This is a genomic window from Martinezella multihospitum, assembly GCF_900094585.1.
Classification (GTDB): domain Bacteria; phylum Pseudomonadota; class Alphaproteobacteria; order Rhizobiales; family Rhizobiaceae; genus Rhizobium; species Rhizobium multihospitium.
This window is the reverse complement of record NZ_FMAG01000001.1, coordinates 56071-113741: the sequence shown is the minus strand read 5'-3', so window position 1 is coordinate 113741 and position 57671 is coordinate 56071. Positions and strand designations below refer to the sequence as shown.

At 58.2% G+C, this 57671-nt stretch carries 49 protein-coding genes and 1 riboswitch (1 of these 50 running past the window's edge); of the genes, 27 read left to right on the top strand and 22 right to left on the bottom strand.

The window, feature by feature from the left end; translation table 11 throughout:
- From GA0061103_RS00500 to oiaX, 3 genes are all read right to left on the bottom strand, one after another.
- Positions 1–764 carry the 5' portion of a phosphogluconate dehydrogenase C-terminal domain-containing protein gene (locus tag GA0061103_RS00500; protein WP_092706081.1) on the bottom strand. 64 nt of this gene lie to the left of the window's left edge, so only the first 764 of its 828 coding nucleotides appear in the window; the start codon lies at positions 762–764; its stop codon lies off the left edge, out of view.
- Positions 765–853: 89 nt separating this feature from the next.
- Positions 854–2188 (bottom strand): four-carbon acid sugar kinase family protein, encoded by a 1335-nt coding sequence (locus GA0061103_RS00495; RefSeq protein WP_092706079.1) that lies wholly within the window; start codon positions 2186–2188, stop codon positions 854–856.
- 5 nt (positions 2189–2193) lie between these two features.
- Positions 2194–3453 carry a 3-oxo-isoapionate-4-phosphate decarboxylase OiaX gene (gene oiaX / locus GA0061103_RS00490; RefSeq protein WP_092706077.1) on the bottom strand — a complete coding sequence of 420 codons (1260 nt, stop codon included), beginning with the start codon at positions 3451–3453 and terminating at the stop codon, positions 2194–2196.
- A gap of 186 nt (positions 3454–3639) precedes the next feature.
- Here oiaX and GA0061103_RS00485 point away from each other — a divergent pair, with 186 nt between their 5' ends.
- The 3 genes from GA0061103_RS00485 (at position 3640) to GA0061103_RS00475 (ending at position 5735) form a co-directional block, all read left to right on the top strand.
- Complete coding sequence (locus GA0061103_RS00485; RefSeq protein ID WP_092706075.1) at positions 3640–4344, top strand: transcriptional regulator NanR; 705 nt, start codon at positions 3640–3642, stop codon at positions 4342–4344.
- A 104-nt stretch (positions 4345–4448) separates the two neighbouring features.
- Positions 4449–4661: a hypothetical protein gene (locus GA0061103_RS00480; RefSeq protein ID WP_092706073.1), complete on the top strand. Its 213-nt coding sequence runs from the start codon at positions 4449–4451 to the stop codon at positions 4659–4661.
- A gap of 201 nt (positions 4662–4862) precedes the next feature.
- On the top strand, positions 4863–5735 hold the full coding sequence (locus GA0061103_RS00475; protein WP_092706071.1) for an undecaprenyl-diphosphate phosphatase: 873 nt from the start codon (positions 4863–4865) through the stop codon (positions 5733–5735).
- A gap of 80 nt (positions 5736–5815) precedes the next feature.
- Here GA0061103_RS00475 and GA0061103_RS00470 read toward each other — a convergent pair whose 3' ends face one another.
- Genes GA0061103_RS00470 through thiM form a run of 4 tightly spaced genes read right to left on the bottom strand, consistent with a single transcriptional unit; the run spans position 5816 to position 8830 of the window.
- The gene (locus GA0061103_RS00470) at positions 5816–6580 is read right to left on the bottom strand and encodes a 3-oxoacyl-ACP reductase (RefSeq protein ID WP_092706069.1); all 765 of its coding nucleotides are present in this window, start codon (positions 6578–6580) and stop codon (positions 5816–5818) included.
- Positions 6577–7398, bottom strand: coding sequence for a bifunctional hydroxymethylpyrimidine kinase/phosphomethylpyrimidine kinase (gene thiD / locus GA0061103_RS00465; protein WP_092706067.1), 822 nt, complete (start codon positions 7396–7398; stop codon positions 6577–6579). The genes GA0061103_RS00470 and thiD overlap by 4 nt, the downstream gene beginning before the upstream one ends.
- Positions 7395–8030, bottom strand: a complete 636-nt coding sequence (gene thiE / locus GA0061103_RS00460; RefSeq protein WP_092706065.1) for a thiamine phosphate synthase — start codon at positions 8028–8030, stop codon at positions 7395–7397. Before thiE ends, thiD begins: the two co-directional genes overlap by 4 nt.
- A complete protein-coding gene (gene thiM, locus GA0061103_RS00455; protein WP_092706063.1) occupies positions 8027–8830 on the bottom strand; it encodes a hydroxyethylthiazole kinase in 804 nt (267 codons plus the stop codon). The genes thiE and thiM overlap by 4 nt, the downstream gene beginning before the upstream one ends.
- A 51-nt stretch (positions 8831–8881) precedes the next feature.
- Positions 8882–8978: riboswitch (TPP riboswitch) on the bottom strand.
- A gap of 228 nt (positions 8979–9206) precedes the next feature.
- Between thiM and GA0061103_RS00450 the strand changes: the two genes are divergently transcribed.
- The 3 genes from GA0061103_RS00450 to GA0061103_RS00440 all read left to right on the top strand — a co-directional run bounded on the left by GA0061103_RS00450 (position 9207) and on the right by GA0061103_RS00440 (position 12624).
- Positions 9207–9353, top strand: a complete 147-nt coding sequence (locus tag GA0061103_RS00450) for a DUF1127 domain-containing protein (RefSeq protein ID WP_015342994.1) — start codon at positions 9207–9209, stop codon at positions 9351–9353.
- 573 nt (positions 9354–9926) lie between these two features.
- Positions 9927–10802 (top strand): glutathione-dependent disulfide-bond oxidoreductase, encoded by an 876-nt coding sequence (yghU, locus tag GA0061103_RS00445; protein ID WP_092706061.1) that lies wholly within the window; start codon positions 9927–9929, stop codon positions 10800–10802.
- Between the two features lie 211 nt (positions 10803–11013).
- Positions 11014–12624: a hypothetical protein gene (locus GA0061103_RS00440; RefSeq protein WP_092708444.1), complete on the top strand. Its 1611-nt coding sequence runs from the start codon at positions 11014–11016 to the stop codon at positions 12622–12624.
- Positions 12625–12677: 53 nt separating this feature from the next.
- Here GA0061103_RS00440 and GA0061103_RS00435 read toward each other — a convergent pair whose 3' ends face one another.
- Together GA0061103_RS00435 and GA0061103_RS00430 are read right to left on the bottom strand one after the other, a co-directional pair.
- A complete protein-coding gene (locus GA0061103_RS00435) occupies positions 12678–14054 on the bottom strand; it encodes a sigma-54-dependent transcriptional regulator (RefSeq protein WP_092706059.1) in 1377 nt (458 codons plus the stop codon).
- Positions 14051–15928, bottom strand: coding sequence for a sensor histidine kinase (locus tag GA0061103_RS00430; protein ID WP_092706057.1), 1878 nt, complete (start codon positions 15926–15928; stop codon positions 14051–14053). The genes GA0061103_RS00435 and GA0061103_RS00430 overlap by 4 nt, the downstream gene beginning before the upstream one ends.
- A gap of 218 nt (positions 15929–16146) precedes the next feature.
- Between GA0061103_RS00430 and GA0061103_RS00425 the strand changes: the two genes are divergently transcribed.
- The 4 genes from GA0061103_RS00425 to GA0061103_RS35275 all read left to right on the top strand — a co-directional run bounded on the left by GA0061103_RS00425 (position 16147) and on the right by GA0061103_RS35275 (position 19937).
- Positions 16147–17475 (top strand): dicarboxylate/amino acid:cation symporter, encoded by a 1329-nt coding sequence (locus GA0061103_RS00425; RefSeq protein ID WP_092706055.1) that lies wholly within the window; start codon positions 16147–16149, stop codon positions 17473–17475.
- A 298-nt stretch (positions 17476–17773) separates the two neighbouring features.
- Positions 17774–18307, top strand: a complete 534-nt coding sequence (locus GA0061103_RS00420) for an NUDIX hydrolase (protein ID WP_092706053.1) — start codon at positions 17774–17776, stop codon at positions 18305–18307.
- 306 nt (positions 18308–18613) lie between these two features.
- On the top strand, positions 18614–18859 hold the full coding sequence (locus tag GA0061103_RS00415) for a helix-turn-helix domain-containing protein (RefSeq protein ID WP_092706051.1): 246 nt from the start codon (positions 18614–18616) through the stop codon (positions 18857–18859).
- Between the two features lie 523 nt (positions 18860–19382).
- Positions 19383–19937 carry a DUF982 domain-containing protein gene (locus tag GA0061103_RS35275; protein WP_245304619.1) on the top strand — a complete coding sequence of 185 codons (555 nt, stop codon included), beginning with the start codon at positions 19383–19385 and terminating at the stop codon, positions 19935–19937.
- A 270-nt stretch (positions 19938–20207) separates the two neighbouring features.
- Here GA0061103_RS35275 and GA0061103_RS34920 read toward each other — a convergent pair whose 3' ends face one another.
- Positions 20208–20360, bottom strand: a complete 153-nt coding sequence (locus GA0061103_RS34920) for a hypothetical protein (protein WP_167376505.1) — start codon at positions 20358–20360, stop codon at positions 20208–20210.
- A gap of 516 nt (positions 20361–20876) precedes the next feature.
- Between GA0061103_RS34920 and GA0061103_RS00400 the strand changes: the two genes are divergently transcribed.
- The 6 genes from GA0061103_RS00400 (at position 20877) to GA0061103_RS00375 (ending at position 29836) form a co-directional block, all read left to right on the top strand.
- Entirely contained in the window at positions 20877–21569 is a 693-nt protein-coding gene (locus GA0061103_RS00400; protein WP_092708441.1) for an outer membrane protein, read from the top strand.
- 53 nt (positions 21570–21622) lie between these two features.
- Entirely contained in the window at positions 21623–22813 is a 1191-nt protein-coding gene (locus tag GA0061103_RS00395) for a Hint domain-containing protein (RefSeq protein ID WP_092706045.1), read from the top strand.
- A gap of 768 nt (positions 22814–23581) precedes the next feature.
- The gene (locus GA0061103_RS00390) at positions 23582–25381 is read left to right on the top strand and encodes a Hint domain-containing protein (RefSeq protein WP_092706043.1); all 1800 of its coding nucleotides are present in this window, start codon (positions 23582–23584) and stop codon (positions 25379–25381) included.
- Between the two features lie 192 nt (positions 25382–25573).
- Positions 25574–27724: a glycosyltransferase gene (locus GA0061103_RS00385; RefSeq protein ID WP_092706041.1), complete on the top strand. Its 2151-nt coding sequence runs from the start codon at positions 25574–25576 to the stop codon at positions 27722–27724.
- A gap of 94 nt (positions 27725–27818) precedes the next feature.
- Positions 27819–28781, top strand: a complete 963-nt coding sequence (locus tag GA0061103_RS00380) for an FkbM family methyltransferase (RefSeq protein WP_092706039.1) — start codon at positions 27819–27821, stop codon at positions 28779–28781.
- Between the two features lie 110 nt (positions 28782–28891).
- Positions 28892–29836, top strand: coding sequence for a class I SAM-dependent methyltransferase (locus GA0061103_RS00375; RefSeq protein WP_092706037.1), 945 nt, complete (start codon positions 28892–28894; stop codon positions 29834–29836).
- Between the two features lie 144 nt (positions 29837–29980).
- Here GA0061103_RS00375 and GA0061103_RS00370 read toward each other — a convergent pair whose 3' ends face one another.
- Positions 29981–31132, bottom strand: coding sequence for a DUF4214 domain-containing protein (locus GA0061103_RS00370; protein ID WP_092706035.1), 1152 nt, complete (start codon positions 31130–31132; stop codon positions 29981–29983).
- Positions 31133–31464: 332 nt separating this feature from the next.
- Positions 31465–32676, bottom strand: a complete 1212-nt coding sequence (locus GA0061103_RS00365; protein WP_092706033.1) for a KpsE/RkpR family capsule polysaccharide export protein — start codon at positions 32674–32676, stop codon at positions 31465–31467.
- Between the two features lie 164 nt (positions 32677–32840).
- On the opposite strand from GA0061103_RS00365, the gene GA0061103_RS00360 reads away from it, so the two are divergent.
- Positions 32841–33650 (top strand): ABC transporter permease, encoded by an 810-nt coding sequence (locus GA0061103_RS00360; protein WP_092706031.1) that lies wholly within the window; start codon positions 32841–32843, stop codon positions 33648–33650.
- Positions 33651–33786: 136 nt separating this feature from the next.
- Positions 33787–33960, top strand: a complete 174-nt coding sequence (locus GA0061103_RS34915) for a hypothetical protein (protein ID WP_162747604.1) — start codon at positions 33787–33789, stop codon at positions 33958–33960.
- 165 nt (positions 33961–34125) lie between these two features.
- Here GA0061103_RS34915 and GA0061103_RS00355 read toward each other — a convergent pair whose 3' ends face one another.
- The 3 genes from GA0061103_RS00355 to GA0061103_RS00345 form a co-directional block, all read right to left on the bottom strand.
- Positions 34126–35181 carry an FkbM family methyltransferase gene (locus GA0061103_RS00355; RefSeq protein WP_092706029.1) on the bottom strand — a complete coding sequence of 352 codons (1056 nt, stop codon included), beginning with the start codon at positions 35179–35181 and terminating at the stop codon, positions 34126–34128.
- Positions 35182–35243: 62 nt separating this feature from the next.
- On the bottom strand, positions 35244–36611 hold the full coding sequence (locus GA0061103_RS00350) for a glycosyltransferase family 4 protein (RefSeq protein WP_245304618.1): 1368 nt from the start codon (positions 36609–36611) through the stop codon (positions 35244–35246).
- On the bottom strand, positions 36608–38725 hold the full coding sequence (locus tag GA0061103_RS00345; RefSeq protein ID WP_092706027.1) for a capsular polysaccharide biosynthesis protein: 2118 nt from the start codon (positions 38723–38725) through the stop codon (positions 36608–36610). Before GA0061103_RS00345 ends, GA0061103_RS00350 begins: the two co-directional genes overlap by 4 nt.
- Positions 38726–39361: 636 nt before the next feature.
- Between GA0061103_RS00345 and GA0061103_RS00335 the strand changes: the two genes are divergently transcribed.
- From GA0061103_RS00335 to GA0061103_RS00295, 9 genes are all read left to right on the top strand, one after another.
- On the top strand, positions 39362–40567 hold the full coding sequence (locus GA0061103_RS00335) for a KpsE/RkpR family capsule polysaccharide export protein (protein WP_092706023.1): 1206 nt from the start codon (positions 39362–39364) through the stop codon (positions 40565–40567).
- A complete protein-coding gene (locus GA0061103_RS00330; protein ID WP_208603465.1) occupies positions 40564–41298 on the top strand; it encodes an ABC transporter ATP-binding protein in 735 nt (244 codons plus the stop codon). The genes GA0061103_RS00335 and GA0061103_RS00330 overlap by 4 nt, the downstream gene beginning before the upstream one ends.
- A gap of 732 nt (positions 41299–42030) precedes the next feature.
- Entirely contained in the window at positions 42031–42960 is a 930-nt protein-coding gene (locus tag GA0061103_RS00325) for a helix-turn-helix transcriptional regulator (RefSeq protein WP_245304617.1), read from the top strand.
- A gap of 171 nt (positions 42961–43131) precedes the next feature.
- Positions 43132–44190 carry a polysaccharide biosynthesis/export family protein gene (locus GA0061103_RS00320; RefSeq protein ID WP_245304616.1) on the top strand — a complete coding sequence of 353 codons (1059 nt, stop codon included), beginning with the start codon at positions 43132–43134 and terminating at the stop codon, positions 44188–44190.
- 118 nt (positions 44191–44308) lie between these two features.
- Positions 44309–45172, top strand: a complete 864-nt coding sequence (locus GA0061103_RS00315; RefSeq protein WP_092706017.1) for an FkbM family methyltransferase — start codon at positions 44309–44311, stop codon at positions 45170–45172.
- Positions 45173–45212: 40 nt separating this feature from the next.
- Positions 45213–46538, top strand: coding sequence for a glycosyltransferase family 4 protein (locus tag GA0061103_RS00310; RefSeq protein WP_245304615.1), 1326 nt, complete (start codon positions 45213–45215; stop codon positions 46536–46538).
- An 18-nt stretch (positions 46539–46556) separates the two neighbouring features.
- A complete protein-coding gene (locus tag GA0061103_RS00305; protein ID WP_092706015.1) occupies positions 46557–47612 on the top strand; it encodes a hypothetical protein in 1056 nt (351 codons plus the stop codon).
- A 239-nt stretch (positions 47613–47851) separates the two neighbouring features.
- Positions 47852–48583: a response regulator gene (locus GA0061103_RS00300; protein WP_092708429.1), complete on the top strand. Its 732-nt coding sequence runs from the start codon at positions 47852–47854 to the stop codon at positions 48581–48583.
- Positions 48580–49845: an ATP-binding protein gene (locus GA0061103_RS00295; protein WP_092706013.1), complete on the top strand. Its 1266-nt coding sequence runs from the start codon at positions 48580–48582 to the stop codon at positions 49843–49845. The genes GA0061103_RS00300 and GA0061103_RS00295 overlap by 4 nt, the downstream gene beginning before the upstream one ends.
- 397 nt (positions 49846–50242) lie before the next feature.
- Here GA0061103_RS00295 and GA0061103_RS00290 read toward each other — a convergent pair whose 3' ends face one another.
- From GA0061103_RS00290 to GA0061103_RS00265, 7 genes are all read right to left on the bottom strand, one after another.
- Complete coding sequence (locus GA0061103_RS00290) at positions 50243–52198, bottom strand: MacB family efflux pump subunit (protein ID WP_092706011.1); 1956 nt, start codon at positions 52196–52198, stop codon at positions 50243–50245.
- Positions 52199–52201: 3 nt separating this feature from the next.
- Positions 52202–53407, bottom strand: a complete 1206-nt coding sequence (locus GA0061103_RS00285; RefSeq protein WP_092706009.1) for an efflux RND transporter periplasmic adaptor subunit — start codon at positions 53405–53407, stop codon at positions 52202–52204.
- Between the two features lie 118 nt (positions 53408–53525).
- A complete protein-coding gene (locus GA0061103_RS00280) occupies positions 53526–55025 on the bottom strand; it encodes an efflux transporter outer membrane subunit (protein ID WP_092706007.1) in 1500 nt (499 codons plus the stop codon).
- Between the two features lie 245 nt (positions 55026–55270).
- The gene (locus GA0061103_RS00275) at positions 55271–55885 is read right to left on the bottom strand and encodes a hypothetical protein (RefSeq protein WP_092706005.1); all 615 of its coding nucleotides are present in this window, start codon (positions 55883–55885) and stop codon (positions 55271–55273) included.
- A gap of 265 nt (positions 55886–56150) precedes the next feature.
- Positions 56151–56312 (bottom strand): hypothetical protein, encoded by a 162-nt coding sequence (locus tag GA0061103_RS34910; RefSeq protein WP_167376504.1) that lies wholly within the window; start codon positions 56310–56312, stop codon positions 56151–56153.
- Between the two features lie 83 nt (positions 56313–56395).
- Positions 56396–57247: a helix-turn-helix transcriptional regulator gene (locus GA0061103_RS00270; protein ID WP_092706003.1), complete on the bottom strand. Its 852-nt coding sequence runs from the start codon at positions 57245–57247 to the stop codon at positions 56396–56398.
- Positions 57248–57316: 69 nt separating this feature from the next.
- Positions 57317–57544 (bottom strand): DUF1127 domain-containing protein, encoded by a 228-nt coding sequence (locus GA0061103_RS00265; RefSeq protein WP_092706001.1) that lies wholly within the window; start codon positions 57542–57544, stop codon positions 57317–57319.
- Between the last annotated feature and the right edge of the window lie 127 nt (positions 57545–57671).

Below are 57671 nucleotides of genomic sequence, written 5' to 3'. Positions count from 1 at the left end.
CGCATGAGGGCAGGGATGCCGAATTCGATCGCCTTGTTGCAGGCATCGGAGAACACGCCGTCGACTTCCTTGAAGATGACGGCGCCGAGCACGTTCATGTGGCCGAGCAGGAAGTCGCGGGCAGCTTCCGCCGGGACGCCGCGGGCAACGCATTCATCCATGGCCTGGCGCATGATGACGAGCAGTGAGGCGCAAACGGTTTCGGAAAGACCCGGCTCCAGCATCGCCATCTGCTCGACGGTGACGCGATGCGAGCGCATAACGGGCGCCCAGATGACCTTGGCGATTTCCTCGCCAAGAGCATAGGCGCTTTCCGGACCCTGCATCAGCGCGGAGACGATGTGCTGCTTGGCAAAGAGGCCGCCGAAATGGTCCTTCTTGGCCTGCATATCGGTCTCGTCGTTGAAGATCGGCGGATGGCAGGGATGGGTGACGAAATAGGTGAGGTCTTCGCGCTGAGGCAGGTGACCTGCAAAGGGAGCTGCGGCGTCGAGAGCAACGACCATCGTGCCGGGCTTCAGCTTGTCGACGACGCCGGCGGCAACCTTGCCGATCGCGGTGTCCGGCACTGCAAGGATCACGACGTCTGCGCCATCCAACGCGGCATCGACAGGGACGCAATCGATGGAAAGGTCATTCTTCAGGCGAGCCTTGCCGGCGTCGCTGACCTCGACATGGCGCACATCGAAGCGCGAGCCTTTCAGGTTCTTGGCGAGCCGATAGCCCATTTTGCCGCCGGCGCCGAAAAGAGCAATTGCAGTCATGTTAGTACCTCGTTCACTTTCAGAGTGTGGTATCGTAAGTGGTATGATGAGTCAATGAGTATGCCAACATCATGCCGAAGAATGGGCAGCTATGATCCCCTGCCGTCGCGGATCTGCGCGAAGTAATCGTCGGTGCCGACCTGCCCGCCCTTCAGCGCGATCTGCAGGCCATTGGTGGGCGCGTAGCTGCCATGGGCCGTGCAAAGCGGCGAGCCTGGCGTTTGCGGTAGTGGGAGAAGTGTCGTCAGGGCCTCGACGCGCAATTCCTTGAGCGCGTGGCTCGACGTGTCGCCGCCGGCGATGACGGCGCGACCGAGATTTTCCTGCTCGATCAACCGTCGCAGGATCGTGCCGAGGGCTTGGCCGAGACGATGCCGGGCGCCGGGAATACGGTCGATATCGCCGCCGCGGTCTGCGGAAGGGCCGAGTGCCGTATGAAGAATGACGCTACGGCCGGCCTTGAGGCTGTCGATGCCGGCATTGACAGCTTTTTCCACGGCAGGTCCGGCATTTTCGCCGACAAGCTCGAGGGGGTCGAGATCGAGGCCGTCAAAACCATCGGCTACGGCACGGCGAATTTGCCGTTCGGTGGTCGGTGATACGCTGCCGGAAACGACCGCGAGGCGATCGACCTTGCCGGGAGGAGCGAACTCCGGCTTCTCTCCGATCAGACCTTCGCTGCGCCAGGCATTGAGAAGGGCGTATTCAGCACCGGATGAGCCTGCGACGAAGGCGTTGCCCTTGCTTGCGAGACGCCATAGCTGATGTCCTGCGGCGGCCTGCGTTTCCGCACTATCGACGTCAAGCAGCAGGATACCCTCCTTGCCTCCCGTCAGCGCATCGATCCGCGCGTCGGCGTCGGCTGCCCGGATCGTGACGAGGTCCGCGAGGCTGACGGGGATGGACGTCTGCCTGTTCAGATGCGCGGCAAGATCGGCCTCATCCATCGGCGTAACCGGATGCCGGCTCATGACCGGGTGTCGGTCGATGCGGAAGACTTCGCCTTGATACGCGGCGAAGAGATGACCAAAGGCAGTGTAACGCTTGAGCTGCGGCGCCCCGACCACAACCGGCACGACGGATTGTCGAAAGAGCGCCTTGCCGATCTCGATCGCCTTGCCGATATTGCCGATCCTGGGGCTGGAATCGAAGGTCGAGCAGACCTTGTAATGGCATATCGCGGCGTCGAGACTCTTCAGCCATTCGAATGCAGATGTCAGATGCTCGTCCATCCATTGCGGTGTCTCGCTGCGGCTGGTGCCTGCAATGCCGATGGCGCGGCAATCCTTGAACCGCTCCAGCAAGGTTTCACTTGGAATGCCGAGGAAGAGAGCGGTCGGTACGCCGTTCGAGGCAAGGGCCTCCATGACGTCTGTGGAGCCGGTGAAATCATCGCCGTAGTAGCTGAGAAGAAGATTGGACATCGCTGTCAGGCGTCCTTGCCGTCACTGAATTTTGCGATCGAGGCGGCAAGCTCCGGATGGTCCTTGGCATAGTCGGCAAGCGGTATGTCCGAAACCGCCGCCTGCCAGGCCTGCTGGATCGCACGAACGCCGGCAGCGGGTCCGAAGGGGTGGCTGACGATGCCGCCGCCGCAGAGATAGAGAAGATCCGTCGTCCGGCCGGTGCGCTGGTAGGTTTCCGGCGCCTGGCCGCCCCATTGACCGGAGCCGGCAACGGGAAGCGGACAGTCGGATGGGTCAAAGAGCGGCGTGCTGATCGCCTTGAAGGACTCGACGAAGCTTTCGTCCGGCTCCCAATATTTGACCCTGATGCCATTGATCTGGAACTGGTCGACACCGAGCAGGCGCCAGAATTGCTGATAGACCCTGAAATCCATGCCGGCGCCGGGATGACGGGTCAGGATATCCCAGCCATTGCGGTGTGCATGCAGCACCAGCCCGGAGCGCTTGCGCAGGAAGCTCATGCCGCCGAAACCGATGGAGTTGATGTTGACGACGGCGCAATTGCCGCCGGCCTTCAGCACCAGATCATGGTTGCGCATCATTTCGTCGGGATCGGCATGCGAAATGCCGAAGGCATACATGACCTTCTTGCCCGTCTTCTGCTCGTGATCGAGGATCAGCGGCATGATGGCCTCGACGCGCTCTTTGAGCGGCGAATAGGCCGGGCTCATCAGCTTCTCGTCGTCCTTGATGAAATCGACGCCTGAGCCGATCAGCTCGCCGACAAGGGCGGCCGTTTCCTTCGGCCGCAAACCGAGCGCCGGCTTGACGATCGTGCCGATGATCGGACGACCGCTGACGCCGGTCAGGCGCATGCTGCCGGCAACGCCGAATTGCGGGCCTGGATGCGCGTCGCGAAAAGCCTCCGGCAGCTTCATGTCAACGATGCGGATGCCGGTCATGCCCTTGATCGAGAAGACGCCGCCGATCGCGATCGTCATGAGCGCCGAAAGATCGGTGCCGATCGCGTCCAGCGGGAAAGCGATGTCGACATCGGCGCGATGAATCGGGCCATGGCCCTCGGCCACCTCCGGCCAGGTCGGACGCTCGGCGTCGGCAAGGGGGCGGATCGCTAGGACACGCGCGGCCACACGCGCCTTGAGCTCTTCCGTCTCGCCTGGCACGGCGACGAATGTGCCGGTCGACTGATCGCTGGCGATCTTGCGAGCCATCGCCTCGATGCTGCCGGGCGTTTCAATACGGTAGGTGATGGTGATGGTCATGAGTGGATGAATGCTCCTCTCGCCGACGATTTTTCGCGTGGCGCAAACTGGTGATCTGGTATAATGAGTATTCCAACTTCTGCAACGATTTTTTTGTCCGGTTGCCGATAAGGCGACTCGTATGGGCTTCCGCCGTGGCGGCCAAAAATGCATAAGGGAGGAAAAGCTTTGGGAAAGCGGGATTCCATGAGCCAGCCAGTCGAACAAATTGTACGTCGAAAGCTATCCGATGAAGTATTCGACCGGCTGGAACGGTTGATCACGTCGGGAGAGCTCAAACCTGGCGATGAGATGCCGTCCGAGCGTGTTCTTATGGAGCGCTTCGGTGTCGGGCGTCCGGCGATCCGCGAAGCCATGCAGGCACTTGCCAACATGGGGCTGGTCAACATATCCCACGGCGAACGCGCCAAGGTGCTTCAGTTGACAGCGAAGTCGATCTTCCGGCAGGTCGACCTCACCGCAAAGATCATGTTGTCGCAGTCGTCCGACTCGCTCGAACAGCTGAAGAGCGCGCGCATCTTCTTCGAGCGCGGCATGGCGCGCGAGGCAGCCCAGCGCGCGAGCAAAAAGGATGTCGCCGATCTCTACGAGATCATCGAGCGGCAGCGCGCCTCCCTCGGACATGCGGAGGACTTCATTTCCGCCGATATGCAATTCCACACGCGCATCGCTCAGATTTCCGGCAATCCGATCTTCGGCGCTGTCAGCGAAGCGATGCTCGCATGGCTGAAAGCCTATCACACCGACATGCTGATCTGGACGGGCAAGGAAAAGTTTACGCTCGTCGAACATGAGGAAATCCTTGCGCGCCTGGCTGAAAACGATGCCGATGGCGCCGAGCAGGCAATGCTCAAGCATCTGGAAAGATCGCGCGCGCTCTATACGAAATGAACTCGTCGATGTTTGCCCTGCGAGTTTACCGCAGCCCAGCGCCTTTGTCGTAATTCCTCCCCAATCCTTATGGAATCTGTTTGCACACAAATGAGGTGTGCGTGATGATCCATTTCTTTCAGCGAAACATGGCGCTTTTCCTGGCTTCCATCATGACGGTTGTCGCCATAACCGTTTACAATCTGAGCTGCCTTCTACTCAGGCATCATCACACGATGCTGCACGATCTGCATCATGCGGCAGGCGCCTTGGTCCTGCTTGCCGGCTTCTACACCATGATCCGCTATATGCAGTCCTTGCCGGATGATGAAGGCTAGAAATACGCCAAACTCCGAAATTCGAGCCGGCAATTTCAGATAGAGTTCAGGCTCCGCGGCTATATCCTCGCCCTGTCCCGATGCAAAATCGGCGGCGCCTTCACCAGGTGTTGCCAATTTCAAATTGGGAACCAGTTTCACAGCTAGTTCGTCGCACCGCTCCGGTGCAAAGCTCCCATGAACAACTGAGGATATCAAAACGTGGCTGATGTTTGTACGCAAGGCGTGGACACGGGCTTTGTCGCCCTGGGCTATGCCAAGATCGCAATCCTGGGCGTCGTGCAGGGATTGACCGAGCTGCTGCCGGTTTCGTCCACTGCCCATATGCGCTTGGTGCCGGCCTTGCTTGGCTGGCAGGACCCTGGTTCTGCCTTCTCGGCTACGATGCAGCTTGCAGCGCTTGCCGCGATCGTCTCCTATTTCTGGAGCGATGTTCGCTACGTCACCTTCGGGTCGCTTGATGCGATCCGGCAAAGGGACTGGCGTTCGCCCGCTATACGGCTTGCGATCGCCATCGTGATTGCCACCGTACCGATCGTGATCGCCGGCCTGCTGCTGTCATCCTCCCTGAATGCCTGCGGCACCTCGTTCCGCAGCCTCTGGGTGATCGGTATCGCCTGCCTGGTCATGGGCTTGCTCTTGGCGGTCGCTGAGCTTTACAGCCGCCATCGGAAAGACATCGAGCAGATGACGCTGATCGATGCCCTGTTCGTCGGCATCACACAGGTTGGCGCGCTTGTTCCCGGCGTCTCGCGTTCGGGTTCAACGCTGACTGGCGCGCTGTTCCTTGGCCTGAAGCGCGAGGAAGCGGCGCGCTTTTCCTTTCTACTTGGCTTGCCGGCGATTGCTCTTGCCGGCTTGAAGGAGCTTTATGAGCTCCATAAGGCGCATATTCCGATGGAAGCCTGGTCGGTTCTGCTCGTTGGCCTGATCGTCGGCAGCATATCGTCGTTCATCACCATCTGGGGGCTAATGCGCTTCCTGGAGCGCTTTTCGACCTGGCCTTTCGTCATCTACCGTATCGTGCTCGGCGCCGTCATCCTCTTTGGCGTGCTGACCATGGGCTGGGCCTGAGCAAACCGACTTTTAGCGTGCTGCGAAGCTTAAAAGATGGCGCTGCTCTCCAGGGCAGCGCCTTTTTCGTTGCGGAGCTACTATCCGAAGACGAGACCGCCATCGACGATCAGGTTCTGCCCTGTAACGGCCCGTGCCCAGGGGCTTGCGAAGAAAAGAACCGCGTCGGCAGCTTCTTCCGGGGTGGTGACACGGCGCAGCGGCGTATTCGCGGCAATGATGTCGAAAACGGCTTCCGGCGTTGCGCTGCTGGCATCCGTCGTGCGCAGAAGGCCGCCGGAGACCATGTTGACGGTGATCCCCAACGGGCCTAGTTCGGCGGCAGCCGTGCGGGTCAGCGACAGCAATGCCGCCTTGGCGGCGGTATAATCATGATAGGGCACCACAGGGTTCTGGAAAAGGTTGGTGCCGATCGTCACGAGCCGTCCAAAGCCTGCCTGCGCCATCGCCGGACGCGCCGCCTGTATCAGGTTCAAGGCGCCTTGCAACGCGGTTTCCAGCTGCTTGGCCATCTCGGCCCAGCTCAAGGCATCCAGCTTCGAACGCGCGTCACCGTTGAAGCTGAAATCGGCCAGCGCGTTGTGGACGATGGTCGTCGGCGCTCCGAAATGCTCAGTCACCTCGGAGACAAGCCGCTTTGTGTCTTCGAGGTCGCGAATATCGGCTTGAAAGGCCTTCGCATGATCGCCGAGCTCTTCTGCGAGCGCCTCTGCCCTGTCGCGGCTAGCGCGATAGTTGACCGCCACTTTCGCACCCTCCCGGGCGAAGGCTGTCGCTATGGCAGCGCCGAGACCGCGTCCGGCACCCGAAACGATGACAATCTGGTCTTTGAGTAACAGGCTCATTTCTCTACTCCTCGTTTAGTCGCCCAGAGCGCATGGAAATGCTGCACTGGTCCATGGCCGCTCCCGACGGAGAGTTCACCTGCAGCAGCAACCGCGGCGGCGAGATAGGCTTTGCTGGCGGCAATGGCTTCGGCAAGCGACAGGCCCTTGGCGATCTCGGCCGCGATGGCGCTGGAGAGCGTGCAGCCCGTTCCATGCGTATTCTTGGTCGGCAGCCGCTCGGCTTCGAACCAGGTCACATGGTCGCCGCTTGCGAGCACATCCGGGCTTTCATCCCCTTCGAGATGGCCACCCTTGACGAGGACAGCCGAAGGCCCGAGCGCTGCCAGCGCAAGCGCCTGACGCGCCATGTCTTCGCGGCTTTTCGCCTCTGCGTCATGCAACAGCGCAGCCGCCTCGGGCAGATTCGGTGTAATGACGGTCGCAAGCGGCAGCAGCCGCGTGGTCAGCACGTCAACGGCATCGGCAGCCAGCAGGGTGGCGCCGCCCTTGGCGATCATGACCGGATCGAGGACGACGGGCACATCGCGATGTCGCGCCAGAATGTCTGCGACGGCATTGGCAATGGCGGCATTGGCGATCATGCCGATCTTGACGGCATCCACACGAACGTCGGCAAAGATCGCATTGATCTGATCTGCCACGAAATGTGGAGGCACAGGATGGACGCCGGAGACGCCTCGCGTGTTTTGCGCGGTCAAGGCGGTCAGCGCTGCCATTCCATAGACACCGCGGGCGGAGAAAGCCTTCAGGTCGGCCTGGATGCCAGCGCCGCCGGAGGGGTCGGAGCCAGCGATGGACAAGACGTTGCGGATCATTGGCGAGCCTCCTTGATGGCTTTCGCGATGACGGTTGTCGCGGCTTGCGGGTCCGGTTGGCCGCATATGGCCGAGACGACCGCGAGACCATCGGCTCCGGCCGAATAAACGCTTGCGGCATGCTCTGCCTTGAGGCCGCCGATCGCGACTGATGGAACCGGGCAAAGCCTGACGATGCGGGCAAGCCCGTCGAAGCCGATCGGTTGCTTGTGGTCGGGCTTGGTCGGCGTGGCAAAGACCGGGCCGATCCCGGCATAGTCGACGATGCCGGCATCTATCGAGGAGGCGAGGGCTTGCGTTTCCACGGAGAGGCCGAGGATCATGTCCGGCCCGATCATGCGGCGCGCCTCGGCAGCATTCATATCCTCCTGACCGATATGGAGGCCATCGGCGCCGATGGCGATGGCAGCCTCGACATTGTCGTTGACGATCAGCCGGACATTCGTTCCGTGCAGGATCCGCTTGAGGGTGCGGCCTGTCTCGATCATGGCGGCGGTCAGTGCATGCTTGTTGCGCAGCTGTACGATGGTTGCGCCGCCGGCAACGGCTGCGCGGGTGGTTTCAATCATACCGAGATCGGCACACAGCACGGGATCGAGGACGAGATAGAGCGAGAGATCGAAGTCCTTCATGCTGCCGATATCCTTGTGTCGCGATCCACCGCTTCCGGGGTAAGGCCGGCGAGGGCATCGAGGAAGCGCCAGGAGAAGGAGCCGGGGCCATCTGCAGTCGCCCCCGCCCGTTCGCCCGCGAGGGCGAAGACGGCAAGCGCTGCTATGGTCGCATCGAACGGAGCGTCCGGAGTTGCCGCCGCAAACGCACCGACGAGGCAGGTAAGAGAGCAGCCGAGTGCTGTTACCCGCGGCATGAGCGGCGAGCCGCCGACGATGCGCTTTGCCTTCTGTCCATCGGTCACGAAATCCGTAACGCCGGTGACAGCAACCACGCAGCCATGCTTTTCGGCCAATTGCCGGGCGGAATCTTCCGCTTGTTCGACCGCGTCTCTGCTATCGACGCCCTGGCCGCGGCTCGTGCCACCGGCAAGCGCGATGATCTCGGATGCGTTGCCGCGAATGATTGTCGGCTTCAGCTCCAGCAAGCGCGCGATGGCATCGCGACGAAACGCAGTTGCATAATGGGCGACTGGATCGAGGACCCAGGGCTTGCCCGCCTCGTTTGCCGACTGCGCGGCCTTCAGCATGCCCGCAAGCCAGCCGGACGAGAGCGTGCCGATATTGATCGTCAGCGCGCCGGAGATAGCGGCAAACTCGCCGGCTTCCTCTTCGGCATGCACCATTGCCGGCGATGCCCCGGCGGCAAGCATCACATTGGCCGCGATATTCATGGCGACGAAATTGGTGATGCATTGCACCAGCGGAGGATTGGCCCGCATGGTGTAAAGCAGATTGCCTGCAGTTGTTTGGTCTTGCATGTCGCCCCTTTCGGGCGGGCGAGACGCGTAGGGACGACGTGCTGGTGCTTTACGAGGTCCCGAGCGACTCCCTCCGCCAGCATGATCTGGTTCAGGTTCGAAGGGTGCTTCTCAGCCCGCCGGATGGCGGACGCCCCTGTCTCTCATCTCTCTTCTTTTCGCAGACAAAGGCGGCGCTGTCACCAGCAAATCATAAAAGCCATGCTGACGATTGGGGTCGCCTGCTTTTTCGGCGACCTATGCAATAAGCGCATGGGTGGGGTGATTCCTTAGCTCTGCAAAAAGCTGTGGGCTTCGACTATATATTTCTCATCGAAGCGACGGGAGCGCCAAGCACGGCCGCTCAGCTTCGAAAGCCCAAGGAAAGGGGATCATCATGAACGTAGCACGCTCTTTCAATAACTGGCGCAAGTATCGTCAGACGGTCGCCGAACTGGGCCGTATGTCCACGCGCGAACTGCATGATCTGGGTATCGATCGCGGCGAAATCCGCAATGTTGCCCGCGCAGCGATCGCTCGCTAACGGCCGCACCGGCTCCTTATAAAGCTGCATTATGCCAGCGCCTGTTCCCCCGAGCAGGCGCTTTTGCTTTATAGGCGTTGTCGTTCATTATTGCCGCGCCTGCTGAAGATTGCGTCAATTTAGCTCTCTGCTTTTCGCATGACGCATAACTGCCTTGCAAAGAAATGCCTATGAACTGAGCAAAAGACTGGTATCTTCCTGCTCATCGAAGCGATGCATCTCCTCCCGCATCCCTTCGTTTGGCAGACGTCCTTATCCTCCTCCCAGGGACGGCTGCAGGAACAGCGGAATTCCTCCTCCCATCCGCTGTTCGGTTCTTGTAAAAAGCCTGCCGCACCTCCTCCCGCGGCAGGCTTTTTCGTTTCATCAAACCTTCAAGCGATTGCGAATGGCCTGGATCGGTGTAGCGACCGTAGTCCAGCGTAAGCTTGCACGCGTGCAAAACGGCGCCGGCGCATTAAAGAGTGCGCAATCTCCTCTCGCAAAAATGAACTGCGGCCACTATGTGCGACCTATGTAGCGCGCTACATCGAAGATTGCCCCCAACTTGATTCCCGAAAAAGGAGGATGCCCATGACCGGTTCTGCCGAATACACGCCGCCGAAAATCTGGACCTGGAACAAGGCCAATGGCGGTCAGTTCGCCAATATCAACCGTCCGATTGCCGGGCCGACCCACGACAAGGAATTGCCCGTCGGCCGCCATCCCCTCCAGCTCTATTCGCTTGGAACGCCGAATGGCGTGAAGGTTACGATCATGCTCGAAGAGCTGCTGGCGCTTGGCCACAGCGGCGCGGAATATGACGCCTGGCTGATCAAGATCGGCGAGGGCGATCAGTTCGGCAGCGGTTTCGTCGACGTCAATCCGAATTCGAAGATCCCGGCTTTGCTCGACCGCAGCGGCCCGAAGCCGGTTCGCGTTTTCGAATCGGCCTCGATTTTGATGTATCTCGCCGAAAAGTTCGGCGCCTTCCTGCCGACCGAGCAGCCGGCTCGTGCCGAATGCATCTCCTGGCTGTTCTGGCAGATGGGCAGCGCGCCCTATCTCGGCGGCGGTTTCGGTCATTTCTACGCCTATGCGCCGACGAAGATCGAATATGCGATCGACCGTTTTGCCATGGAGGTGAAGCGTCAGCTCGATGTTCTCGACCGCCGTTTGGCTGAAAGCGAATATATCGCCGGCAGCGACTACACGATCGCTGATATCGCCATCTGGCCGTGGTATGGCGGTTTGGCCAAGGGCTGGCAGTATGGTGCGGCCGAGTTCTTGCAGGTGCAGGATTACAAGAACGTTCAGCGCTGGGCCGAGCAGGTCTATTCGCGTCCTGCCGTCAAGCGCGGGCGCATGGTCAACCGCATGTCGGGCGATCCATCCGAGCAGCTGCGTGAGCGCCACGATGCCAGCGACTTCGAGACGAAGACGCAGGATAAGCTGGAAGCCGCCGGCTGATCCGACATTCCTTTTTGCAGAAATGAGCTCGCGGCCCCTCGGCTCGCGAGCTTTTTATTGTGTTTGCCACCGGGCGTTGCCGGTCTCGGCAAGTCAGCCTCGCTCCACCTTGCAAAGCGTAATGTTCGGCTGCCGAGGGTCCCCGCTCGGCATAGAACGCGGCGCGATCCTGCGAAGCGTCTCGACTTTGGCGAAAGAGGAATGCTTCTCCATGCAGCAAATTGCTGACGACCGTACCCTGGATGAAAACGTGAGCGCGGGTGCGTCGTCGCAGCAGCGAGGCGAGGCGAGGGATGCGCTCCTGAAACACCTGGTGTCGGGCGGCGATGAACGGCTGGATTGCGATCCGGTCAGCGGGCTCAACATGTATGGCTATGGCCCCGCGCCCCGGCCCGAAGATCTCGCTTTCGGCTCGTCAACGGCATCCACCATCTCCGCCGCCGCTTTTGCCGCGGTCGAATCCTATTACGCGGATCTGATGAGGGCGATGGAAGCAGGCTCGGCTATGGCTGTCTACGATCGCGAGATCGGGTGCGTGCGTGATGATCTGCTGCGCTTGCTTGGCCTGAGTCAATCGTCGCAGCCGCGGATCGATGCGATCCTGGCCACATCAGGCACGGACATCCATCTGTTTTCGGCCGCGCTGTTGGCGGGCGAGGATGAACGCGTGCTGATGACCATCACACTGATGGGGAACGAGACGGGCAGCGGCGTCATGACGGCGTCGTCGGGGCGGCATTTTATGAGCCGCGTCAGCAGCGAGCGAACCGTCGTCAAGGGTGAGGAATTGCGGGCGGGCGACGCTACGCGCAACGCCACCATTGCTGTGCGCAACAAGGATGGCTCCCTTCGCACCGACAGCGAGGTGGAAGAGGAGCTGCGCGGCCTCATCGAGCTTGCGCGCGCAGCCGGCCTCAGATGCCTGCTCGTGGTAACGGATGTCTCGAAGACCAGCCTGCTGGCGCCGAGCCTTGAGACCGTTCTGGGTCTGAAGGAGCGCTTCGGTACGGTGCTGGATATCATGATCGATGCCTGCCAGTTTCGCCTGTCGGCGGCAACGATCCGCGCCTATCTCGCGCATGGTTTCATGGTCGCGCTCACGGGTTCGAAATTCCTTGCCGGGCCGATTTTCAGCGGTGCGCTTCTGTGCCCGCCGCAAATGTCGGAACGCTTCAAGTCGCGTATGCTGCCCGCCGCTCTGGCGGATTACTGCGGGAAGGCGGAGTGGCCCGAAGGTTGGGCTGCTCGCGACCTTTTGCCGGAGCGTGCCAATCTCGGCCTGCTGCTGCGCTGGAAAGCCGCGCTGTTCGAGCTCGAACGCCTCGTCGGCATAGCTGAAGATCGTGTGATCGCGGTCTTGTCCACTTTTGCCGAGGCAGTCTCTGATCGTCTTGCGAACGATCCGGCTTTTGAGCCTTTGCAGAGCCGGCCATTGGACAGGCGTGAGCTGTGGGGCGCATCATCGGCTCTTCGCTGGGATGAGATTCCCTCCATCTTTTCGTTCTACCTGCGCAATTGCACGGATGGCGCGATGCTGACGGCGACCGAAATGGCTACCGTTTACAAGGATTTGGCTGTCGAGGGGAATGGAGTTGCGTCGGTGCGTCTCGGGCAGCCCGTTCGCTGCGCCGATTTTGGCGATGTACCGGCAAGTGCCCTTAGAATTTGCTTGAGCGTGCCGCTGGTCGTGGCTGCTTCCAAGAGCGATGAAGCGCTTGCCGCGGTGATCGCGCAAGCGATGCTGGTTCTGGATCGCACCGCCGAGGCCGCGGCCCGACTAAGCGACGGTTCCAATACCAAGGAGATGCGCCGCAGCGCCTGAGATGCGTCGCGCAAACCCGCTTCAGCTGGCATGCTCCGCTTATCGGTAGCGGATCATGAACCTCGGCGCTCGTCCCCGTCAAAGCCAGCGAAATCGCCTCTGACGATGCCGTGCCGCTGGAGCTTGTCATAGAAGGTCTTCCTGGGAATGCCGAGCGCTTCGATGGTACGGCGCACGTCGCCATTGTTCTGCGACAGGGTTTCGCGGATGAGTTCGGCTTCGTAACGCTCTACTCGAACCGGCAGCGGCAAGCCTTCGTCGGCCGTCGGCGCTTCGTCGGATTTTGCCGTTGTTGCCGATTCGAGACCGAGAACGAAACGCTCTGCAAAATGCGAGAGTTCGCGAACGTTGCCCGGCCAATCGTGCTGCTGCAGATGGCGGCGCACCGTTGTGGATATGGCTGGCACCTCGCGCTTGAAGCGGTCGGCGGCGCGATCGGCGAAATGGCCGAAGAGCAGGGGGATGTCATCGCGCCGCTCACGCAATGGCGGAATGGAAAGTGTGACGACGTTGAGGCGATAATAGAGATCCTCGCGAAAATCGCCGCGTTGGCGGGGGTCGGCGAGGTCGACCTTCGCGGCTGCGACGACACGAAGATCGACGGGGCGGACTTCATTGGTGCCGAGCGGCGTCACCTCGCGCATCTCAAGCACGCGCAGCATCTGCACCTGGATCGCCGGCGGCATGCTTTCGATCTCGTCGAGAAACAGGGTGCCGGAGCTTGAATGCTCGATGCGCCCAACACGCTTCTTCTGCGCGCCGGTAAAAGCGCCCGGCTCATGGCCGAAAAGCTCGCTTTCGATCACGGTTTCCGGCAGAGCGCCGCAGTTCAGCGCGACGAAATTACCCTTCGCGCGCCGGCTCCAGCGATGTAGCAGGCTCGCCACCACTTCCTTGCCGCTGCCGGTCTCACCCGTGACAAGCACATCGACATCCGTATCGGCGATCTGCCGCAACGTATGGCGCAGCCGCTCGATCGCAGGGGTCTGTCCAATCAGCGGCAGATCGCCCTGCGCCTGCTCTGCCGCCAGCCGCAACGCCCGATTTTCCAGGATGAGTCGTCGTTTCTCAGCCGCGCGCCGCACGCTTTGCACCAGCCGGTCCGTGGCGAAGGGCTTCGCGATGAAATCATAGGCGCCATCCTGGATCGCCTGCACCGCCATCGGAATATCGCCATGACCCGTCATGAGAATGACCGGCAGATCTGCGTCGAGCGTCTTGATGCGGGTAAAGAGCTGCTGTCCATCCATCTGCGGCATGCGGATATCGGAGACGACCACACCGGCAAAATCGGCGTTGAGAATAAGAAGCGCTTCGCTTGCGGCAGAGAAAGCGGATACGGCAAAGCCAGCCAATTCCAGCGTCTGTTTCGTTGCCCTCAACAGATCCTTGTCGTCGTCGATGAGGAAAACGGGGGAACTCTCACTCATGGTGTGGCCTTGCGCAAATGGACGGTGAAGCGTGTGCCGCTGTCGTTGCTCTCGACATCGATCCGGCCGCCATAGTCGACGACGATATCCTTTGAAATGACGAGACCAAGACCGAGGCCTTTTTCCTTGGACGTATTGAAGGGTGTAAACAGCGAGTCGAGGATCGCCGCGGGAATGCCAGGCCCGTTATCCGAAACCACGATCTCGACTTCGTCCGAAGTTTCATGCACCGACACCTCCACCTTGGGCTGATGGCGGCCTTCCAGGGCCTCCAGAGCATTCTGAAAGAGGTTGATCAGCACCTGTTCCAGCCGGATGCGTGTGCCGACAACACCGAGCCCCGTTGGCGGCAACTCGATCTTGAGCGCATCCAGGCGGCCGGCAAAGCGGCTCCTCAGCAGAACGACGGCTCCTTCGATCACGCTCCTGAGGTCGACGAGCTCCGGTGCGGTCCTTCCCTTGCGGGCGAAGGCCTTCAGTTCTTCGGTGATCGTGCCGATACGCTCCGTCAGCGCCGCGATTGCGGACAGGTTTTCCTTCACCGCCTCCGTCTGATGCCTGTCGAGAAAAACATGCGCATTCTCCGCATAGGCACGGATCGTCGCGACAGGCTGATTGATCTCATGGGCGACGCCGGCGGCGACCTGGCCGAGAATGGCAAGGCGATTGGCCTGTACGAGATCCTGCTGCACACCTTGAAGTTTGGCCTCCGTCGCACGGTGGTCGGCAATTTCCGCCTCCAGCCGGTCGCGGGCCTGGCTGAGATCCTCCGTGCGCTCAAGAACCCGGCGTTCCAGCTCCTCACGCGCGATCCTGCTGACGGCGATCTGCATGGCGGAGACATCGCGGCGACGCAGCAGGAAAGCGGCGAAGGCGAGGATCGGCAGAAGGACGGTCAAAGTAAGGAAGCGCGTCTCGCGCACGGAGGAGGCGATCGCCTGATCGGTCGGGATCAGATAGCCGAGCTGCCAGGGCGTCGATGGAACCGCGACCGTCAGCCGCAAATATTCCGCAGCGCTGCTTCCAGGCAGAATCGCACGCACGATGGTTGCATCCGGGCCGACCTTTTCGGGATGGCTGACCGGAAGGGGCGAAAGCGGTGCCGCGCCGAACTGCAGGCTTTTCCGAATGGCGTCGGCTTCCTCGCGCGCAAGGGGAGTGGTTGTCATGAAGCGCCATGAGGGCAGGCTGGTGATGAGCACGACACCGCGTTCGTCGGTCACGTAAGCAGGGCGGCCGGTCTCGTTCCAGTCGGCCTCCAGCTGATCGAACTCCATCTTCACAACGACCACACCAAGAGCGGAGCCGACATCGCCGACACGGCGGGAAATATAGAGGCCGGGACGATTGCTGACCGTGCCGAGCGCATAATGCTCGGCGGTTCCCGTTTCCATGGCTTTGCGGAAATAATCGCGGAAGGAATAGTCGTTGCCGACGAAACTCAAGGGCTCGCGCCAGTTGCTGGATGCCATGGCAACGCCGTCTTTGCCGGTGACGTAAAGGACGGATGCGCTGGTGCCGGAGACGAGACTTTCGAGCTTGCGATCCAGGGCGACGACATCGTCGATGTGCTTGTCGGCGAGCGCATCTCGCACCTGTTGATCGTCGGCCAGCAGTAGCGGCAAGGCGCGAGGACGTTCGAGAACCGCCCGCAGAAGTGCGACCTTGAGATTTGCATCCGTGTGCCCCTGTCTCTGGAGCATTTCTATTGCCGAGAGGCGGCCGAAGAAGTTCGCGCCGTAAAGGCCGGCCGCAATGACGGCCGCACTTAGAAACGCGAAAACGAACCAGACCCGGCGGGAGCGCCGACCCAGTTGCTCGGGCGTTGGAAATCGTTCGTTGGCCGGGCGCTGCAGCATTGCCGTATTGTGCATGATTTCGCGCGCACCGCAATTCGATCTGTGCGGATAGTCGCACAGATCGATAATCGTCGATCAGCGACGGAAATTAAAAGCCAACAAAAGCAATGTGTTAAAATAAAGGCACTCATCTGGCACGGTCATTGCAAAGAATGGCGGAACAGTCGGAGGCTGTTGAATTCTAGTCGTCGCCCGGAGGGCCGAGAGATCGGTTGGGCTTAACGGAGGACATCATGATTGCTCCCATCGCCGCCGCGGAAACGCGCGCCAAAGTTCCCTTCTACCGGCACCTCTACGTGCAGGTTCTGACCGCCATCGCCGCCGGCATCCTGCTTGGTCATTACTATCCGCAGCTCGGCACATCGTTGCAGCCGCTCGGCGATGCCTTCATCAAGCTGGTGCGTATGGTCATCGCGCCGGTCATCTTCCTGACGGTTGCGACCGGCATCGCCGGCATGTCGGACTTGAAGAAGTTCGGCCGCGTCGTAGGCAAGGCGTTCATCTACTTTCTGACCTTCTCAACCTTGGCGCTGATCGTCGGCCTCATCGTTGCCAACGTCGTGCAGCCGGGCGCCGGCATGCATATCAATCCGGCGACGCTGGATACCAAGGCAGTCACCAATTATGCGGCTCAGGCGCATGATGCCTCCGTCATCGGCTTCCTGATGAACATCATCCCGGATACGATCGTCGGCGCCTTCGCCAAGGGCGATATTCTCCAGGTGCTGTTCTTCTCGGTGGTCTTCGGCATAGCGCTTGGCGCTGCCGGCGAACGCGGCCGCCCAGTGACGGATTTCCTACAGGCATTGACCACGCCGATCTTCCGCATGGTTGCCCTGCTGATGAAGTTCGCTCCCATCGGTGCCTTCGGCGCCATGGCCTTCACCATCGGTAAGTATGGTATCGGCACGATCGCCAACTTGGCATTCCTGATCGGCACTTTCTACGCCACATCGCTGTTGTTCGTTCTCGTGGTGCTCGGCGCCGTCGCCCGCTATAACGGCTTCTCGATCCTGGCACTGATCCGCTACATCAAGGAAGAGCTGCTGCTGGTGCTCGGCACCTCGTCTTCGGAAGCCGCACTGCCTGGCCTGATGAACAAGATGGAACGCGCGGGCTGCAAGCGCTCCGTCGTTGGTCTCGTCATCCCGACCGGCTACTCCTTCAACCTTGACGGAACGAACATCTACATGACGCTGGCAGCACTGTTCATCGCGCAGGCTACCGATACGCCGCTTGCGCTTGGTGACCAGATCCTGCTGCTGCTGGTCGCGATGCTGAGCTCCAAGGGTGCCGCCGGCATCACCGGTGCAGGCTTCATCACGCTGGCCGCGACGCTCGCAGTCGTGCCTTCGGTGCCGATCGCCGGCATGGCGCTGATCCTGGGCATCGATCGTTTCATGTCGGAGTGCCGCGCGCTGACCAACTTTGTCGGCAATGCGGTTGCCACGGTCGTCGTCGCCCGCTGGGAAAACGAGCTCGATCAGACCAAGTTTGCCGCCGCCATGGCAGGGCAATTGAGCGAAGAAATCGAGGTGCCTGCCCTGCAGGCCGCCGAGTAAACTTCGCATCATCCTCCCAAGGATGAAACGGCCCCTTTGGGGGCCGTTTTTCGCTTCCGTGCCGTTCGATCACAGTTTCGTGTAGCGCAGACGGGCGGCTGATCCCTCCCGCATCATCAACAGCCGCCTTCATAAAACTGTCACCGCAACGGCTCACAGCATCATACTGACAGTTGTGAATTTCGACGAAACCCAGGCGGACAGGAGGGCAGCGTGTCACAGGCGATTTTTGTGAGCGCAAGCCAGCCGGTATTGAGGGGCATTTGCGTCGATCGGCCATATCGCGAGTAGCGCGTCCATGGCTTCCTCACTCTCAGCTCAGCAAAAAGCCTTGCGGCGGTCGGAGAGCTTTCTCTCCGAACTCGCCTCTCATACGGACGAGTTGCTGCACGGCCGGGTCCATGAGCAATATGCGGCCATCTGCTACAGGAAGGTGCCCGAATGCGACGATGCCGAGATGCTCGTCGTCACAAGTCGGGAAAGCGGCCGATGGGTCGTTCCCAAGGGCTGGCCGATCAAGGGCAAGAAGCCGCATGAGGTTGCCGCCATTGAAGCTTACGAAGAAGCCGGCGTGCGCGGCAAGGTGAAGAAAAAGCCTTTCGGCTATTTTACCTATCTGAAGCAGCTTGCCGACGGCAGCCGCGTTCCCTGCATTGTCGAACTGCATCTGCTGGAGGTCGACCAAACGCTCCAGGACTTTCCGGAGCGAGGCCAACGCCGCGTCGAATGGGTTTCCTTCATCGAGGCAGCCAATCGTGTGCGTGAACCGGAACTCAAGGGGCTCCTGCTTGTGGCCGAGCGGAAGGTGCGCAAGGCAAAAGGCAAGAAGTGATCTTCGTCGTTATAGGGTGGTGTTCGCAGCCGGCTGGCCGATGGCAGTCGTCACAAGACGGCGCGCGGTAGCGTTCATTCCTCTGTAACCGTGACGTGTTGTCGCTATCACAGAATATTAAATCGCGAAATTAGCCGAGAGCCAGGCGATTGGCAGCTATGCGCTTCCGTGCTTGCCCTCGCCGCATTGATGCCTATATTGACGCAGCGTTCGGCCGTGTCTGTTTAGGTCGATATGCCTCATGGCTGCAATAGCTGCCTTCACCCGGCAACGAATTGGCCGGCGGACTTTGGAAGGAGAAATTTCATGTCCATTACTCCGAATAATATCGATAGTTCAAAGGTTTCTACCGTTCCTGATGGTGAGATTGCTGCTGCTGTGCGGCAGGCGCGTGAAGCCATCGGTTATACGATTGACGACCTCTCTGAGACCTGTGGCCTCACCAGTGAGGAAATCACTGAAATCGAGGCTGGTGCCGAGGCCGATCCGGCGAAACTTCGCCGCATTGCCACCGCATTGCAGGTTCCGCCATCGACTTTCTTCATCGTCTGAACAAGCGGCGCACTTCGGTGCGCCCCTTCAATTCTGCACCAGTGGCTCGCATTTCTCATCGGCTTTCCGCGCCGATCATCGCAATCGAAAAGCGTATCATCTCGCTTTCGCAGACACATGTGTCCGTAATTGTGAGTAACGTCTTGTGGCAGGCTTGCAATGGCTTCCGGCACCGAAAGCTGCCGGGAATCGCAATTGCAGGTGGATTGGGCGATCCTTGAAGAAGTCTATGCAACTATAGATGTAGATGCGACGGCTATATCGAAGAGATGCAGCTTCGATCACAGGATCATCCGTTGGCTTTTTAAGCGAAAATTTCCATATTTATACATTGAAAATAAGCCAATATCGGCCTGGTTTTATGAGTATTTGCGCTTTCTGTTGTCGCGATACTGGTCAAATTCGTTTCAAAGTTTTAATCTAAACGGGTCAATTGCGTTTTATTAGTAGTACTTTTGTCGATACTGCATATCGCAGCTATGCAGCGGGACGGGTTTGACGGCGCTTATTGGGACAGGCTGGCATGGGGCGGAATGATAAGAGTTTTGGCACCGATCTCGATAACGGTGCGCAGCTTGTTAATTCGGTCCCTGTTGATGTTTTCACTCCTCAAACGAACGCAGATAGTCGCCTGGCGTTACCACCGGAGCCGCCGCAAGCGGGAGAGGGTGATCTAGACCCGGCGGCAGCCAAAGGGGACAAGCTCGCAGCCCTGGATAAGATTGCCCGGGATATGACCTTGCTGGCTACGCTGGTGACGAGGCGACGGCATGCAAAGTCCGAAAATGTCGCCGATCAAGATCAGACACCGCCATTTGACGCCTCGGACGAGCCTGCAGAGCTGGCATTCGCGCCGCTCGGAATTGCAGCGCAGGATGGCGACGAGGTTCAATCCATCAATTCGATCGCACAGGCCATCGAGTATCTGACGACGAAATGGCCGATACGCTACGGAGATGCGTTTGAAGCGGCGTTGCAGGCCTGCGTCGACGGCGTCAAGGGCAGGGTTTCACCTGAAGAGGTTCGCTCCGTCTTCCTGAAGGCGGCCGGCGCGGTCGGCATGCGTGTAATTCCCTGAGGCGATTAAACCTGTCGGCTTATCCGAACTTGCTGCCGCGCGAGGACGCAGGCGCCTTGGCGCACGCTGCGGGAAAGGCAACTAGACGGTGAGTTGCGCTTGTCGCAAGCGAGGAGGCCCGACCGTTACTTGAAGCAAGGCGATCGAGCCTCCCGACCATCGCAAATTGGCGGTTGCGATAGTTCCAAAGGTGTGGCTTGCCGACGCCACATCGTCCATACGGAAAGCGGCGCGGGCGGTCTGATTGCGCCTGGCGTTGGAAAGCCGATTTCACAGTAAGCCAATGCCTAATGCTGTCAGGCCGCGTGTTTCAGAATGCTCCAGCGGCAACATGATCGCCCTGCCTGTCTTCTGCGTGCTGTTGCCGAGATTGACGACACCAGGTGTATGCAGGCCGTGATCTGTCAGCCTGCTCTTCGTCATATGTTCGTTCATAGGGGGAGGGGTTTGGGCGCAGTTGGGAGGCCTGACGTTCCTTCTAGGGTCCGCCCCGTCAAGCCTCCCAGCGCAGCAGATGAATATCTGCGGTGGCGACAGAAGCTCGCAGAACGGCGTCCTGCCTGTCTATATCGAAAGCGACATATCACACCCGATTGCGTCACGAGGAAGCCGCCGCGGCTGGCGGCCTATGCGAGCGAAGCGAAATTACCGCGCCTCGTTATACATCCTGCGTCCGCGGCGGACGCAAGCCATCCATCTCATTCTAGTTGCAATGTTTCTATCGCCGCGATTCCGGAATTTTCTGGACGTCAAAAGTATAGAATCAATATGCTCTCAATACATATTGCGACAAAACTATACAAATAAAGCTTACATCTTGAAAATATTTATTAGTGACTACGTATTTACAGATATAATCGCGTCTATATTATGGCCTCAACGTGAACTTTCGCAAGTTACATGTTGAATCTCGTGAATTCCTTCGAGGAGAATTTTCGAATGCGCAAGTTTTTGGGGACTACGGTTTTCTTGTTGGCTACGGTTGCGGGAAGTACCGTCTATGCAGCAGATCTCGCGACTTCCACGCCGCCTCAAGCTCCCGTTGAGGCGGCGCCGGTATTTTCGTGGACCGGTTTCTATGTCGGTGTGAATGCCGGCGGCGGTTTCGGTGGTAACGATGATGTCGGGTTCCATTCCTTTGGAAGTTACCTTGGCAGATTTGGCAAGCTCGAAGGGTCCGGTTTCCTCGGAGGCGGCCAGATCGGCTACAACTACCAGTTCGACCCCAACTGGGTAGTCGGCCTCGAAGCGGATTTCCAGGGCGCTGACATTAGCGACTCGTTCAGAAATGGAACGGCAAGCGCGTCTTCCAAGATCGACTGGTACGGCACCGTCCGCCCCCGTATCGGTTATGCCTATGACAACACATTGTTCTACGGTACCGGCGGTCTCGCCTATGGCCACGTCAATTATAAAGGTGCACTCGGTGGCGCTAGCTTCGATGACGACAAGACCAAGGCCGGTTGGACAGTCGGCGCCGGCATCGAGCACGCCTTCACCGACCATGTGACAGCGAAACTCGAATATCAGTATGTCGATTTCGGCAGCAGCAACATGGGCGGGGATGCGCTCAACTCCAAAGCGAGCCTTGATTTCCATGCCGTTCGGGTGGGTCTGAACTATAAGTTCTGACCACAGCTTTGCCTTAAAAGACAACATGTTAATCTGTCGGAGAGGATAATAACATGGCTTTGATTGGCATCAACCTAATCAACAATGGCACTACTACGATTGATAGTAGCAATGCCGGCACTCCCTCGGATAGCATCCAACTCAACCTGGTTGCCAACGGTACGGTGATTGTTGACGGCGTTGATGTCGATATTAGCAGTATCGTCGGCATCGGTGCGGCTTCAAATACAACGATCAAAGCGGTTAGTGGTGCCAATGTGAAGATCAATGCCGGCCTCGCAAATGTCGGGGCCGCTTCGACCTATACTTATGCGATAGGCGCCAATTCGAGTATTACGGCGGATGTGGGCCTGCTTACTGCTGACCTTTTGAACGGAGCTACCGTGGATTTTGCCGGTGCAAACGGTAGTGGGCTGTTCGCCTACCATCCCGGCGGCATCTATTTGAGTCTCCCGGCCCCGCCAAACGTCGTAAACGTTCAATCGGGAGACAGGATCGAGGTAGTAGGCTCGAATGTCGTCTCTCAAGCAGGGAATACCATCACCTTCTTCGGCGGTTTGTTGAACGCGATACCGTTCGGCTCCTATACCATACCCACGGGTGTCACCTACACCTACGATGCCAACGCAGACAGCCTGACTTTTACGAGCTGCTTCCTGCGTGGCACACTCATCCGCACACCCGAGGGAGATACTCCGGTCGAGGATTTACGGGCCGGCGATCTTGTGGTCACTCACAAAGGTGTTGCGGAAATCAAATGGGTCGGACGGCGTCGGATTGATCCTAAGGCGATCGATAGGCCACGCGATACCCTTCCGGTTCGCATACAGGCGGGCGCCCTTGCGGAAAACGTCCCTTCCCGGGATCTTTATGTTTCGCCGGACCGCTGCATGTTTCTGGAGGAATCGTTGATTCCAGCAAAGTTCCTCCTCAACGGTACGACGATCACGCAGGAGACGACTTTGGTGCCGTTCGAGTATTACCATATCGAGCTCGAACAGCATTCGATTATTCTTGCCGAAGGCGCACAGACCGAGACATATCTCGCTCTCGGTGGTCGTATGTCTTTCCTTGAGCCTGGCGTACTGCGGTTTGGTTCCTTTGCAAATACAGCAACGCGCACCTGGAACGACTGGTGCTATCCGCCAGTCTATGCCGGCAGAGTGCTCCAGCAAGCCCGTATCTCTATTGAAAGGCGGGCGGTGGAAATGGGCTATCGCGTCCGCGAGGCTGAAGCATCGTGAAAGAAGAATAACGCGATAAGACGATGCCGTTTCATCCTATTTACTAGATGTGGATCGGGTCAACGGACGAGCTTCGATCGAGAGCTGGCGGTCGGCCTCGAAACACGTGGACTTTTCTCCATCCTGTGTTCCTTCCCATTTAAAGTATCTGCTGGTTGATCAGGGATACCCACTTACCTGTTGTTTTACAAAGGGTTAAGCATTGACCTGACGGTATGACGATACGCGTCGATCTTACGGCCCATAATGCGCTCACGAGGCCTTCGCTGCATAATCGAGCATTGCTGCAGAGCCTGAGTATCTCGCGCTGCGTAGCCGATTTCAATCCGAGCGAAACCGCATCCTCAAACCTCAAAGTCTTGTTGAGAAAAGCTGGCGAACGATCCATCGGCAGCCTTTAGACGACAAACGAGGTATCCAGACTCTCCATCCCCGACGAACGCCGCAACTATCTGACAGCCGCAGACTGTGGTGCGTGTGATTCCGCTTTGAAAAGTCAACTACGCTTCGGAGAAAATCAGAAAATATCTCTGTTAGACTATGATTATAGAGATTTTGTCGCGTTTTATACTGTTGTGACGGGAATGGTGTGGCAGGGGCGGAACTGCCTGGACAAAAGTGCAGATGGTCTTTGCATGCTCTGGAGTTCCTCGCGCTATGGCGTTGGGAAGGAGATGTGCGAAGGGCGAGCCGAAGCTCCATCGTCCTACGCGATGAGGGTCAGCATAGACTAGTTCTGAACTCGTTTACTTTAACGGAGCAAGAAACATGGCGGAAGGCAATTATAGTGCCACCACTGCGAGTGGCGTACAGTATAATCTGACCTACAATCCTGGCGTGCTTGGGGTAGGTGCAAATTACGACCTCACCATCACCAACCCGGACGCTACGACGACAACGGTAACCAATATAGCGCCGGGCAATGTCGCGACGCCGGTTAATGGCACCAGTTCGCTGTCTATCCTCTCGGTCCTTGGGAACACCAACTATGTGGTGGCCCCCGGCGCGACGGCAACCGTCAACATTACCGCTGCGCTTTTAGGCTCGTCCACGGTCTATGTGGGCGGCAACGCTACTATCAATTCGGGTATTAGCGCCCTGAGCAGCATGACCGTCATCGTTGACGGCGGCACCGCCACCGCTGCCGGCGGCTCGGTCCTCGGAGCGCTGAGCGGCTTGAATGTCGATCTCGAGAATGGCGGCACGTTCACCAACGGAACGGCCTTGATAAGCGCGCTGAACGGCACGACCATCAACTTCGGAGCCGGTGGGGGCACCTTCGTCGCGAACGCCGGTGGGGCGGTTCTCGATCTTTCGTCGACGACTATCAATGGCTTCGATGCCGCAACGGACAAGATCGAGTTTCAAGGGCTGGCCGGATCGATCGATCACTACACCATCACTTCGAGCGGCGGCTCCCAGACGATCAGCCTTTTCGACAGCAGCAACAATCCGCTCGGAAATGTCTCCGTTGCCGGCACCAGTTTCACGACCGGCACTTTCATAGCCGGCCAGGCAGGTCCGCTGACAATCACTGCGAATGGCGCAGCGATAGACATTACTCCGGTGGCGACGCCCTGCTTCGTTTCCGGAACGCTTATCCTTACCGCGCGCGGCGAGGTCGCCGTCGAAGATCTGAGGGTTGGCGACCTGGCGATCACGGCGACCGGCGAAGCCCGTCCGATCATTTGGATCGGCAGCAAACGGGTCGAACGACCGGTGCGCAATGAGTGGCCGGTCCGGGTTCGTGCCGGCGCATTCGGCGATAACCTGCCCGCTCGCGATCTGCTGCTATCCGGCGGCCATGCGGTCTGCGTGGACTTGATGGGCGAAGTGTTCGTGCCGGTTGGCGAGCTGGCCAATGGCGCGACGATCGTCCGCGAGGAGTGGCCCGAGGTCACCTATTGGCACGTCGAACTGGAAAGCCATGATGTGCTGATGGCTGAGGGCCTGGGCTGCGAGAGCTACATGGAAGTGGGCAATCGCGCTTTCTTCGGCAGGGCTTATGGCCGCCTTGTCGAGGTCGACGCCGCTCAGCGTGTGGCCGAGAGCTTCACCCGTTATGCCCGCCCCTTCGTCGACCGCGGTGTCCTCGTCGAGGCGATCCGCGAGCGGTTGATCGCGCGGGTCGAGACACTCGGCTGGAGCCGGGCTGCGGATATGGACTTGCATATGCTGGTCGACGGCAAACGTGTGGAGGGGCAGATCGACGGCGACCTCGCCCGGTTCATCTTCCCGGCTTCCGCCAAGACGGCGAGCCTGGTGTCGCGGACCTTCTCTCCCGGCCGCGAGGTTCGTGCGCTCGGCGTGCGGTTTGAGAGCCTGCGCATCTTCGATGGCCTCAAGACCGACCATGACGTTGCCTTGGATGGCCTCGTCGGCCTGCATCCGGAAGAGCTCGCTGCAGGGTGCAACTGGTCCTGGACCAATGGTCACCTCGTGCTGCCGGCCACGCTGTGGGCCGATTGCAAGGGTCACGTGATCCTGCGTCTGGCAGGCTATGCGGAAGCCGGCCAACCTTGGGTGGCGCCGGAAGAAACGGACGTGGCAGGGCTCCGCGCCGCCTGAGGAAGACCCACCTTGCGACGGCCCACCTTTGGACCGCCGACAGAGTGAGGAGCTGTTCAGCAGCCGGGGACGGATGGGATAGACCTATCCGTCTCCGGCTAGAACCGGCGGAGTTGCGAGCGCCGACGAACCATCGCCGAAATCCCCTTAGCCATCGCCATCAACCTGACCCAACAAACCGGGCGAGATTTCATGAACATTTTTCGCAGCAAGGAAGAAATGAGAAACGTCGTCCGTGAGGCCGACGTGGCGCGGGATTCGAGACTGTGGCAGAAAGCGGCCGACTTATATGATGAGCATCTGCGGACCAATCCTGAAGACACAGGGATCTGGGTTCAGGCGGGAAACTGCCTCAAGGAGGCGGGTGACTACCGTGAGGCAGCCAAGCGCTATCAGAGGGCGCTTGAGCTCAGCCCGGATGATTCCGACATTCACCTGCAGCGCGGGCACCTGCTGAAGGTCATGGGTCGCACGGGCGAAGCAATCGAAAGCTATAAGCGATCGGTAGAATGCAACCCCGGCAACCATGACGCCGTCATCGAACTCGTGGCAGCGGGCGCTGCTGGCGATGTCTTTTCCGATTTCAGCGTCGAGAGCGAAAAAGCGGTGAAGACCATCTGGCTCGATGTCACCGACCTCATGGAATATGCTCAGCACAACAAGAGCCTGAGTGGAATTCAACGCGTCGTTGCCAACCTGGTCCTTCATATCGAGTCCGGTATTTTCAAGGACTATCGCGTTATCCCGGTGATCCCGGAGTATGATCGCCATCGGATTCTCGCCGCGAGCCCGGCGGCCCTTGCAACGCTTGTTCGCCAGTTCGATGTTCCGATTGTCGATCGCAGCATGGTCGATAAGGCAATTGCCGCCGTCTTCGACGCGCGCTTCGAAGTTTGGCCCACGCAGGATGATATATTCGTCGTTGCGGGCGCTTTCTGGATCTATCCGCATTACGATGTCATGCGGAAGCTTCGTGAAAAGGGCATGCGCTTCTGCGTATTCATTCACGATCTCATTCAGATCCGGAATCCCGAATATGTCCAGCAGGCTGCCGTCGACAAGTTTCAAAGACAGCTGATCGACGTATTCTCGGTTTGCGATTTCGTTCTGGCGAATTCAGAGTTCGTCGCATCCGAAATCAGGGCCTATTTCAAGGAGCGTCTCAACTTCGAGCTGCCCGTCAAGGCAATTCCGCTCGCAACGGAGCTGCGCAAGACACAGAAGAAGACGAGGATCCTCAATACCAACATCCTAGGTATGGCAGAGGAGGAATATGTCCTCTGTGTAGCAACGATCGAGGTTCGCAAGAACCATATGTACCAGATCCGCATCTGGGAACGGCTGATCCGCGAACTGGGCGACAAGGCACCGAAGCTCGTCTGGGTAGGCAAATGGGGTTGGCAGATCGACGAGCTCCGTCACCATCTGGCCGCCCACGGCTATGTCGGGGACTGGCTCTACATCTTCAACGACATCTCGGACGACGAGCTGGAATATCTATACCGGCATTCTATGTTTACGACCTATACAAGCTTTGCCGAAGGCTTTGGCCTGCCCATCGGCGAGAGCCTGAATTACGGCAAGCCTTGCATCGCCTCCAACGCCACCTCGATGCCAGAGGTTGGGGGACATTTCGTGCGTTACATCAATCCGTACAACGTCGAGGACGGCTACAACCTCTTTAAGCAGGTCATTGTCGATCGCAACGACCTGGCCGACTGGCAGCGCGATATCAAAGAGAATTTCGTGCCAAAGTCGTGGGATTCGTTCTGCTCCGAGCTGTTCTCGACCGCGATCGACATGAGCGTTGGTCTGGGAGACCAGCCTGGGCTTTTGAATTGTCGCCTGCCGCGCAACGCAATCATCGAAGGCGGCGACAAGGCACTGTTGCGCATCGCTGCCGAAGGCCGGCGGATCCTCACGTTCCGCGCAGCGCGGGACTCAGGCTGGTTCGCTATGGAAGACTGGGGCGTTTGGGCAAGCCAACGCCGCTCCCGGCTTATATTCGACAGCGAACTCGCCGAGGGCGAGAGCGTGCGCGTCTATCTTGAGGTGAAATGTCCGCCTCTCAGCGAGAATATCGCCGTTATCGCCGATGCCGGGGGAGAAACGTGCTCTTTTCAACTCGTCGATCGGTCGACCTATATTTCGTTCGGGGGCATCGTCGGTCCGCACGGGAGAGTTACGGTCAATCTGCTGACGCGGGGCAGATTTGGCGATACCGGCGAGCGGTCATGCCATCTCGGTCTCTCAGCCGTTGCGTACTGCGATGGGGCGGACCCACTGGAACGAGTGGGTTTGTTGGAGAAGGTAACGCTCCAATCGCAGCTAAGCCGAAGCTGAGCGACGCTGTCCCGTTAGGCGGCGTGGTCCGCCTCCAAATGTAATTTTCATCATCTCGATTCCCGAGATCAGTGCTGTGAGTGGAGGGTTGTTTATGGATGGAAGTTTAGAAACGATATGTCAGTTCCTGTATGGGAACGATATTCCTTCATCTCATAAAGATCACGTTAGCAGACACGGCATTTCGGATGGAGAATTATCTTATTCAAAAATTCGCTCTGTTATAGGTGTTTTTGATCGTCAGAGCTTAAACACACCTATCATTGTCAGATTTGGACCAGAGGATATTTTCTACGCTGATCTCGGATCGTTCAGCTTGGCGGTAGATAATGCGGATAGGGCCGTCGGTCTTTCGATATTGCATTCCGGCATATATGAGCCTCATGTCACTGCCTTTTGTAAATCGACAATCACAGAAGGAATGCACGTCGTCGATATAGGCGCAAACATCGGGTATTTCACGATGTTGTCCTCAACGCTCGTTGGACCATCGGGTACCGTAACAGCAATAGAGCCGAATTCCGAAAATAGTCGCTTGATACTGCTGAGCATCGAGCGAAATGGAATTGACAATGTAAAGCTTCTGCCTGTCGCACTATCCAGTGCCGAAGGAGCTGCCTATTTCTCTACGCATGTGGGTTCTAATGGCGGCTTGCTGCCGGAAACCTCGGCTGTTTTAAGCAGTCCTTATTGTACGGTGGTGCCGGTCTTTCGTCTGGATCAGCTTGTCCAAAAGCGCATCGATTTCATTAAGGTGGATGTAGAGGGCGCAGAGTCCAAGGTCTTTGACGGCGCTTGGCCTCTTATAGAGCGCGATCGGCCCATCATATCGACGGAGTTCTCGCCGGAGATGCTTCAGCGCATATCTGGAGTGGACCCACTGAGCTATTTGAAGAGGTTTGTCGATATTGGTTATCACATTGGTCTTCTTGATCGAGCGGACCCGACGGGCGCACCGAAGGACATAGGAGACGCTGGCCTATTTTTACAGAACTATGGAGCGAATACTCGCCTTGAAGATCTGGCGCTGATCCCCCGTGAGCGGCTTTCAAACTGAAATATAACTATTGAGAATTTCCTTCGTTGGGAGTTCTGGCGTGCCTTTGACAAGTGGCAAGAGATGAGGCGAAGCGGCGTGGTCTCCATAAGTCGGTGAGGACTGTAAAAATGCCAATTTCTAAGGACGACGTGAGCTACGGCTATCGCTATCTCTTGGGCAGGTTGCCAGAAAACGACGATGTTATAGAAATTTATCGCCAGGCATTCGAAGACGTTGAATTATTCCGCCAGCATCTGATGGAATCCCCCGAGTATAAATTAAAGAATCCGGTGGCGGTCACTAAATCTTTTCTGGCCCATACTCCGCCCTCCGATATTGAAACCATCATGGACCATCCCACCCTTAAACAGGTGGTATCCAAGACGGCGTCCTATTGGTCAGAAGTTGGTGCTCAGGCACCACATTGGTCTGTGTTATCTTTGGATAAATATGCGCCGGATCAACTGGAACAAAATCTGGCTGAATTTTATGAAAGCGGTGTCGGAGATTTGTACCTGGTTCGCGACCTTCTCCGTAGAATGAACCGATCGCCAAATGACTTCAAAACTATCCTTGAATTTGGCTGTGGTGTCGGGCGTGCGACGGCTGCGCTGGCTACAGCCTTCAAGCATGTTATCGCGCTGGACATCTCAGCCCCTCATATTGAATTGGCGAAAGAGCATGTTGCATCTTCGGGCGCTAATAATGTCGAGTTTATCCAAGTCACGTCTGAGAACGTCATGCCAGGGCGCGGCTTCGATCTTTGGTATTCCAGGCTGGTGCTGCAACATAATCCGCCGCCGGTTACACTGTCTGTCCTAGAGAAGGCGTTTTCCGGATTGCCGCCTCACGGAGTCGCGATCGTACACGTTAGGACACATGAAGATGGCTACAGATTCAAAGTAGCAGACTATCTCAAGGGTGGTTCCAAACTCGATATGGAGATGCACTCTACGCCGCAAAATTCCATCTTGGAGCTGGCCGATAGAACTGGCTGCCGGTTAGTTGAGTTGCATGAAGAGCCTGGCCATATCGACAATGTTACTAGCATCTTTGTTTTCGTGAAGAAGTGATTTCTGCAGTTAGAGCGTACGCGCATGCCGAGGGCCGCCGTCAGAAGTGTGCGGCAAAGAAGCTGACTGCGGGTATGGAAATCTATACGCAATTCCGGACGGAAAACCGCCATACATTTTCCTGGAATTGCTGTAAGACCTGGATCAGAAGAACGCCTGATTGCGCCATACCTGGTCACCATCCGCAACAAGCATCGGATCTCCGTGCGGATCATCCCTCGTCTTTGCGGCAACGATGCCTTCGCAAACCCAGCCATGCTTGGGAAACAAGCTGATGAGGCGCCGGTCCAAGTCTACCGAATGCGTGCCGATGAATACGCGCTTCACCTGCTTCGTCACCACATCGATATGGTGTTCAAAGAGGTCGCCTTCGGCACCTTGAATATCGCAATGGATGAGATCAATGGTCCCTTTGCCGTCTAGGACCGTTGCTAGACTATAACATGTGACCTCTTCAATTTCTGCGATAAGGCCACTATGATGCCTCAGGAATGTCCCGAACGCATCCCCATCATTGCCCTCGCCAGAAAAAGCGGCGGCGGCGCCATAGACATGCCCGGCATGTACCGCCCGAGGGAACCTGGCTATTCCGTCCTCAACACCGATGACCCCATGAATAACGTCGGCATCGCTATCCGGGATGGAGTTTTCACGAAAAGAATGGTGAATGTAATCGATATGACCGCGATCCCCTTCGATCGGGGTCACGTGAGCGCTTAAACCTTTCTGCTTGGCGGCCGTATAGCCGATCGCCGACCAGGGTGCCCATCCGGCGCCGAGCTCAATCATGCTGAATCGCTCCCGAGCGTCGAGAACCGAACGCAATACCGCGATCCATTCCAAGGCGGCCCCGTGAAAATTACCGGGAAACGGAAATGACTCGACCAGTCCCGAATGGCTTGCAAGCCCGACATGGTTCACGTTGGAAACGCAACCGAGGAAGTTGGTCACGAAGCCCGCCCGTCCCGGCCCCTCATATTTTCTGAATTGCCGAAATACATCCATCGCCTCTCTTCTGGAGGAGCCATATGTGTGAATGTATCCATGTATGGTCTTGAATTCGTCAGAAGCGCTGATTTGCCGTATAAGATCTTCATATGAAATTGAGTTCTTCTCCAGCAAATCGAGATAAGAACTCATGCCGTTCTTGTCGGGATCTCTTCCTAGAAGGCCTTTATATGCTGCGATGATGACGTCCTTTGCATTGCTTGTTTTCGATTGCTCTTCGATCACAATGCACTCCATTTCCGTTTTTATCTGATGGTGAACTTGAATAAACGCCTGGATTGCAACCATCGATGCCGCTGTTCACATCAATATGATGCAATGTCGCCTCTGGATTTGATCCATATTCCGTTGGCCGGGTAAGCTCAGCGCCGATTTTTCCGCAAATTACTCGGGAAATATTGGCAATAAAAAGCAATATTTTCAACTGAAAAATCAGCGTTTTGTCCTTCAATGACTGAAATATGTCTATAATAACATTTAACTGTAAGTATTGTCGCATTTTATACTATGGAGACGCAATCGGTATGGCGACAAAGAAATTGCCTGTTGGTTGTACAGGGTCTGTGGCATGCCGATAGCGTTGAAAATCTGAACGCTTAGGGTCGAACATGGCTGTAAGGTCAGCCGCTTTCATGATCTCTGATGGCGGTGACCATGAGCCAGCCCAGCAGATAGCAAAGGCTCAAGGACAGGAAAACGACTGTAATGTTCTTGAGCGCATAAGGCATCGCTGCCTCGTCGGGCATCTGCGGTGGAACGACGACCTCAAGATAGAGCTGTTGGCGGCGGGCATCGGCTCGGGCCGCTTCGAGCGAATCGAGGGCGGCAACGAGCGCCTTGTTGGAAAACTCCCGCATCAGGACGAGACTTTCATAGTCCGCAATCCTCGGCGCGACGGAATTGTCGGATCCGACCATTTTTGCTCGCTCGTTCTCGATCTGCTGCTCCAGTGCAGCGATCTGGCTCGTCAGAAACGGGATGGAACTGCTGTCCGGCGCAGTCTTGCGCGTTTCTGCAAGCCGCGCCCGCGTGTTGGCGAGGGAGGCGGTAAGATTGCTGATGAGATCGATCATCGACATGGAGCTGGCATTCGGATCGATCATCAGCTCCTTGTTTCTGAAGTTTGTTATGTTTCTCTGCGCGTCGATGACCCGCTGCTGCGCCTGCTGTACCTCGCCATCGGCAAAGCGAACCGCATCGCCACGGGCGCGATTGTTAAGTCGGTCGAGAAGATCGCCGCCAAGTGCCAGCAATGAGGTGTTCAAGTCCGCGGCATCCTGTGCGTGAAATGCTGTCGTCCGCAGAAGGGTGATGCCTGTGGTGTCGTTGTGAATAACCGATACTCGGTCCGAATAATAATTATAGAGCTGTTCGTCGCTGTTGTTTTCCCAGAAGCGGGGAAAGCGCGTCAGCCAGTCCGCCTGCGGACTGCCGAAAATAGCACGTACGGGAAGCCGTTCGGCAAGTTCCTTCAGCGCCTGGCGGGAGCGGATATATTCCTGCACGGAAAAAGTATCGTCCTGCGAGCGCGTTATCCCGCTGTTCTGCAGCAGAGAGCCGAAGACGTTGGAGGATGGCGGCGCGGCCATGCGGACGACGAAAGAGGATTCGGACACATAGATTGGAGCGGCGATGAATGCGTAATAGGCGCTGACTGCCAAGGTTGGGGCAATAACCGCTAGCAGATAAACGCTTAGACGGCCGTAACGCTTGCGACGCTTTCGGGCCTTTGCAGGTCCGGCAATCGAAGTTGCAATCATGTGGCGGAAAGGCTGCCGGCGCTGATCTGCATCGACTTTCTTGTTTTGGGTCTCGGGGTTAATCAGAGCCATGGCTATGCCCTTTCTGGTGATCGTCTGTCGTTGCAGATCTGCGAGCGGACGTCACGGACGCTAATTGTCCAAGCCCGGCGCAATGAAGATTGAGCGGTTGCCCTTCGCCGGTATCGTTGACCGACCGTCTGATGGAGATGGGATAGCGGCCAGGAGGGCTTCGGGTGCATCAGGTATCGGCAAACGCGCGCGGGGGTTCGCAGTTCATTACCGGATTGAAGATTCAGGGGCGCGTCCTTGGTGCGCTGATCATGCGCGAAATGCTCATACGCTACGGGCGGGAAAACATCGGCTTCCTGTGGCTTGCGCTTGAACCGATGATCCTGACCACGGGTGTCATGATCATGTGGACGCTGCTCAATCACGAGGCGCACGGATTGACGGTCGCGGCTTTCGTTTTGAGCGGCTACATGCCGCTGACGCTCTGGCGCCACATAACCGGTCACGCGGTCTCTTGCCTGCGTCAAAATCTGCCCTTGATGTACCATCGCCAAATCCGCCTGGCTGACGCCATAATCGCCCGTGCGCTTCTGGAGACTGCCGGCACGACCGCCGCTCTCATCCTTGTCTACACGGTTGCTCGTCTGGCAGGCATCATTCCGCCCTATCAGAATCTCGGCCTGGTGCTGGCGGGCTGGCTGTTCATGGCCTGGCTCTCTTTCGCGGTGGCGCTCATCTTTGCCGCCGGTTCGGAACGGTTCGAGTTTGTTGAGAAGTTGGTGCCGCCGTTTCAATATCTCACATTGCCGATTTGTGGCATGTTCTTCATGGTGGCCTGGCTTCCCAGTGGCGCCCAGAAGCTGGCGCTCTATGTTCCTCTCGTTCATTGCTTCGAGCTTTTTCGCGCCGGTGTCTTTGGCGATTCGGTACAAACCTTCTATGATATTGACTACCTCACGAAGTGCTGCCTGTTTACGACGGCTGTCGGGCTCTTTCTGATCAACGTGGCACGCAATCACATCAAGTTCGAATGACGCCGCGACGGTCGCGCTAACGAACGGAATGATCTTGGAGATGTTGAAGACTTCGCGCTGCAAACCGGACGTGGCTTCCAAAAGTTCGTAGAGAACGGTGAGTATGGTGTCCTCGTAGTCCAGGAGCGAGGCGCGCGTGGCGCGGCTGAAATCGATCACCAGTATCATCGGCGCCGACGTCCTCAATCGATCACAGAAGCCTTTGTTGGCTTCGAACTGCAGCTTCCTTTGGATCGGTTCGGGCCACCCCTCAAGGGCGGTGATGGACGCCTGCCTGTCGTTCATGAAGCTGGCGACGTTGATGCCGTAGCAGAAGAAGACGATCCTGCTGTCCGCAAATACGTATCGGACAAACTTCTCGCTAGGGCATGAGCCATAACAGGCGATGCCACCCATATGATTGCCCCTTTTTGCTCAACAAGATCTTCATTCTCGATCCCCGCTCAGGTCGGAAGCCGCAAATCAAGCGCGGCAGCTAGGCGGTGGTCTCCTTCTGGCGTTGCCTTTTTCGCTTGGTTGGAATCGGCGGCAACTCCAGGTGCTGAAGCCGACGGTCGACGTCCTCGGCACGATCTTCATGAACTGCAAATATGTTCGCTACGGTGCCGGCCGGGAAGTGCGAGTTGAATTCTTCGGGTGTCGCCATTCGCGTCAGCCGCTGCTCGGAACTTGCCCAGATGTGGTAGCCGAAATCTGCGAGCTGGCGGTGGATCGCGCCTGGAGCGGCTTTGGAGACAATGGAGAGCATATCATGATTGATCTCCATCAATAGAGAAGGCTTACATGTGGCGATGGTTCTTTGCGCCCCCTTCAAAAACAAGCCTTCCGCTCCCTGTATGTCGACTTTCATGACATCAGGCCGCAGATTACCGATAACACGATCTAGTGTTTCGACTTTGGTCATGCGATCGACCTTGGCTTCAGCGCGGGTGGTAATCAGTCGCGTGGCTCCCGCGTTGACCGTTTCCCCCGCGTCATTAAGCGGTAGTTCTCCCGGAGCATCGGCAAGAGCGAGTTGGTGAACGCTGACTCGGTCGCCAAGCCCGTTCTCCACGATCGATCGATGGAACAACTCGCAGAGCTTCGGTAAAGGCTCGAAGGCGAGAACCGTTCCTCTAAATGGGGAATGATGGGCTGCGACAGAGAGCGAATAATACCCCACATTGCCGCCGACATCGATGAATTGCCCGTTATCGGGCACGATGGCTTTCACGAGCTCGATGTCGAATTTCTCATACTCACCGTTCATGATGCCGAAAGAAATATGATATTGGCGAAGATCCAGATACAATTTGAAATTGTATGCAGTTTCAAAAAGGACGATGATCGACCTTGGCACGAAATTGTGAAACAGCAATTCACTATGACGTTGGTGAAATTCGTTGGAAGTCAGAAAACGTCTGCGGTGGTCGTCCAGCGGAAGGTCGGTGATTTGCAGGAGATGGTGGCCGATGACATTTCGCTCATCGTCGTTGATCGGACGGCCGAGAATAAATTTGTAGCAATTCTCGATGTCGTAAAAGCTTGTCACGTCGCTGCTCCCGCGTCTTGCTGACGTACTTTGTTATTGTGTTGCGCCTGCGCTGCTGCCTCTCACTGCAAAACCGCCGAGGTCGAGATTCTCTCGATACGCCGCGAAGCCCGTTGGGCAGCATGGCGTCGCGCCGAAAAATCGGCCTCGATCAACGCCTCCAAATCATCGAAATGCGTATCCCACCCGCTCGATGGGCCGGGTTTCATTCGGCGTTGCGGCGTGGTGGCGATCATGTCCAGCGCGGCTCTCCAGCTCGGCCCATCAAGCGGGTCGAGAAAGATAGCGGGCTGTCCGGCGGCGGCTTCGCGATGGGCACTGATGTTGGAGGCGATGACCGGCGTGCCAAGCGCGATGGCCTCGGCGACAGGCATGCCGTAACCCTCGGTGAAGGATGGGGCCAGAAGAGCAGATGCTCCGGCGACCAGCCGCGCCAAGGCGGCATCCTCCAGCCCCGGCACTTCGATGACGAGGCCGGGCAGGGCAGGGCACCGCTCCAGCATTGCCAGGATGTGGCTGTTTTCCCATCCTCTCTTGCCGACGATGACCAGCCGTGGCGCCATCTGCCCGTCACGCTCGGCCAGATATTGCCACAGGTGCAGCAACAGAATGTGGTTCTTACGCGGCTCGATCGTTCCGAGCGTCACGAAATATGGCATCCGGGCGCGCGCCATGTCCGATGGCGGCGATAGGAAGCACTGTTCGACACCGGGAGGCAGCACGGCGATCGAGGGCAGCTTTCGATTGCTTTCCTGGGCAAAGGTGCGCAAGGCGCGTGCCGTTACCTGGGAGTTGCAAAGCACCAGCGACGCGTGTTTCAGCACTGTCTCCATTCTGCGGCGATGCCGCTCCGGCTCCTCCGGTCGGACGAATTCCGGATGCGATAGCGGGATGAGATCGTGAACATAAAAGATGCCGTTGCGGCCGGTTTCTCCCAGCCACGAAAAAGCAGAAGTCCGATCAAGCCGGCTGTGTGATACGTGGACGAAGGAAGCCCTGTCCGGTAGCATCAGACCATGCGCGAAACGATTAGCAACGGCATGCGCGATCTTGCGCAGCTTTTGCGTATGAGCCTCGCCTGCTTTCACTTCCGACGCCGCCTGCCACCTGATCTTGCCATCGATGGCGGCGAAAATCCGTTCGAGAAGGGTGGCCTGTGCGGGCGATATCTCCGTTGCTGCCCAGCGGCCGTTGAGCATGGAGACCAACTTGTCCGCCCGCTCGGACGGAATGGTGACGGCGCTGGTATGACCGGTTTCGACAAACCATGACGGAGGCGGAAACGCATCGAGATCGGTCAAGGCAGTCCGTTTGCGGCGCTCGTTCAACCAGTTCGCATAATGAAGCTCATAGCGATCGATGCCGGTGGGCGTCGGGCAATGCGCCCGTTCCATCAAGCGCGAGATATCCATAACGACCGGCTTCATCATTTTTTTCTCGCCTCGAGCATGTGAATGACCTGTGCCAGCCAGCGCCGCCGCGATGGATTGGGAGCTATGCCCTGGCGGGAACGATAGAGTTCGGCGACCACGTCTTCCGCCTCGCATGGAAGATTGGTGATGTTCGACCAGTATCGCGGATAGAGGATGAGTGTGCCGGCGACGAGGGCGTCGAGCGTTAAAGCGCGCTTTCGCCGCAACGAAACGACCGAATCCTGCGTGAGGCCCCAGCCGGCATAGAAGGGGAGACCATGACACCATACCGGCTTTTCTCGCAGCAGCGCTTCGAACCCGATCTGCGATGTTGCGACGTGAACCTCGTCTACAGCGCCGAGGAGATTATCCAGATCGACATTGCCGATGACGAGATCGGCAGCCTCCGCCGGTGGTATTGGAGGCGGATGACGGCCAGCCGCCTTCGCCAGAAGATCGGGGTGCTGCTTGTAGATGATGAATGCCGTCGGTCTTGCGCGCCGGACGGCTTTGAGCAGCTCGATATCGGATGGATGACTTGCCATGCCGAACCGCAGCGAAGCGTCGTTCGGCACCTGCCCGGCCACCAGAACGATATCGCGGCCTTCGGCGAGAGCGCGATAATCCGGCGCCGGCTGCGGCGGCAGATTGTATTTGGTGATGCCCATCGAGACGATGGCCTGCCGCAGGCGTTTTGCGCGCGCAAGAAGAGCATCGTCGAAATTCGTCCCGTTCAAGATTGTCTCCAGCCGACTTGGAGCGGAGGCATCGAAATAGATGCCTTGGTCATCGAAGCAGAGCGAAGATGGGGGCACGAGCGAGCTGCCGAGGCCGGAGGAGCGAATGAAGCCGTCCTCAACCCGAATGATCGGCAATCTCTTGCCCTGCTTCCACAAAATGGATTCATCGGGAGGAGTGGCGTTCCCCCAAAGGACGATGGTGTCGGCACTCTGGATCTCTGAGGCGCTCGGATTGGTGACGAACTGTACCTGCGACCGGGGGCTGCTCAGATAGCGGCGCATGACCGCGCGTTTATGAAGCGAGAAATTGACGCAAAGGTAACGGCCGGAGAGCGATCGGGCACGAGTGCGCCATTCGAGCAGCCGTTCGACTGCCTGCTCGGCCGTGATTGGGCTGCGCGAGACGGGATCGGCGTAGCGCGAATATTGAAAGAGCGCGGCAGCAGCAAATTCGTCTATGCTGACATGGCGTCCACGACGCAAGCGCGCCGTCGCTGCGACCGTGCCCACTGCGCGGTCCGCAGTCAGTCCCCAGCCGGCATAGGCGGGCATGCCGAAGGTGACGACGGGTATTTCCCGCAGAAGCGCTTCCAGCCCCAGTTGGCTTGATACGGTCCAGACCTCATCCACCATATCCAGCAGGGAATGTGTCGAGACAGGGCGATCCACAAGCTGCACGCCTGACGTTCGGGCGAGGGGTTGAAGAAAGCCTCGGGCCTGGCCCGCGATGACGTCGGGATGACATTTGACGATGATATCGGCATTTTCCTCGGCAAGAGCCGCCGTCCACATTCTTGCAAAGGTCGCTGCATCGGCACCGGCGCTTTCCACAGCGTGATTTCCCATCACCTCGTCGACAAGCAGGATGCGCCTGCGGCGGCTTCGACGAAGCGAAATGGTCTCGTCCCTCAGCTGGTTGTCTTGGGACAACCGCTCGCGGATGATCCATCGCCGCAGGTCGCGGGCGCGCTGAATATCCGTGTTGGACGGCGCATTTTGAAGCAACGCCTCCAATCGCGAGGGCTGGCGGGCAGAAGAATGAATACCGAGATCGTCGGCGACGATGGAGATCGGTGATGCGGCGTCCTGACCGGTCGATTGGAGGAAGCCGCCCGCCACTGTCCAGAAGGGCAGACGTAGCACCTGCGCATAGAGGCGTGCCAGGCGGGCAAGCGGCCCGTCTCCCCAGCTGACGACACCATCGGCGGCACCCATCGTCAATTCGATCGGTTTGAGCGACGCGGAGAAGGCGGGACCGATGAGAGGAAACCGCTGACGTGTCGGAAGGAAGGCGAGCAGTCGTGCGTTGGTCGGGGGCAACCAGGACGGCTGCTCGCCTGTCTTTGCCGAAGACCGCGCCTCCTGGGGAAAGATCGTCGAATCTATGTGCATATAAGTCCCCCCAAGATGTCCGCTAAGAGCGATGGCTCGCGCCTGAACGAAACGGCCTGCGATGTCCGTTCACGGCTGGTTGCATGAGCGGAACCGCGTTTGGGGGCATGAAACCCAACGGTAGCTGGATGACATCTTCCGGTATCTCAAATGGGAGGTTGCGCCATCTACCCAGGAGAAATTTCAAGAGGCTTCGGCAAAACCGGCCGATGAACAGGTCTCCACGACCATCCGAGGCAAAGTTACTGCCGACATGCTTCAAGATGCCCCCGAACTTTCCCATTCCGAATTCCTTGAACCAGCAATGAGGGTGAAACGGCTAATCGAATGGCAGTTATTGCCGCCGCAATTCGGCCCCGCCATACGGATCGCGTCGTTAAAGTATTGATTGCGACAGAAGATAAATTATTCTTGTTTATGTATGTAAAAATTTCGGGAGCGCGGAAATATATTTGACTTTCAAAGGATATATGGGAATCTCTTGTAAAGTAAATGCCGTCGAAATCGTCGTGCGCGTTGTTCGAAATGACGAGTCGAAACGATGGAAACCGGCTGGCTGCGGTTGCTTGATCGGAGCGCCGGAAGGGCAGCTGTGGAGTGGTCCTGACCATTCCAAGAGAGATTTGATGGTCCCAAATGAGCCGCATCGAGAATAACAAGGAATTCACTGATTTCGTCAGGCTGGTGAATGCTCGCTCATCCGGCGTCGTCATAGGTCAACCGGTTTCCTGGCCGCGTTCTGTCGCGCGATGGGCTCGATCGCAACTGCTGCTATTGCTGATCGTCGTCGTTCCCGGCCTGCTCGGGGCGATCTATTACGGTTTCATCTGCTCGGATCAGTATGTTTCCGAAACGCAGTTCGTCGTGCGCAGTCCGAACAGGAATGCCGCGGGGCTGCTGAGCGGGTTCCTCCAGAGCACCGGCTTCGTTCGCGCGCAGGATGACAGCTACATCGTCACCGAGTTCATCAAATCGCGCGCCGCCGTCGACGCCTTGGTAAAGAGGGATGGTCTGACGGAAATCCTCTCCCGCCCCGAAGGAGATTTCCTCAGCCGCTACCCGCTGCCTTGGGCCGAGGCCAATAATGAGGAGCTGTATCAGCATTATCTTCGTTTCATCAATGTGCGCACCGACAGCGGCAGCGGCGTAACGACACTGGATGCACGCGCATTTCGTGCCGAAGACGCCTATCGCCTGGCCAATGCCCTGGTTCAGCACGCGGAAGAACTCATCAACCGCCTTAATGATCGGGCGCGCGAGGATGCGGTCCGTTACGCGCAGATCGAGGTGAACGACAGCCAGGCAAGGCTGTCCAATATGCAAAAGAGCCTGACGGATTTCCGCAATCGCGAAGCGCTTGTCGACCCAAGCAAGCAATCGTCTGCCGCCTTGGACATGATTGCCCGGCTTTCGGATGATCTGGCCGACAGCAAGGCACGTCTTTCGGCGTTGCAAGAACAGGCACCGCAAAGTCCGCAAGGGGAGGCGTTGAGAGCACGCGTCTCGGCGATGGAACGGCAGATCAGCGATGAACGGGCACGGATCGTCGGCAGTGACGGCTCGATGGCGCCTCGCATCGCGCAATATGAGCAGCTGCTGCTGGAGAGGGAAATGGCAGCGAAGATGCTGACATCAGCGACCGTTTCCCTGGAAAATGCCAGGATCGATGCTCAGCGGCAACAACTGTATCTGGAGCGAATCGCCGATCCGAATTTGCCCGATCATGCGCTGTACCCGAAACGCCTCGGTTCGTTTCTGATGCTGCTTGCGGCTTGCTTCGCGACATTCTGGATCGTGCGCTTCTTCACGATCCAGGTATACGAGCACGCGGCTCAGCAATGACCGGTCTCCCTTCCAGTCTTATGCAGATTGCCTCCCCGGGGACGCCGGCGCCGAAGAGCGAAATCCCCTGGCATGAAGATGACATTGTCGGCGTGTTCGACCTCGTCAAGGAATACGAAGTGCATGGCCGTATGCGCCGCGTGGTCGACGGCGTGACATTCAAGATCGGCCGCGGTGAAAAGATCGCCGTCCTCGGCCACAATGGGGCCGGCAAGTCAACGCTCGTGCGCATGATCGCGGGAATAGAGGAGCCGACGTCGGGCAAGGTCGTACGCAATATGTCGATGTCGTGGCCGATTGCCTTGAGCGGTGGTTTCGGCGGTTCGATGACTGGCTACGACTGCATGCGCTTCCTGTCGCGCATCTATGACAAGCGGTTCGATGAAATTCGCGATGTGGTAGAGGATTTCAGTGAACTTGGCCGTTATCTGCGCATGCCTCTCAGGACCTATTCCTCAGGCATGCGGGCGCGGCTCGCCTTCGGCATGTCGCTTGCCATCGATTTCGATTGCTATCTCATCGACGAGGTATTGGCCGTTGGCGACAAACGCTTCCAATCACGCTGTTTTGAGGAGCTTTTCGTCAAGCGCAAGGATCGCTCGATGATCATTGTGGGACATAATCTTAATGTGATCGGCGATCTGTGCAAGTCGGCGCTCGTGTTGAAGAATGGCCGCGGCCGCGTCTTCGACGACATCGAAACGGCCTTTCGCATCTACTCCACATTGTAAGCCAGCCGAAAGTTGGTTGTGCTGATTGGTAACAGTAGTGCACGGCATATTTGCAAATTGACACAATATCGAACGGCAGAATGCACCGCGCCTCCATGCTTGCCGGGACCCGGTTGCATACAGACAGCGGCATTCCGGGTGCTGACGCAGGCTCCCAGCTAAGCCTCATCATGTATTAGAATAATTGAAATGAAAGTAGCGTGCAGATTGTTTTCGCTGCAAGCCAGCGTAGTGTCATGGCTACTCCATTTTACCAGCGGACCTTGCGCATGTAACGAAGCTCCGGCAATTCGATCGAGGTAAATTAGTAACTACTTCTACAACCTCTGCCGGTAGGCATGTCGAATATTTGCCGAGAGCGATTATTTTGTCCGATATCGTCGCTCAGGATATTCAACCTGTGGCCGCGCTACGAAGAGGTAGGATTCTGTATAACATCGTCACTATCTGTACTGTCGCGCTAAAATTCATCGTGCTAATTTAATTATAGGTAATGCAACTTGCGATGAATGGTCATGCATCCCGAAGTGGGCGCGGGAGCAAAGTAAGGAGTCGTCAAAACGAACGCTAGAAAAAAATTGGCCTAGATAGAAATCACGTGTTAGCGATAACTAATATGCAACCTGAGATTTTGAGTGGGATTAGCGGATGGCGATGTTGGAAAGAGTTGTCGAGCAATGCGTTGGCACTTTCGAGGTGTATTCCCGGGATGCAATCATTCGCAACCTCGACATGCTTGAACCAAACTGGAAATGGGCGGTTCCTTCGGAAACCTCAGGCGATTATTCCTTCAAATTCAGCAAGCAACCGCTTCAGTCGGCCTCGATCATAAGCGCCGAGCACTCGGCCGGCCTCGAAGGGATAGCGAAGCAGGATTTGCCGCGCGTCAGCATCGTATTTGTTCTCGCGGGCGAAATAGAGATCAATCACCGGCGGATGCGCAAGTCGTTGCGCATTCCTGCCAACTATGTCGCCAGCATCAGCGACAGGGCGGGCAAGCGGCTGGAGATCAAGCCGCGCAGTTCCTGGCTGCTGTTTCAGATCCCGGAATCCGTAATCCGTCAACATTTCGAAGAGCTGACCGGCAAACCCTACGTGCAGGAATTTGCGCTGGCGCCGGTGAGCTTCCGGCAAGGCGGCGCGCAAGGGCTCTATCAAACTCTGCGCCAGGCCGAGAAAGATTTGACGACCGCTCGCCAGACCGAACGGATGATGCTCGCCAAGGCTTACAGCGAGCTCTTGCTGGTCAAGCTGTTTGCCAAGCTGCCGCACAACCTGTCCGATGCCTTCAATCGCGGCACGCTCGAAAACGCGCCACGGCAGCTCCTGAGGGCAGAGGCGTTCATGCGCGACAATCTGCATAATGCCATCATGCTGGAGGATCTTGCGAACGCTGCGAGCTGCAGCCCGCGAGCGCTGCAACGCATGTTCAAGACCTATCGTGGCGATACGCCCATGGGAATCCTCTGCAACTATCGGCTGGCCGCGGCACATGGCGCCATCAAGGGCGGTCAGGCCGAAAGCATCACCGATCTTGCCATGAGCCTGCAATTCTCCAATCCCGGGCGATTCTCCGTGCTCTACAAGCACGCTTATGGCTCCAGTCCCTCGTCGATCCTTCGTTTTACCCGGGAGCGCAGCGACGATGCCGGAAGGGCCTAGCCTGCCTCGCGCGAGAATGCCTCGCCAAAACTGTCTCCATGCCATTCAGGATCGTCGATGCCGTTGAAGTTCGGATTATTGTGCGTTCTCGCCTGCGTTCTTACGGGCTGTGGATTACCGGAGGCTGGCCCCAAGGCCTCCCGAATATTGGAGGAAGCGGCTGCGCGCGCTATGCCACCATTCGCGGTGGTCGATGTGACGTCGACGGCGATGGTCAAGAGCGTCGCTCGACCGGAAGCCAGCTTCGCGGCATATTTCGGTGAGGGCGCACGGGATCCCGGCCTCAGGATCGCGGTTGGTGATGTCGTTTCCGTCAGCCTTTGGGAGGCGCCTCCCGGGAGCTTGTTCGGGACGGCTTCAAGCGCTTCGGGGCAGCAACAGGCGGCCGGTAGTTCAGTGACGATCCCGCCGCAGACTATCAACAGCGATGGCACCATCAGTATTCCCTACGTGGGCCGGATCACGGCCGCTGGCCGCACGCCAGCTTCGGTCGAAAAGGCGGTGGTTTCCGGCCTGATGGGCAAGGCGGTGCAGCCACAGGCGTTGGTGACCGTCCAGCAAAGCTCGTCGAACACCGTCACGGTTACAGGCGAGGTGGCCGGTGGTGCACGCGTCGCACTTTCGCCCGCCGGCAGCCGAGTACTCGATGCTATTGCTGCGGCGGGGGGATTGCGCGCCGGCGTCAACGACAGCGTCGTCTACCTGACGCGTGGCGGGCGAACGATGCATCTGTCGTTTACCGCGATTGTTCAAAATCCGCGCGAAAACGTGAGATTGCGGCCCGAAGACGTCGTTACGGTGGTGCGCGAGCCGGTTACCTACACGATTCTCGGCGCATCAGGTCAGAGCGGCGAGGTCCCCTTCAGCGTTCAGCATTTGACCATGGCGAACGCCGTAGCGCGTGCGGGAGGGCTGCAGGACACGCGCGCCGACGCCTCGGGCGTCTTCCTCTTCCGCTACGAGCCGCTTGATGTCGCCCGCCGCATCGTTGCACCGAGCAATCCGTTGCTGCGCCGTGGTGGACCTGTCCCGATCGTCTATCGATTCAACCTGAAAAACGGCTCCACGCTGCTGGCGATGCAGAACTTCGAAGTCCAGCCGCGGGATATCGTCTACATCTCCAACGCGTCCTCGATCGATATTCAGAAGTTCATGGGCCTCTTCCAGGGTGTCACCGGAACGGCACTGTCGGCGGCATCGGTCGGCATCGCTGCATCCACGGCAAACTGATGGCCGTGTGAAAGGGCGAGAGAGGCGGAAGAATGATATCGATGGGGTCTATGGAATTTCATGATGCTGGCCAGCCTGCGAAAATGCGCAGCAGGCATGCCGAACCGAGAGAAATAAAATGAGTTCTTCGGCACTGCTACATCTTCATGAATTGATGGCCTTCGACAGGCATCAGGCCGAGGCTGCGATCCTGCAACGGGTCAACAGCGCCTATCTTGGAAACCATACTGCTCTGGTCCGCGTGCTCGGCCGCTACAAGCTCTACATCGATACCCGCGACAGGGGCTTTGGCTCTCATGTTCTCCTGGACGGTTTTTGGGAGATCTGGCTGACGTTGTTTTGCGCACGTAACGTCAAGCGCGGCATGACCGCGATCGATGTCGGTGCGAATTTCGGCTACTATTCGCTTTTGCTTGCCGAGCTGGTGGGAGTCAAAGGCGAGTTGATCGCCGTCGAACCCAATCCGCATGCGGCTGATTTCCTGCGCAGCAGCATCGAGCTCAATGGGCTGCTCGGACGGACGCGGATCGAAAGACTGGCGCTCGGTGCTGCAGTGTCGGGCGAAGCATCCCTCTACATTCCGCATAGCGAGCCGAAGAACGCGCTGATCGTCTCCGAGACCTTCCAGCCTCACGCCCAGGATGGCGCAGTCATCAAAGTTCCTGTGACTACCCTCGATCGGTTGGCGAGCTCCTGCTCGCGCGTCGATTTCATAAAGATCGACGCGGAGGGGGCAGAGCAAGTCATCCTCGAAGGAATGGGCGAGACCATCGCCCGTCACAAGCCGATGATCGTCGTCGAGTTCAATCCTGGCCGCTATGCCGACGCGCACGGCTTTCTGGAGCGGCTTGCCGGCATCTATGGGTCGCTGCGGCGCCTCGATTTCAGTGGCGAAGCCGTTCCCGTCACCGCCGAGGATCTGCTTTCGAAATATGGAGCCGATGATTCGCTGCTCGTCTTGTCGCGTGACAAGCCGGCTTGAGAGCGACGAGGGATGTCCAGATGCTGAAGGAGAGAGGGGAGTGAGCCAGACGATCCTTTACGACGGCCTCAATCTTTCTCTGCAAAAGGGCACAGGTGTTGCGACCTACACCCGCAGCTTGATGTCGGCGTCCCGTTCGCTTGGTTATCAGACCGGGGTTGTTTATGGAATTCCGGGGAGGGTTCCGAAGGACCCGGTATTGCGGGAGGTTGTTCTCTTCGATGCATCCGGCGCCCGCCCGCGCGGAGCATTATCCGAAGTTCGGCATTGGCTGCGCCGCCGCATTGCCGCGCCCTTCGGTGTAAAACCGGTTCCGATTCCACTCAGCGGGACGGTTATTCTTAAATCTCTTCAGGCGCAGTTCGGCGATGCGGCCCTGGCCTATGCTTCCAGCGACCTGTTCCATCTCGCGCGCCATCATTTCAAGCGCTACGGCAATAATCTCACAATGAAGTTCGAGGCACAGCCGGATCTTCTCCATTGCACCTATCCGATGCCGATCGCGGTGAAGAAGGCGCTGAATATCTATACGATCCATGATCTGGTTCCCTTGCGGCTGCCCTATCTGACCGAGGACGACAAGCGCTATCACTACAAGATGCTGCGCTCCCTCGTCCGGCGGGCGGATCATATCGTGACGGTGTCCGAAACGTCGCGGGCCGATATCATCAAGGTTCTTGGTGCCGATGAGGCACGCGTCAGCAATACCTACCAGGCCGTTCACGTGCCGGAGCGACTTCGCGAGAAGCCGGTCGATGTGGTCGCCGACGAGGTTGCCGGCATTTTCCATCTCGATTGGAAGGGCTATTTCCTTTTCTTCGGCGCTTTCGAACCAAAAAAGAACATCTCACGGCTGATCGAAGCCTATCTCGCCGCAAAGACATCCAAGCCGCTTATCATCGTCGGTGCTCCAGGATGGAAAGGCGAGGAAACGCAGCAGCTCATCGATGATGACCGGTTTCGCTTCTATCTTCGCGCAGAAGACCGCATCCTGCCGCAGCGGCAGATCCAGCGCTTCGATTTCGTATCCTATCCTTTGCTGATCAGCCTGATCAGGGGAGCGCGGGCGGTGCTGTTTCCTTCGCTCTACGAAGGTTTCGGCCTGCCGGTGCTGGAATCCATGCAGCTTGGAACGCCGGTCCTGAGCTCCACGGAGGGATCGATACCCGAAATAGCGGGAGATGCCGCGCTGTTGGTCGATCCTTATGACACCGAGGAGATGCGCAAGGCGATCGTCAGTCTGGATCAGGACGACGGGCTGTGCGCCTCGTACGCCAAGTCCGGACCGAGGCAGGCCGCCCGTTTTTCGACGGATCGATATCAACAGAAGGTGAGCGCGCTTTATGACAGCCTCTTCAACGGATAGCCACAGGAAGGGTGGGGCATGACCATCCTCTTCGCATTCGGGATGCCGGGCGTCATGTCCTCCTGGGGCGTTGCCGCGGTACATGCGCTAGCCCGCGAAGCCTTCGGCGATTATGCGATCATCGCAACCGATACGGTCGAGGACCTCAAGCAACACGTTGTAGCGCGTTCGGGCATGCACGCGGTTCTCGTCTCGCAATTTCCGGAAGCCAGGCTTTCGGAATTGATCCTCAGGGTCAATGTGCCGTTTCTGTTGTTTCTCGAGGATCCCCTCGACGCGGTCTCATATCTGGCTCGAGCGACCGAGCAGCGGGATATCGGCTTGGTCAGGGCCGTCTCGGCCAGCCTTGCCTGCCTCGAGCCGCTGGCAAGCGCTTCCGGAGCGCTGGTCTTGCGACGCAACGACATCGATCAGAAGGGCAGCATAGATCTGCTTCTGAAGACAATAGACCGACATTTCAGCACTGATCTCAAATTTGAGCAAATTGCGAATGCGCTGCTGCATGTTGGAATGGCGCCTGCCGGACAGCCGTCGCATGCCGAGGCGCCGAAACTGGAGGAAGCTGCGGCGGCGATGATCGCCGGATATCTGATGCCACAGGAGGCTGTGCCGGAGGTCAGTGAGGCATTGCGCGAGACGGCAAGGAAGGTTCTTCGTCCCTTGCAATTCGACCGTCGGGAAAGCGCGAGTGCCAGCATCTTCTGGCCGCAAGAGACATTTCTGTCAGGCGACAGCCTGGGGCAGGCCCTGGACGATCTCGTCGACCTTACCGGGGGAGCCCGGTGCCTCATCTATGGTCCTTATCTTCACTTGCCGCCCGGTCGCTGGAATGCGAAATTCGTCTTCGATGTTGACGAAGACTGTCAGGGGCAGATCTTCACCCTGGAGGTACATGCCGCCGAATTGCTGGGGAGGCTGCGTGTTTGCCCGGAAGGCATTGGCTCTTTCGAGGCGGCAGTACCGGTCGATATTATTGACCCACGTGCGCCGATCGAAATTCGGCTGATGATGGACAGCGGTGCCATTGAAGGGCGGCTTTCCGCCTGGAGCGTCGAGTGGCTGCGAGCGGCTTGATAGCCGGGGGCGGACTGGCTTTGACGACCGCCGATAAGCAGAGGCTTTTGCTGTGTTGACGTGTCACACCGCCCGCGGATTCCGTTTTCCGCGCATTATTTTGTTACCCAATATTTCCAGCGTCGGGAATTTTGTAAACGAATGTTTCTCGGTCAGATTTTTCCGTATTGGCGCCGCAAAACCCTTCTTTTCAGACAAACTATAGTTTGTATAAGAATTGAGAAAACGGAATGAAGCCTATGAACGCGAGCGCCGCTCCCGATATTCTGATAGTTGATGACGACCACGAAATACGCTCGCTCCTGAGCAGATATCTCGAGGAGCAGGGTTTCCGCGTATCGACGGCAAGCGACTTGCGCGGATGCAACGATGCGCTCAACCGACGTCATCCGGATCTCCTCGTCCTGGATGTCATGCTTCCTGATGGGTCGGGCCTCGACCTTTGCCGCGATCTGCGAAACCGCCGCCCTCGGGTGCCGGTCATTCTGCTGACCGCCCTGAAAGAGGACATAGATCGCATTCTCGGTCTTGAGATCGGTGCCGACGACTACCTCGGCAAGCCGTTCAATCCGCGTGAACTGGCCGCACGCATCCGTGCGGTCTTGCGCCGCACGAACGAGGATTCCTCCTTGGAGCCCGAGCAGAGGCGCTATCAGTTCGCGAACATGATGCTCGATCCACAGCTTCGTCGGGTGAGCAGAGACAGCGGTGAGGTGATTTCGCTGACGGGCGCTGAATTCGACCTTCTGAAAGCTTTCCTGGAACGCGCGGGTCGGCTCTTGTCGCGTGATCAGCTGCTCGACCTGACGCAGGGGCGCGATCGTGATCCAGCTGATCGCTCGATCGACGTTCTCATGAGCCGGCTGCGCCGCAAGCTTGGAGAAACGGTAGAGGAGCCGATCTTCAGGACGATCCGCAATGGAGGCTATCAGCTCGTCGTTCCGGTAACGGCCATCAAAGGCGATTCATGAGGTCGCTTGGCGCGCGCTTGGCGCTACTTTTGATGACCGCCATCGTTCTGGTCGTCATTTCCTCGTCCTTCGTGGCAAGCCTCGTCATGCGCGGACCGCGGCCGGACATGACGATCGAACGGATGGCCCACCAGCTTTCCATTCTTGCCACCTTCGCAGAGAAGGACAGAACCACGGCAGCATCGGCGGGATTGGTCGTTACCCCCGGGCCTGCCGAAGGCCAACGCGACGAGGAATTATCCCGCTTCCTGATGGAAGCCCTTCTTCGGATATCCGGCATGCGCGAGGCCGTCATAGTGCGCCAGTCGACGGGCGAGATGATCGCGTCGCTGAAGCTTTCCGACGGCAGCTGGCTGATCATGCCGATGCCGGACCATGGCCCGCCGCCGGGCGGGTGGAAGATCCTTGTGGGATGGCTCGGTCTCATCATCATCGGCAGCGTGCTCGTCTCCATCTTTGCCGCCTCGAAGATCATGAAGCCGCTGCGTCTGCTGGAGGAGGCGGCAGCGGCGATCAATCCCGACGGCACCCTGCCGCATATAGCGGAAAGCGGACCGGGAGAAATTCGTGCGACCGCGCAGGCGCTCAATGGCCTGTCCGCACGGGTGAAGGCCGCAACGGAAAGCCGCATGCGGCTCGTTGCCGCCGCGGGACACGATCTGCGAACACCGATGACCCGGATGCGCCTGCGGGCGGAGTTCATCCGGGACGATGAAGAGCGGCGCAAGTGGTTTGCCGATCTCGAAGAGCTCGACAGGATCGCCGACAGCGCGATAGGGCTGGTCCGGGAAGAAATTTCCAAGGACAGCCTAGAGCAGGTCAGGCTCGACAAGATCGTCGGCGATATCGTCACCGAGTTGAAGGCGATCGACATGAACGTTACGAGCGGCGAACTGGAGCAGGCAACGATTAGCGCAGGCCCTCTCGCCGTCACCCGAGCCTTGCGAAATCTGCTCATCAATGCGGCAACGCACGGCCAGTCGGCGACGGTGACGGTGACGCATCTTGGCAATAGAGCCGTTGTGCGAATTGTCGATACCGGGCCTGGCATTCCGGAGGATCGGCTCAATCAGGTGTTCGAACCCTTCTTCCGGATTGATATCGCAAGGCAAAGGTCTTTCCCAGGCGCCGGCCTTGGCATGGCCATTGCGCGTGAGATCATCACTCGATTCGGAGGCGAGATCACTGTGCGTAACCGTCAGCCACGTGGATTGGAGCAGGTCGTGTCGTTCAAGAACGCTGAGGCCAAGGTCGCAAGCTAGCACGAGCGACGCGAACCAAAACATCGTTGCATCGCAGCTTGGCCATCCCTTGCAGGGACGGGATCAGCTGACGGAACATCCGCGCGATCAAACAGGCTTTACTTGCGTAGAACTCTCGAAAATTCTACATAAACCAATATTGAAAGTAAGGTTACAGAACTTATCAAATAGTTCGAGCCGGTGGAAAAGCCAAGACATTAAATTTCGCCAAAATGCCTTGTTTCAGCAACATTCAGAAATGTCAGTGCCGGCAACTGATGTAAAATCGTGGTCGATCAGCAGCTTGGCTCGAGCAGGCTTTGGTCGCCCCGCATACCCGGCTTCGCCATGACGCCCCCAACACGAATGGCGAAGCCGGATTGCTTTCCGGCCCCACCGTTGATTTTTCCCAGAAATATCAGTCTCTTGATAATGCCGCGACAGGATCCAGCAACGATGCGTTGCGGGCCGGCAGGTAGCCGAAGGTCAGGCCGATCGCGCAGGAGCACGCGAAGGCCAGAATGATCGAACTTGCGGAATAGATGAGCGTGAAATTCGATCCGAAATAGTTGAAGGCAAAGCCGAAGCCGAGCGCCGTCGCGATGCCGAAAGCACCGCCCAGCAGACATACGAGGACGGCTTCGATCAGGAACTGCTGGAGAATGTCATGACGTCTCGCGCCGACTGCCATGCGCACGCCGATCTCGGCGATACGCTCCGACACTGAGACGAGCATGATGTTCATGACGCCGATACCCCCGACCAGCAGCGATATGACGGCGATTGCCGCGACGAGCAGTGTCATCGTCCGCGTCGTGCTGGTGATGGTCTGGCGAATATCGTCGGTGTTGAGGATAAAGAAATCCTTGGTGCCGTGGCGGCGCTCCAGAAACTGCGTGACGGCAGCCTCCGCCGCAGAACTTTCGGTATTGTCGGCGACCCGTACCGTGATGCTGCGCAGCGACATGTCACCCAGCAGGCGGGCCTGGACGCCGGTATAAGGCAAATAGACGGAAAGATTATCACTTGAGCCGAAGCCGCCTTGCTGGGAGGCGATGATGCCGATGATGCGCACGGGAACCTTGCCGACGAGAATGGTTTGCCCGAGCGGATCGAGCCCTCGGTCGGCGAACAAGGTCGTCGCCGTGTTCTGATCAATCACCGCATCCTGCGACAAGCGCTTCACGCTATCCGCGTCGAAGAACCTGCCGGTGACAAGTTTCGACCCCTTCACGGAAAAATATGCATCACCCACGCCATTGATGAGGGCATTCGCCTCTGTGGAGCCGAATCGCACGGTGCTGCTCGTTGAGACAGTCGGCGTAACGGCGGCAACATAGGTCAATTTCGCCAACGCATCGGCATCGGCGACCACCAGGGTCTTGATACGACCCGAGCGCGTATCGCCGAAGCTCTTGCCGGGAAAGATTTCGAGCGTGTTGGTGCCGAGGCTATTGATATTTTCCAGAACCTTGCGCTGCGATCCCTCGCCGAGCGCGATGACGCTGATGACCGAGGCTATGCCGATGATGATGCCGAGCATGGTCAGGAACGTGCGCAGCCGATGGGCCTTGAGTGCAAGGATCGCCATCCGGAAGGCCTCCGTCAGCCGGCCGGCCATCTCCCGCCAGCCGGATTTGCCGAAGCCGGCCGCGGTGGCGGAGGCCCGCAATGCTGGAACTTCGCTGCGCGTACGTCGATCCGCAACGATCCGTCCGTCGGAGATTTCGATGATGCGATCGGCGCGCGCGGCGACGTTCATGTCGTGGGTGACGATGACGACCGTGTGGCCTTCGCCATGGAGCTCGCCGAGAATACGCAGGACTTCCTCGCCGCTCTGGCGATCGAGGGCACCCGTGGGCTCGTCGGCTAGAATGACATTGCCGTTGTTCATCAGGGCGCGAGCGATCGAAACTCGCTGCTGCTGGCCGCCCGAAAGCTGACCTGGGCGATGGCTGTTTCGTTCGCTCATGCCGAGCCGCTGAAGAAGCGCTGCCGCGCGCGCTCGTCTTGTTTCACCTGGCTGCCCGGCATAGATGGCCGGTACCTCGACATTGCCGATCGCCGTCAGCTCGGAAAGCAGATGGTAGCGCTGAAAGATAAAGCCGAAATGCTCCCTGCGCAGTTTGGATAGCGCATCGCTGTCGAGGCGATGCGTCTCTTCGCCGGCGATCGCATAGGTGCCGGCGGTAGGGCGGTCCAATAGACCGATGATGTTCATCAGCGTGGATTTGCCGGAGCCGGAAGGCCCGACGATCGCGACCATTTCGCCTTCGGCGATGGATAGATCGATATCCTGCAAGACCGCGATCGTGCGGTCGCCGGATTGATATTCGCGGCGCAAGCGTTTCAGTTCGATAATGGGGGAAGGCATGCGTCAGAACCCCATTGGAGGGGGAGGGCCGCCACTGCTGCTCTTGGTGGTCGCGCTGCTCGCCTCGCCGACCACGACATTCTCTCCCTCAGAGAGACCAGACAGGATTTCGGCCGAGACATTATTGTTGAGGCCGACCACGACGTTACGGCGGATTCGCTCGCCGTTGTCGTTTACAACCTGAACAATGCGGGATCCTTCGGCTGATTTGGCGCCCAATGCGGAAGAGGGGATAGTGAGCACATTCTTGGCCTCTCCGAGAACGATGTGAACCTCCGCCGACATATAGGTGCGAAAGTAATTATTGGGGTTCGGCACTGCAAACACACCATTGTAGTAGATCGCCGAGGTTGAGGATGATGATGTCGTACTGCTGCTCGACGACGTCGTGGTGGACGACGAGGTGACGCTGCTGTCGCTGGTGATCGATTCAGGTGCGGGCTCTATCGACTGCAATGTGGCCTCATATCGGCTATTCGGATCACCAAGGATGGTGAAATAGATTGACTGTCCTACCTTGACCTTGACGACATCGGCTTCGGAAATCTCGGTGCGAACGATCATCGTATCGACTTGTCCGAGGATGATGATCGTCGGCGCCGATTGCGCCGCGTTCACCGTCTGGCCCTGCTGGTTGACGATGGCGAGCACCGTGCCGTCCATCGGCGCTGTGATGTGCGTGTAGGAAAGATTGGCGCGCGCGGTTTCCACCGCGACTTCGGCCGATGTGATTTGCGCGTCGAGAGCGGCAATTTGGGCAGTGATCTTCTTGACACTCGCCTCTGCGCTGTCGAGGTCCGCCTTGGAGCCCGCCTGGTTGCGGAATATCGTCTGCTGGCGGATGAGCGTCGTCTGTGCGTTTTCAAGATCGGCCTCGCTTTCCCGGCGCTGTGCTTTGACGTTCGCCAGAGAGGCCTGAGCGGTCTTCAGGTCGTTGCTCTGTGTGGTCGAGTCGATTTCCGCAACAAGGCTGTCCTTCTTGACGGTATCACCAAGCTTGACATGAAGCGCCGTGATCCGCCCGGAGACCTGCGCGCCGACCGCGATCAGCTTGATCGGCCTGAACGTGCCGGATGCAAGCACGGCTTCCTCGACATTGCCCCGCGTCACCGGCGCCGTGATGGCCGAAGTCGTTTGCCGGTCGAAATAGCCGTATCGGAAAGAGAGGAAGCCGATTGCGGCAAGTGCAAGGAGACCTGCATAGAGCATGTGCCGCGGTCTGATGCTCCGCTTTGGGAGTGTTCTGGCGGGAAGGGAGCTCGCGTCCTTGGCATGTTTCGGACTGACGGTCGCCGGTGCCTTGTGTTCTAGGGTGTTAAGCATGAGATTATTTGGCCTTGGCCAGATGTGGACCGGTATCGGCGTCAACGACGGCCGGTGTGGCGACATCGACCTGTCCGTCCCAGCCGCCACCTAGCGCCTTGTTGAGTGCAATATAGTCGGTAGCGATCGATGCTCTGCTCTGGATCACGTTTTCTTCAGCGCTATAGAGCGAGCGCTCGGCATCCAGCACGTCGAGAAAGTCGATAACGCCGGCCTTGTTCATCGTATGCGAGAGGTCCGAGGCTCGGCGATAGGAGCTGCTGGAGGAGACGAGCTTGCCGTATTTCAGCCGTTCCTGGGTCAGCGATACGATAGCATTCTCGACATCCTCCATGGCCGATAGAACAGCCGATTGGTAGGCGATGAAATACTGATCCCGTTCGGCCTTGGCGACGTCCACCGCGGCCTTGAGCTGTCCGCCCTGGAAGATCGGCACCGTCAGAGTCGGGCCGAATGTCCATCCGATGGAGGACTTCTTTGCAAGATCGCCGATGCTGGCTGCCGACGATGAAATATCGCCGGTCAGGGAGATCGAAGGATAACGATTGGCTTCGGCCTGACCGATCTTCGCGGTATATTGTGCAAGCTGCCGTTCTGCCAGACGAACATCCGGCCGCGAAATCAGGATATTGGCTGGAATACCGACGGAGACATTCATCTTCGGGCTCGGAATCGGACCGCCGCCCTTGAGCCTGTCCTCAAGCGTGGCCGGAGGCTTGCCCAGCAGCACACCCAGGCGATGGACAGCTTCCGAATAGGAGATTTCGTAGGTCGGGATATCCGCCTCCGTGCTATTGGCGAGCGCGTCGGCCTTGGCGGTATCGACGCCTGTGGCGCTGCCCGCCTGATATTCCTCATGGGTAAGAGCCGCACTTTCGCGCTGTGATGTGGCGGTGCGCTTGGCCAGATCGCGCAGCGCCTGATATTCCCGCGCCTGGACATAATAGGACGCGACATCGCCGACCAGGGTCAGCATGGTATCGCGCAGCTGCTCATCCGCGGCATCGACGCCGTATTTCGCCGCTTCCGCGGCACGCTTGTTGCCGCCGAAGAGGTCGAGCTCCCAGCTGGCGTCGAAACCCCCGTCATACAATGTGGAAAAGGTCGCATCGGTCGTGCCGCCTTCCGCAGCCGACGTGCGTGTGCGCGCCGCGGAGGCTGTTCCCGATGCTGTTGGCAGCAATGCGCCCCTCTGCTCCCGATAGGTGGCGCGCGCTTCGCGGATCTTTGCCTTGGCTGTCGCAACATCAAGATTGCTGGCGATCGCCTCTGCGATGAGCGCATCAAGGGTTGGGTCCTTTAGCTGTTTCCACCATTGCGACAATTGCGGGGCTTGCGAGGGCTTGTTTGCAGTCTTGCTGCCCCAATGTGCCGGCAGGGCAAGGTCGGGCGTCTTATAATCCGGTCCCACGACGCAGCCTGTTAATGTTCCGACGAATATGGCTGCAATGGCAATATTCGTCGGTCCCGTGTTTGAGCGCAAACATATCGGCAAGATTTCCATCCCTGGCTTGTTGATCCTATGCGCTGGCCTCGATTGAGGTCAGGAAGACGTGGAGCATGAGAGGGACCATCGCTTTTCCTCTGGGAAGAAGGATGGCGGTGCTCACACGCCATTGGTCCGGGAGCGCCGGGCGGGGCGTTCCCGGACCATTCGGCCCGGCGAAGGGCCGCTCCTTCCAACCAACAGGGGCGTCCGGGGGGATCTCGATTGGTTGGAGGCGGAGAGGAAATGGTCTGTCGTGGTGATCAGTGGAACGGACGCGGGCCGGGGACGAGCGACCGTTCCGCGTCCGCCAGTTTGGCGAGTTGATCGGCGTTCAGCACGTTGCGCAGGGCAACAGCCTTGTCCTTGAGAATCTTGGCCTTGGCGGCGCGATCCAGCACGCGATCGGCCAGGCGCTCTCCGAAAAGCTGAGCTTGCCCGTCGCCCTGATGGGGGGCCTGAGACGCGGCGGCGTCATCGGTGGCCGGCGGCTCCGGCAATTCGTTCTTCGCAGGGGTCAGGAGATCAATCAGAGCGCTGGTATAATCCCGCCAGGCGTCGAGCTGGTTGCTGCGGACACCGATCAAGGTCTCGATCGCCGACAATTTTTCTGCGATCATCAGGGCTGGGTTCGGTCTATGCGGAGGTCCCGGGGGCATGGGCATGCCACCGCCAAAGGCCATCATCGGCCCCTCGGGATGACGGTCCTGGAAACACCAGCCGTCCGATGGTGGGCCGACAGGACCCGGCTGCGCGGTCTCGGCGCCTGCAGGCTTTTGCTGGTCGGATGCGATTTCGGCACCGGCTGCATAAGCCGAAGCGGTTGCACCGCCAATTGCCGTTACCAATAAAGCCGCGACGATAAGTCGTTTCTTCATAATCAATGCCTTCGCTACGAGTAACTGCAGCAAAAGTTATTGGGACCTTATGAATGCAATACGTCGATATGTTTCCTAACTTTTCCCGCAAGGGGAATATTGCGAACGAAGTTTGCTGATGGCCTGACAGCAATGCTTCATTACAATTTCCTCTATTGTCGCCTTAAAGTTCGTCTCCGGTGTAGGGACAAGCAGCATGTGGCGCCGATTGCGGGTCGAGATGGAGAGAGCTGCCGCCTGGCGGCAGCTCTCTCCACGGTGTTCGCTATTCCTTGCTTCCGGAAGCAGCCGATGTCGATTGATCCGCCTCCTTCAAGGCGGCCGCACATTCCTCGCAGCAGACTTCCACCGATCTGCCGCCGAGATTGACCTTGATGGTCTCGGCACCGAGTTCGCAATCGCAAGCGGCACATGTGGTTCTCTTCATCTCATGATCCTTTCCTGATCGATCCCCCTTGCCGGGGCAGGATCATGAGAGCACCGATCGTCATATCGGCGCTGTCGGAATCTTTAGCGAGCCGTGTAGCGCTTGGGCTTCAGCTGAGCGGAGCGCTGGAATTCTGCCGGCGTCAGGCCGTAGGTCTGTTTGAACGCGGCGCTGAAATGGCTATGGCTGGAAAAACCGAGATCGAGCCCGAGCATGGTCAGGTCGTCATAGGAGGCGAGGAGATCGAGCGCGCGTGCCAGCCGAAGCCGCAGCTGATAACGGTAAAGAGGGATGGCTTCCACCTGCTGGAAGACCTGTGTCAGGTAGACGGGCGAGACGCCGACGTCCTTGGCAATCTCCGCAAGCGTCCAGCGCCTTGCCAGATCGGAGGACAGAACGAGCTTTGCCCGATCGACGAGCTTCTGTCGGCCGTAACTTGCTCCGGCCGCATGCGACGTCCGCTCGCCGAGAGAGCGGCGCACAAGGGTCAACGCCAGCGTTTCGCCTTCCAGGCTCTCGGCTATATTGCGGCTGAGCCCATGACGAAGCATCGCCACGAGCGCCTGCGCGCGTGGATCGATGCGTCGGCGCTGACGACGAAAGATGACGCTTTCCCCGGATTGAACCTGTTCCTTCGGTGCAAGCTCGCGAAGAACGCTCTCGTCGATCATGAGATCGAGACAGGAATCGCCGCCGTCAACGGGATGACTGATTCGGTATCCCTGGCCCTGATTGAAGAAAAGCACCTGGTTTGCTTCTGCAACAGCATCGCTCTGGCCGACATGTCGTTTGAAGACGCCGCGATAGGGATAGACGAGGCTTGTCTTGTGGGCGCATTCCTCGCTGCTCTTGTGCCGGCATTCGCCATTGCAGACGACATCGCGGATGAGGACGGTTTTCGTCTTCAGCAGCAAGGCTGTCGAAATTTGTGACATGCCGAATTCCCCATTCCCGCGCCAATGCGCACCGCGCTTGCAAAGCTTACCACGTGCTGTGCTATCTTTTTAGTAGCGGCTGTAAACATGAACATCGCTTCCATTCTGGCCGCGGGAGAGGCCGATATCCTTCAATTGATCGTCCGACAGTTCCAGAAGAGAGTTGCGGTTCCTGCGTTCGGCCATCTTGCGTGCGAGCAGATGGACAAGATCCAGCAACCTCGAAAGAGACGAGCGCCGGGCCTTGTCGCGGCTGCGGACGCATTGGGAAGATACCAAGGTGTTTGCGGCTTGCATGGTGATACTCCATCGTTTGTTTCGATGAAGGCAGTGAACCATCGGGGCTGTATCCGCGCTGTCAGATAATTTAGCGATCGATCGCGACCGCAACCATTCGGGAAAGTGATCGCGGCACATTTGTATT

Coding starts and splice junctions, on each gene's coding strand:
- GA0061103_RS00470 (WP_092706069.1), bottom strand. CDS start 6,580: ATGAGCCTGTTACTCAAAGACCAGATTGTCATCGTTTCGGGTGCCGGA.
- oiaX (WP_092706077.1), bottom strand. CDS start 3,453: ATGACCATCACCATCACCTACCGTATTGAAACGCCCGGCAGCATCGAG.
- GA0061103_RS34920 (WP_167376505.1), bottom strand. CDS start 20,360: ATGACGAAGAGCAGGCTGACAGATCACGGCCTGCATACACCTGGTGTC.
- GA0061103_RS00280 (WP_092706007.1), bottom strand. CDS start 55,025: ATGGAAATCTTGCCGATATGTTTGCGCTCAAACACGGGACCGACGAAT.
- GA0061103_RS00365 (WP_092706033.1), bottom strand. CDS start 32,676: ATGGCTCTGATTAACCCCGAGACCCAAAACAAGAAAGTCGATGCAGAT.
- GA0061103_RS00450 (WP_015342994.1), top strand. CDS start 9,207: ATGAACGTAGCACGCTCTTTCAATAACTGGCGCAAGTATCGTCAGACG.
- thiE (WP_092706065.1), bottom strand. CDS start 8,030: ATGAAGGACTTCGATCTCTCGCTCTATCTCGTCCTCGATCCCGTGCTG.
- GA0061103_RS00305 (WP_092706015.1), top strand. CDS start 46,557: ATGACCATCCTCTTCGCATTCGGGATGCCGGGCGTCATGTCCTCCTGG.
- GA0061103_RS00375 (WP_092706037.1), top strand. CDS start 28,892: ATGCCAATTTCTAAGGACGACGTGAGCTACGGCTATCGCTATCTCTTG.
- GA0061103_RS00400 (WP_092708441.1), top strand. CDS start 20,877: ATGCGCAAGTTTTTGGGGACTACGGTTTTCTTGTTGGCTACGGTTGCG.
- GA0061103_RS00380 (WP_092706039.1), top strand. CDS start 27,819: ATGGATGGAAGTTTAGAAACGATATGTCAGTTCCTGTATGGGAACGAT.
- GA0061103_RS00370 (WP_092706035.1), bottom strand. CDS start 31,132: ATGGTTGCAATCCAGGCGTTTATTCAAGTTCACCATCAGATAAAAACG.
- GA0061103_RS00275 (WP_092706005.1), bottom strand. CDS start 55,885: ATGAAGAAACGACTTATCGTCGCGGCTTTATTGGTAACGGCAATTGGC.
- GA0061103_RS00335 (WP_092706023.1), top strand. CDS start 39,362: ATGAGCCGCATCGAGAATAACAAGGAATTCACTGATTTCGTCAGGCTG.
- GA0061103_RS00350 (WP_245304618.1), bottom strand. CDS start 36,611: ATGATGAAGCCGGTCGTTATGGATATCTCGCGCTTGATGGAACGGGCG.
- GA0061103_RS00430 (WP_092706057.1), bottom strand. CDS start 15,928: ATGCACAATACGGCAATGCTGCAGCGCCCGGCCAACGAACGATTTCCA.
- GA0061103_RS00320 (WP_245304616.1), top strand. CDS start 43,132: ATGCCACCATTCGCGGTGGTCGATGTGACGTCGACGGCGATGGTCAAG.
- GA0061103_RS00485 (WP_092706075.1), top strand. CDS start 3,640: ATGAGCCAGCCAGTCGAACAAATTGTACGTCGAAAGCTATCCGATGAA.
- GA0061103_RS00345 (WP_092706027.1), bottom strand. CDS start 38,725: ATGCACATAGATTCGACGATCTTTCCCCAGGAGGCGCGGTCTTCGGCA.
- GA0061103_RS00315 (WP_092706017.1), top strand. CDS start 44,309: ATGAGTTCTTCGGCACTGCTACATCTTCATGAATTGATGGCCTTCGAC.
- GA0061103_RS00425 (WP_092706055.1), top strand. CDS start 16,147: ATGATTGCTCCCATCGCCGCCGCGGAAACGCGCGCCAAAGTTCCCTTC.
- GA0061103_RS00270 (WP_092706003.1), bottom strand. CDS start 57,247: ATGTCACAAATTTCGACAGCCTTGCTGCTGAAGACGAAAACCGTCCTC.
- GA0061103_RS00265 (WP_092706001.1), bottom strand. CDS start 57,544: ATGCAAGCCGCAAACACCTTGGTATCTTCCCAATGCGTCCGCAGCCGC.
- GA0061103_RS00330 (WP_208603465.1), top strand. CDS start 40,564: ATGACCGGTCTCCCTTCCAGTCTTATGCAGATTGCCTCCCCGGGGACG.
- GA0061103_RS00420 (WP_092706053.1), top strand. CDS start 17,774: ATGGCTTCCTCACTCTCAGCTCAGCAAAAAGCCTTGCGGCGGTCGGAG.
- GA0061103_RS00440 (WP_092708444.1), top strand. CDS start 11,014: ATGCAGCAAATTGCTGACGACCGTACCCTGGATGAAAACGTGAGCGCG.
- thiD (WP_092706067.1), bottom strand. CDS start 7,398: ATGATCCGCAACGTCTTGTCCATCGCTGGCTCCGACCCCTCCGGCGGC.
- GA0061103_RS34910 (WP_167376504.1), bottom strand. CDS start 56,312: ATGAAGAGAACCACATGTGCCGCTTGCGATTGCGAACTCGGTGCCGAG.
- GA0061103_RS00325 (WP_245304617.1), top strand. CDS start 42,031: ATGCTTGAACCAAACTGGAAATGGGCGGTTCCTTCGGAAACCTCAGGC.
- GA0061103_RS00385 (WP_092706041.1), top strand. CDS start 25,574: ATGAACATTTTTCGCAGCAAGGAAGAAATGAGAAACGTCGTCCGTGAG.
- GA0061103_RS00390 (WP_092706043.1), top strand. CDS start 23,582: ATGGCGGAAGGCAATTATAGTGCCACCACTGCGAGTGGCGTACAGTAT.
- GA0061103_RS00435 (WP_092706059.1), bottom strand. CDS start 14,054: ATGAGTGAGAGTTCCCCCGTTTTCCTCATCGACGACGACAAGGATCTG.
- GA0061103_RS00300 (WP_092708429.1), top strand. CDS start 47,852: ATGAACGCGAGCGCCGCTCCCGATATTCTGATAGTTGATGACGACCAC.
- GA0061103_RS35275 (WP_245304619.1), top strand. CDS start 19,383: ATGGGGCGGAATGATAAGAGTTTTGGCACCGATCTCGATAACGGTGCG.
- GA0061103_RS00415 (WP_092706051.1), top strand. CDS start 18,614: ATGTCCATTACTCCGAATAATATCGATAGTTCAAAGGTTTCTACCGTT.
- thiM (WP_092706063.1), bottom strand. CDS start 8,830: ATGCAAGACCAAACAACTGCAGGCAATCTGCTTTACACCATGCGGGCC.
- GA0061103_RS00395 (WP_092706045.1), top strand. CDS start 21,623: ATGGCTTTGATTGGCATCAACCTAATCAACAATGGCACTACTACGATT.
- GA0061103_RS00290 (WP_092706011.1), bottom strand. CDS start 52,198: ATGCCTTCCCCCATTATCGAACTGAAACGCTTGCGCCGCGAATATCAA.
- GA0061103_RS00480 (WP_092706073.1), top strand. CDS start 4,449: ATGATCCATTTCTTTCAGCGAAACATGGCGCTTTTCCTGGCTTCCATC.
- GA0061103_RS00295 (WP_092706013.1), top strand. CDS start 48,580: ATGAGGTCGCTTGGCGCGCGCTTGGCGCTACTTTTGATGACCGCCATC.
- GA0061103_RS00495 (WP_092706079.1), bottom strand. CDS start 2,188: ATGTCCAATCTTCTTCTCAGCTACTACGGCGATGATTTCACCGGCTCC.
- yghU (WP_092706061.1), top strand. CDS start 9,927: ATGACCGGTTCTGCCGAATACACGCCGCCGAAAATCTGGACCTGGAAC.
- GA0061103_RS00285 (WP_092706009.1), bottom strand. CDS start 53,407: ATGCTCTATGCAGGTCTCCTTGCACTTGCCGCAATCGGCTTCCTCTCT.